This window comes from Bradyrhizobium sp. BR 10289, assembly GCF_019455385.1.
GTDB lineage: Bacteria > Pseudomonadota > Alphaproteobacteria > Rhizobiales > Xanthobacteraceae > Bradyrhizobium.
On sequence record NZ_JACOFR010000008.1, the window covers coordinates 53,971 to 109,294 of the forward strand.

The 55,324-nt window shown below is 62.9% G+C and carries 61 protein-coding genes and 1 tRNA gene (2 of these 62 running past the window's edge); 5 read left to right on the forward strand and 57 right to left on the reverse strand.

Annotation, left to right across the window (positions count from 1 at the left end; translation table 11 throughout):
- On the reverse strand, window positions 1–990 hold the 5' portion of the coding sequence (locus tag HYH08_RS15665) for a DegQ family serine endoprotease (RefSeq protein WP_220010720.1). It extends 417 nt beyond the left edge of the window; 990 of the gene's 1,407 nt are visible here — the first part of the coding sequence; it begins with the start codon at window positions 988–990; its stop codon lies off the left edge, out of view.
- A gap of 314 nt (window positions 991–1,304) precedes the next feature.
- On the opposite strand from HYH08_RS15665, the gene HYH08_RS15670 reads away from it, so the two are divergent.
- A complete protein-coding gene (locus HYH08_RS15670; RefSeq protein WP_220010721.1) occupies window positions 1,305–2,936 on the forward strand; it encodes an OprO/OprP family phosphate-selective porin in 1,632 nt (543 codons plus the stop codon).
- Between the two features lie 44 nt (window positions 2,937–2,980).
- Here HYH08_RS15670 and HYH08_RS15675 read toward each other — a convergent pair whose 3' ends face one another.
- The gene (locus HYH08_RS15675; RefSeq protein WP_220010722.1) at window positions 2,981–3,355 is read right to left on the reverse strand and encodes a winged helix-turn-helix transcriptional regulator; all 375 of its coding nucleotides are present in this window, start codon (window positions 3,353–3,355) and stop codon (window positions 2,981–2,983) included.
- 121 nt (window positions 3,356–3,476) lie between these two features.
- Between HYH08_RS15675 and HYH08_RS15680 the strand changes: the two genes are divergently transcribed.
- Window positions 3,477–4,490 (forward strand): zinc-binding alcohol dehydrogenase family protein, encoded by a 1,014-nt coding sequence (locus HYH08_RS15680; RefSeq protein ID WP_220010723.1) that lies wholly within the window; start codon window positions 3,477–3,479, stop codon window positions 4,488–4,490.
- A 3-nt stretch (window positions 4,491–4,493) separates the two neighbouring features.
- Here the strand turns inward: HYH08_RS15680 and HYH08_RS15685 are convergent, their stop codons facing one another.
- From HYH08_RS15685 to rpsL, 35 genes are all read right to left on the reverse strand, one after another.
- Complete coding sequence (locus HYH08_RS15685) at window positions 4,494–5,822, reverse strand: chloride channel protein (RefSeq protein WP_220010724.1); 1,329 nt, start codon at window positions 5,820–5,822, stop codon at window positions 4,494–4,496.
- 54 nt (window positions 5,823–5,876) lie between these two features.
- Window positions 5,877–6,173, reverse strand: a complete 297-nt coding sequence (locus tag HYH08_RS15690) for a DUF1330 domain-containing protein (RefSeq protein WP_220010725.1) — start codon at window positions 6,171–6,173, stop codon at window positions 5,877–5,879.
- 8 nt (window positions 6,174–6,181) lie between these two features.
- On the reverse strand, window positions 6,182–6,970 hold the full coding sequence (locus HYH08_RS15695) for an SDR family NAD(P)-dependent oxidoreductase (protein ID WP_220010726.1): 789 nt from the start codon (window positions 6,968–6,970) through the stop codon (window positions 6,182–6,184).
- An 81-nt stretch (window positions 6,971–7,051) separates the two neighbouring features.
- Window positions 7,052–7,891 (reverse strand): c-type cytochrome, encoded by an 840-nt coding sequence (locus tag HYH08_RS15700; protein WP_220010727.1) that lies wholly within the window; start codon window positions 7,889–7,891, stop codon window positions 7,052–7,054.
- 118 nt (window positions 7,892–8,009) lie between these two features.
- Window positions 8,010–8,426, reverse strand: a complete 417-nt coding sequence (gene rplQ / locus HYH08_RS15705; RefSeq protein WP_014494513.1) for a 50S ribosomal protein L17 — start codon at window positions 8,424–8,426, stop codon at window positions 8,010–8,012.
- A 120-nt stretch (window positions 8,427–8,546) separates the two neighbouring features.
- The gene (locus HYH08_RS15710; protein WP_220010728.1) at window positions 8,547–9,578 is read right to left on the reverse strand and encodes a DNA-directed RNA polymerase subunit alpha; all 1,032 of its coding nucleotides are present in this window, start codon (window positions 9,576–9,578) and stop codon (window positions 8,547–8,549) included.
- A 115-nt stretch (window positions 9,579–9,693) separates the two neighbouring features.
- Entirely contained in the window at window positions 9,694–10,083 is a 390-nt protein-coding gene (gene rpsK, locus HYH08_RS15715; protein ID WP_007603045.1) for a 30S ribosomal protein S11, read from the reverse strand.
- A gap of 132 nt (window positions 10,084–10,215) precedes the next feature.
- Window positions 10,216–10,584: a 30S ribosomal protein S13 gene (gene rpsM / locus HYH08_RS15720; protein WP_220010729.1), complete on the reverse strand. Its 369-nt coding sequence runs from the start codon at window positions 10,582–10,584 to the stop codon at window positions 10,216–10,218.
- Window positions 10,585–10,769: 185 nt separating this feature from the next.
- Complete coding sequence (locus HYH08_RS15725; RefSeq protein ID WP_220010730.1) at window positions 10,770–11,639, reverse strand: adenylate kinase; 870 nt, start codon at window positions 11,637–11,639, stop codon at window positions 10,770–10,772.
- Window positions 11,640–11,909: 270 nt separating this feature from the next.
- A complete protein-coding gene (secY, locus tag HYH08_RS15730) occupies window positions 11,910–13,241 on the reverse strand; it encodes a preprotein translocase subunit SecY (protein ID WP_220010731.1) in 1,332 nt (443 codons plus the stop codon).
- A gap of 149 nt (window positions 13,242–13,390) precedes the next feature.
- Window positions 13,391–13,876 carry a 50S ribosomal protein L15 gene (gene rplO / locus HYH08_RS15735; RefSeq protein WP_220010732.1) on the reverse strand — a complete coding sequence of 162 codons (486 nt, stop codon included), beginning with the start codon at window positions 13,874–13,876 and terminating at the stop codon, window positions 13,391–13,393.
- Window positions 13,877–13,951: 75 nt separating this feature from the next.
- On the reverse strand, window positions 13,952–14,146 hold the full coding sequence (gene rpmD / locus HYH08_RS15740) for a 50S ribosomal protein L30 (RefSeq protein ID WP_063682757.1): 195 nt from the start codon (window positions 14,144–14,146) through the stop codon (window positions 13,952–13,954).
- Between the two features lie 23 nt (window positions 14,147–14,169).
- Window positions 14,170–14,763 (reverse strand): 30S ribosomal protein S5, encoded by a 594-nt coding sequence (gene rpsE / locus HYH08_RS15745; protein WP_008136332.1) that lies wholly within the window; start codon window positions 14,761–14,763, stop codon window positions 14,170–14,172.
- Window positions 14,764–14,810: 47 nt separating this feature from the next.
- Window positions 14,811–15,173 (reverse strand): 50S ribosomal protein L18, encoded by a 363-nt coding sequence (rplR, locus tag HYH08_RS15750; protein WP_008549238.1) that lies wholly within the window; start codon window positions 15,171–15,173, stop codon window positions 14,811–14,813.
- Window positions 15,174–15,184: 11 nt separating this feature from the next.
- Window positions 15,185–15,718: a 50S ribosomal protein L6 gene (gene rplF, locus HYH08_RS15755; protein ID WP_220010733.1), complete on the reverse strand. Its 534-nt coding sequence runs from the start codon at window positions 15,716–15,718 to the stop codon at window positions 15,185–15,187.
- A 16-nt stretch (window positions 15,719–15,734) separates the two neighbouring features.
- Entirely contained in the window at window positions 15,735–16,133 is a 399-nt protein-coding gene (gene rpsH, locus HYH08_RS15760) for a 30S ribosomal protein S8 (protein ID WP_027554158.1), read from the reverse strand.
- 14 nt (window positions 16,134–16,147) lie between these two features.
- On the reverse strand, window positions 16,148–16,453 hold the full coding sequence (gene rpsN / locus HYH08_RS15765) for a 30S ribosomal protein S14 (protein WP_057745473.1): 306 nt from the start codon (window positions 16,451–16,453) through the stop codon (window positions 16,148–16,150).
- 46 nt (window positions 16,454–16,499) lie between these two features.
- A complete protein-coding gene (gene rplE / locus HYH08_RS15770; RefSeq protein ID WP_014494503.1) occupies window positions 16,500–17,057 on the reverse strand; it encodes a 50S ribosomal protein L5 in 558 nt (185 codons plus the stop codon).
- Window positions 17,050–17,364 (reverse strand): 50S ribosomal protein L24, encoded by a 315-nt coding sequence (gene rplX / locus HYH08_RS15775; protein ID WP_220010734.1) that lies wholly within the window; start codon window positions 17,362–17,364, stop codon window positions 17,050–17,052. Before rplX ends, rplE begins: the two co-directional genes overlap by 8 nt.
- Window positions 17,364–17,732, reverse strand: a complete 369-nt coding sequence (gene rplN / locus HYH08_RS15780) for a 50S ribosomal protein L14 (RefSeq protein WP_007603030.1) — start codon at window positions 17,730–17,732, stop codon at window positions 17,364–17,366. Before rplN ends, rplX begins: the two co-directional genes overlap by 1 nt.
- A gap of 84 nt (window positions 17,733–17,816) precedes the next feature.
- Window positions 17,817–18,065 carry a 30S ribosomal protein S17 gene (rpsQ, locus tag HYH08_RS15785; RefSeq protein ID WP_007603028.1) on the reverse strand — a complete coding sequence of 83 codons (249 nt, stop codon included), beginning with the start codon at window positions 18,063–18,065 and terminating at the stop codon, window positions 17,817–17,819.
- Between the two features lie 13 nt (window positions 18,066–18,078).
- The gene (gene rpmC, locus HYH08_RS15790; RefSeq protein WP_011088144.1) at window positions 18,079–18,285 is read right to left on the reverse strand and encodes a 50S ribosomal protein L29; all 207 of its coding nucleotides are present in this window, start codon (window positions 18,283–18,285) and stop codon (window positions 18,079–18,081) included.
- 5 nt (window positions 18,286–18,290) lie between these two features.
- Window positions 18,291–18,704: a 50S ribosomal protein L16 gene (gene rplP / locus HYH08_RS15795; RefSeq protein WP_220010735.1), complete on the reverse strand. Its 414-nt coding sequence runs from the start codon at window positions 18,702–18,704 to the stop codon at window positions 18,291–18,293.
- Window positions 18,705–18,734: 30 nt separating this feature from the next.
- Window positions 18,735–19,460 (reverse strand): 30S ribosomal protein S3, encoded by a 726-nt coding sequence (gene rpsC / locus HYH08_RS15800; protein WP_220010736.1) that lies wholly within the window; start codon window positions 19,458–19,460, stop codon window positions 18,735–18,737.
- Window positions 19,461–19,477: 17 nt separating this feature from the next.
- Window positions 19,478–19,864: a 50S ribosomal protein L22 gene (gene rplV / locus HYH08_RS15805; RefSeq protein ID WP_008136353.1), complete on the reverse strand. Its 387-nt coding sequence runs from the start codon at window positions 19,862–19,864 to the stop codon at window positions 19,478–19,480.
- Between the two features lie 10 nt (window positions 19,865–19,874).
- Complete coding sequence (gene rpsS, locus HYH08_RS15810) at window positions 19,875–20,153, reverse strand: 30S ribosomal protein S19 (protein WP_008136357.1); 279 nt, start codon at window positions 20,151–20,153, stop codon at window positions 19,875–19,877.
- Between the two features lie 12 nt (window positions 20,154–20,165).
- Window positions 20,166–20,999, reverse strand: coding sequence for a 50S ribosomal protein L2 (gene rplB / locus HYH08_RS15815; RefSeq protein ID WP_194467932.1), 834 nt, complete (start codon window positions 20,997–20,999; stop codon window positions 20,166–20,168).
- Between the two features lie 12 nt (window positions 21,000–21,011).
- A complete protein-coding gene (locus HYH08_RS15820; protein ID WP_128926342.1) occupies window positions 21,012–21,314 on the reverse strand; it encodes a 50S ribosomal protein L23 in 303 nt (100 codons plus the stop codon).
- Complete coding sequence (gene rplD / locus HYH08_RS15825) at window positions 21,311–21,931, reverse strand: 50S ribosomal protein L4 (protein ID WP_018647243.1); 621 nt, start codon at window positions 21,929–21,931, stop codon at window positions 21,311–21,313. Before rplD ends, HYH08_RS15820 begins: the two co-directional genes overlap by 4 nt.
- A gap of 1 nt (window position 21,932) precedes the next feature.
- Window positions 21,933–22,652 (reverse strand): 50S ribosomal protein L3, encoded by a 720-nt coding sequence (rplC, locus tag HYH08_RS15830; RefSeq protein WP_220010737.1) that lies wholly within the window; start codon window positions 22,650–22,652, stop codon window positions 21,933–21,935.
- 51 nt (window positions 22,653–22,703) lie between these two features.
- Window positions 22,704–23,012: a 30S ribosomal protein S10 gene (rpsJ, locus tag HYH08_RS15835; protein ID WP_002712302.1), complete on the reverse strand. Its 309-nt coding sequence runs from the start codon at window positions 23,010–23,012 to the stop codon at window positions 22,704–22,706.
- A gap of 81 nt (window positions 23,013–23,093) precedes the next feature.
- Complete coding sequence (tuf, locus tag HYH08_RS15840) at window positions 23,094–24,284, reverse strand: elongation factor Tu (RefSeq protein WP_200455586.1); 1,191 nt, start codon at window positions 24,282–24,284, stop codon at window positions 23,094–23,096.
- Window positions 24,285–24,324: 40 nt separating this feature from the next.
- Window positions 24,325–26,397, reverse strand: coding sequence for an elongation factor G (fusA, locus tag HYH08_RS15845; protein ID WP_220010738.1), 2,073 nt, complete (start codon window positions 26,395–26,397; stop codon window positions 24,325–24,327).
- 33 nt (window positions 26,398–26,430) lie between these two features.
- A complete protein-coding gene (gene rpsG, locus HYH08_RS15850; RefSeq protein WP_008136420.1) occupies window positions 26,431–26,901 on the reverse strand; it encodes a 30S ribosomal protein S7 in 471 nt (156 codons plus the stop codon).
- Between the two features lie 15 nt (window positions 26,902–26,916).
- The gene (rpsL, locus tag HYH08_RS15855) at window positions 26,917–27,288 is read right to left on the reverse strand and encodes a 30S ribosomal protein S12 (protein ID WP_007603006.1); all 372 of its coding nucleotides are present in this window, start codon (window positions 27,286–27,288) and stop codon (window positions 26,917–26,919) included.
- A 668-nt stretch (window positions 27,289–27,956) separates the two neighbouring features.
- Between rpsL and HYH08_RS15860 the strand changes: the two genes are divergently transcribed.
- A complete protein-coding gene (locus tag HYH08_RS15860) occupies window positions 27,957–29,207 on the forward strand; it encodes an FAD-dependent oxidoreductase (protein ID WP_220010739.1) in 1,251 nt (416 codons plus the stop codon).
- Here the strand turns inward: HYH08_RS15860 and HYH08_RS15865 are convergent.
- From HYH08_RS15865 to HYH08_RS15960, 20 genes are all read right to left on the reverse strand, one after another.
- Window positions 29,123–31,147 carry an ABC transporter ATP-binding protein gene (locus HYH08_RS15865; protein WP_220010740.1) on the reverse strand — a complete coding sequence of 675 codons (2,025 nt, stop codon included), beginning with the start codon at window positions 31,145–31,147 and terminating at the stop codon, window positions 29,123–29,125. The two genes, HYH08_RS15860 and HYH08_RS15865, sit on opposite strands and share 85 nt — an antisense overlap.
- Window positions 31,148–31,279: 132 nt before the next feature.
- Window positions 31,280–33,343 (reverse strand): FAD-dependent oxidoreductase, encoded by a 2,064-nt coding sequence (locus HYH08_RS15870; protein ID WP_220010741.1) that lies wholly within the window; start codon window positions 33,341–33,343, stop codon window positions 31,280–31,282.
- A 192-nt stretch (window positions 33,344–33,535) separates the two neighbouring features.
- A complete protein-coding gene (gene rpoC / locus HYH08_RS15875) occupies window positions 33,536–37,732 on the reverse strand; it encodes a DNA-directed RNA polymerase subunit beta' (RefSeq protein ID WP_220010742.1) in 4,197 nt (1,398 codons plus the stop codon).
- A 128-nt stretch (window positions 37,733–37,860) separates the two neighbouring features.
- On the reverse strand, window positions 37,861–41,979 hold the full coding sequence (gene rpoB / locus HYH08_RS15880) for a DNA-directed RNA polymerase subunit beta (protein WP_220010743.1): 4,119 nt from the start codon (window positions 41,977–41,979) through the stop codon (window positions 37,861–37,863).
- A gap of 516 nt (window positions 41,980–42,495) precedes the next feature.
- Window positions 42,496–42,873 carry a 50S ribosomal protein L7/L12 gene (gene rplL / locus HYH08_RS15885; RefSeq protein WP_166815438.1) on the reverse strand — a complete coding sequence of 126 codons (378 nt, stop codon included), beginning with the start codon at window positions 42,871–42,873 and terminating at the stop codon, window positions 42,496–42,498.
- Window positions 42,874–42,927: 54 nt separating this feature from the next.
- Complete coding sequence (gene rplJ, locus HYH08_RS15890) at window positions 42,928–43,446, reverse strand: 50S ribosomal protein L10 (RefSeq protein WP_220010744.1); 519 nt, start codon at window positions 43,444–43,446, stop codon at window positions 42,928–42,930.
- A gap of 581 nt (window positions 43,447–44,027) precedes the next feature.
- Window positions 44,028–44,981, reverse strand: a complete 954-nt coding sequence (locus tag HYH08_RS15895; protein ID WP_220010745.1) for a 2-hydroxyacid dehydrogenase — start codon at window positions 44,979–44,981, stop codon at window positions 44,028–44,030.
- A gap of 89 nt (window positions 44,982–45,070) precedes the next feature.
- Window positions 45,071–45,763, reverse strand: coding sequence for a 50S ribosomal protein L1 (rplA, locus tag HYH08_RS15900; protein WP_092294126.1), 693 nt, complete (start codon window positions 45,761–45,763; stop codon window positions 45,071–45,073).
- Window positions 45,764–45,769: 6 nt separating this feature from the next.
- Window positions 45,770–46,198 carry a 50S ribosomal protein L11 gene (rplK, locus tag HYH08_RS15905; protein ID WP_128933125.1) on the reverse strand — a complete coding sequence of 143 codons (429 nt, stop codon included), beginning with the start codon at window positions 46,196–46,198 and terminating at the stop codon, window positions 45,770–45,772.
- 130 nt (window positions 46,199–46,328) lie between these two features.
- Window positions 46,329–46,883, reverse strand: coding sequence for a transcription termination/antitermination protein NusG (gene nusG / locus HYH08_RS15910; protein ID WP_220010746.1), 555 nt, complete (start codon window positions 46,881–46,883; stop codon window positions 46,329–46,331).
- Window positions 46,883–47,074 (reverse strand): preprotein translocase subunit SecE, encoded by a 192-nt coding sequence (gene secE / locus HYH08_RS15915; RefSeq protein ID WP_007611620.1) that lies wholly within the window; start codon window positions 47,072–47,074, stop codon window positions 46,883–46,885. Before secE ends, nusG begins: the two co-directional genes overlap by 1 nt.
- A gap of 262 nt (window positions 47,075–47,336) precedes the next feature.
- Window positions 47,337–47,412: transfer RNA gene (locus HYH08_RS15920), tRNA-Trp, on the reverse strand.
- On the reverse strand, window positions 47,413–48,576 hold the full coding sequence (locus HYH08_RS15925; RefSeq protein WP_220010747.1) for a tyrosine-type recombinase/integrase: 1,164 nt from the start codon (window positions 48,574–48,576) through the stop codon (window positions 47,413–47,415).
- Between the two features lie 152 nt (window positions 48,577–48,728).
- Complete coding sequence (locus HYH08_RS15930; protein ID WP_220010748.1) at window positions 48,729–48,935, reverse strand: hypothetical protein; 207 nt, start codon at window positions 48,933–48,935, stop codon at window positions 48,729–48,731.
- Between the two features lie 8 nt (window positions 48,936–48,943).
- Complete coding sequence (locus HYH08_RS15935; RefSeq protein WP_220010749.1) at window positions 48,944–49,378, reverse strand: hypothetical protein; 435 nt, start codon at window positions 49,376–49,378, stop codon at window positions 48,944–48,946.
- A gap of 188 nt (window positions 49,379–49,566) precedes the next feature.
- Complete coding sequence (locus HYH08_RS15940; RefSeq protein ID WP_220010750.1) at window positions 49,567–49,995, reverse strand: hypothetical protein; 429 nt, start codon at window positions 49,993–49,995, stop codon at window positions 49,567–49,569.
- An 852-nt stretch (window positions 49,996–50,847) separates the two neighbouring features.
- Complete coding sequence (locus HYH08_RS15945; RefSeq protein WP_220010751.1) at window positions 50,848–51,045, reverse strand: hypothetical protein; 198 nt, start codon at window positions 51,043–51,045, stop codon at window positions 50,848–50,850.
- 107 nt (window positions 51,046–51,152) lie between these two features.
- Window positions 51,153–51,560 (reverse strand): hypothetical protein, encoded by a 408-nt coding sequence (locus HYH08_RS15950; RefSeq protein WP_220010752.1) that lies wholly within the window; start codon window positions 51,558–51,560, stop codon window positions 51,153–51,155.
- A gap of 2 nt (window positions 51,561–51,562) precedes the next feature.
- Complete coding sequence (locus HYH08_RS15955) at window positions 51,563–51,931, reverse strand: hypothetical protein (protein WP_220010753.1); 369 nt, start codon at window positions 51,929–51,931, stop codon at window positions 51,563–51,565.
- Between the two features lie 46 nt (window positions 51,932–51,977).
- Complete coding sequence (locus HYH08_RS15960; RefSeq protein ID WP_220010754.1) at window positions 51,978–52,232, reverse strand: hypothetical protein; 255 nt, start codon at window positions 52,230–52,232, stop codon at window positions 51,978–51,980.
- 1,086 nt (window positions 52,233–53,318) lie between these two features.
- On the opposite strand from HYH08_RS15960, the gene HYH08_RS15965 reads away from it, so the two are divergent.
- Window positions 53,319–54,308: a tail fiber protein gene (locus HYH08_RS15965; protein ID WP_220010755.1), complete on the forward strand. Its 990-nt coding sequence runs from the start codon at window positions 53,319–53,321 to the stop codon at window positions 54,306–54,308.
- Window positions 54,309–54,472: 164 nt separating this feature from the next.
- On the forward strand, window positions 54,473–55,324 hold the 5' portion of the coding sequence (locus tag HYH08_RS15970) for a hypothetical protein (protein ID WP_220010756.1). Its footprint extends 783 nt past the window's final position; only the first 852 of its 1,635 coding nucleotides appear in the window; it begins with the start codon at window positions 54,473–54,475; its stop codon lies beyond the right edge, outside the window.

Sequence of the window (55,324 nt, forward strand, 5' to 3'; positions counted from 1 at the left end):
GAAGGCGTTGGGATCATCGACGGTCTGGCCGTCAATGCCGATGATGAGATCGGAGGATTTCAGCCCAGCCTTGGCCGCGGGGCCGTTCGGGACGACGCTGGCGACCAGCGCGCCGGTCGGCGAGCGCAGACCGAGGCTCTCGGCGATCTCGGGCGTTACGGCCTGCAATTTCGCGCCGAGCCACGGACGCTTCACCGCCTTGCCGCCGCCCTTGGCGGAGGCGACGACGACGCGCACCATGTTGGCCGGAATCGCAAAGCCGATGCCTTGCGAGCCGCCGGAGCGCGAATAGATCGCGGTGTTGATGCCGGCGAGCCGGCCGTTCATGTCGACCAGCGCGCCGCCGGAATTGCCGGGATTGATCGCTGCATCGGTCTGGATGAAGAATTGATAGTCCGTGATGCCGACCTGCGTGCGCGCCAGCGCCGAGATGATGCCGTGGGTCACGGTCTGGCCGACGCCGAAGGGATTGCCGATCGCGAGCACGACGTCGCCCACCAACAGCTCGTCGGAGTTGGTGAATTCGAGCGCCGGAAACTTCTCCCTGGTGTCCTTCAACCGCAGCACCGCGAGATCACTGCGGGGATCCTTCAGCACGATCTCGGCCTCAAACTCGCGCTTGTCCGACAGCGAGACCTTCACCTGGTCGGCGCCCTCGATGACGTGAACGTTGGTGACGACGAGGCCGGAGGCATCGACGATCACGCCAGAACCGAGCGAGCGCTGAACCTGTTCCTGCTGCTGGCCGGGCACGCCGAAGAAGCGGCGGAAAAGCGGATCGTCGAGCAGCGGATTGCGGTTCTGCACCACCTTGGCGGCATAGACGTTCACGACCGCCGGCTGCACCCGCTGCACGATTGGCGCATAGGACAGCCGCAGCTCGGCCTGCGATGACGGGACGCGACGATCCTGTGCGACAGCTGAATCGAAGTGGGCCGAAAACGCTATGCACAGTGCCGTGACCACGGCCGTCGAGATCGATCGAAACATTCCTACCTCTTGGAAAAGACGACGGAATATAGGCGCGTTCGCCCCCCAATAGAAGGGCGCCGGACGGCAATATTCACCCCTTCGGGGTGTCGCCCGAATGCCATCCTTCCGTGCGAAATCACAAGCGCTCTGGCGCGGCAGATTGGCATGACGCGCATCATCCAGCATTGTATCCGATGCCGGATTCGGTTGCGACGAATTTGCACCAGTGGGAACCGCGCAACCGGACCGCAGCGTCGTGGGGCAGTCATCGATCACACTTAGGCTCTCCCGCCGGCGACTTGGGGAAGTTCGTCAAATGATGGAGGCGTAACGTGAGCAGAACAAGACTTGCAGCGACGGCGATTGGTCTCGCCGGTGCGCTGGCGGCCTCGCAGGCGCAGGCCCAATCGGCCAGCAGCAGCGAGCAGGAGATCGCGCTGCTGAAGCAGCAGTTGAAGCTGCTGGAGCAGAAGCTCGACAAGCTGCAAAGCCAGACTGCCGCGAACACGGCGGCCACGGCGAAAGCCAAAGCCGAGGCGAAAGCTGAAGCCAAGGCCGAGGCACGTTCGGAGGCCAAGGCGGTGGTCGCCAATGCGAACGCAGCGTTTCCGGTCAAGGGCACTGCGCCCCCAGCCGGCGTGATCGTGACGATGCCGAACAACCGGCCGACCATCTGCACGGCCGACGGAGCGAATTGCGTGGCCATCACGGGCCGCGTGCACTGGGACGTCGGCGGATACGACTACCGGCCCAACACGGCCGCGACGGTGCCACAAAAGCTCGACAGCGGCGAAAATGTCCGCCGCGCCCGCATCGGCATCGCCGGAAAATTCCTCGAGGACTGGAATTTCGCGCTGGTCTACGATTTCGGCGGCTCGTCTGACGGCTTCGGCGGCACCGGCGCCGCAGGCGCGACCCCTGTCGGCTTCCTGCCCGGCGGCGGCACATCCGGCATCGAGAACGCGTATATCAGCTACACGGGGCTGAAGCCGTTCGGCGGCAAGATGGCGATCGAAGCCGGCGTGATGGATGTCGCCTGGACCATGGATGAGTCCACGAGCTCCAACGACATTGCCTTTATGGAACGTGCCTCCGCCGGGCTCATCGCGCAGAATATCGCCGCCGGCGACTTCCGGTCCGCGGCGGGCGCGCGCTGGTACAACGACGTGTTCTTCGCAGGCGCTTATGTGACCGGTCCGACGACAGGTGCCATTCACTCCGCATCGAGCGCTTCGCCTCCCGGGACCAGCGAACAATACGGCGCGACCGCCCGCGTTGCGGGCCAGATCGTCAGCGGCAAGGACTATTCGGTGCATCTCGGCGGCGACGCCGAGTGGCTGATCCAGCCGCCGCGCAATCTGGTCGCCAACACGCAGACGCTCACGCTCAGCGATCGTCCCGAACTGCGCATCGACCCGACGACGTTGATCTCGACCGGAGCCATTGCAAATGTGTCCGGCGCCCAGGTCTATGGCGTCGAAGCCGCAGCCACCTACGGATCGCTCTGGGTCCAGGGCGAATATTACTGGTTCAACATCGACCGCGGCGCCAATACCGCCGTGGCGCCCCTCGGCACGTCCAGCCTGAAATTCCAGGGGGGCTACGCGCAGGCGGCTTACGTGCTGACCGGTGAATCCCGCAAGTACAATCCGGGCAATGCCGCCTATGGCGGCGTCAAGCCTGATCATCCGTTCTCGCTCGCCGGCGGCGGCTGGGGCGCGTGGGAAATCGCGGGCCGCTACTCCACCATCGATCTGAACGATCAGCTCGCGACCGCGGCCGGCATCGCCGGCGGGCGGCAGACCGTCTACACGCTGGCGCTCAACTGGTACGTCAACGGCAACGTGCGCTTCATGCTCGACTACCTGCATGGCACGGTGTCGAAGCAAGCCTCGGCGGTGTCGGCGGCAGACGTCGGCTCGAAGTTCGACGCGGTGGCGTTGCGCACGCAGTTCGCGTTCTGATCTTACACCTCTCCCCGTCGGGGAGAGGTCAAGATCGCCGGCGCTCACGCCGCGCGCTTTCTCTTCACCACCACGGACGGCGGCGCGGAGGACAGCCGTTGCTGGTGGCCCTCGCCCCATGCCTTCAGGACGTCGATCACCGGCTTGAGGCTCTCGCCCAACTCGGAGAGGCAGTACTCCACGCGCGGTGGCACTTCCGCATAGACCTTGCGGATGACGAGCTTGTCCTCCTCCAGCGCGCGAAGCTGCTTCGTCAGCATGCGCTGGGTGATCCCCGGCATCCGGCGGCGCAGTTCGCCGAAGCGCTGGGTGCCGCTCTGGAGATGGTAGAGGATCACGCCCTTCCACTTGCCATCGATCAGGTCCAGCGTCGCCTCGACCGAGCAGCCGGGGCGGCAGGCAAAATTGCGCCGTTTCATGCGAGTTTTTCCAATAGTATCCAAACAGGGACTATATCCCCGAATTTACAGTACTTGCCAAATAGGCGCCAGCGGGACAGTTACAACGGCAGGCGAGCACGCCATCTGATGGAGACAAGCCATGAAGGCCGTCGGCTACAAGAAATCGCTTCCGATCGAGGATGCGGATTCACTGTTCGATTTCGAGACCGCAAAACCCGAGCCCAAGGGACGCGACATCCGCGTCGCCGTCAAGGCGATCTCGGCCAATCCGGTCGATTACAAGGTGCGCAAGCGCGCCAGCCCGCCCGAGGGCGAGACCAAGATCCTGGGTTATGACGCCGCCGGCGTGGTCGACGCCGTCGGCCCTGACGTCTCGCTGTTCAAGGTGGGCGATGAAGTGTTCTACGCCGGCTCGATCCTGCGCCAGGGCACCAACGCCGAATTCCATCTGGTCGACGAGCGCATCGTCGGCAACAAGCCGAAGAGCCTGTCGTTCGCGCAGGCCGCGGCCCTCCCCCTCACCTCCATCACCGCCTGGGAATTGCTGTTCGACCGGCTCGGCGCGGTGCCCGGCAAGAGCATCGACCCGCGCACGCTGCTGATCACGGGCGGCGCCGGCGGCGTCGGCTCGATCCTGATCCAGCTCGCGCGCCGCCTCACCGGCCTCACGGTGCTCGCGACCGCGACGCGGCCAGAGTCGCAGAAATGGTGCCTCGATCTCGGCGCGCATGCGGTGATCGACCATGCCAAGCCGATGAAGGAGCAGATCGAGACGCTCAAGCTGCCGCCGGTCGCGCTGGTGGCGAGCCTCACCTTCACCGACCAGCACTACAAGAGCATCGCCGACTTCATGGCGCCGCAGGGCCGTTTCGGCCTGATCGATGATCCGCCGGAATTCGCCATGAGCGCCTTCAAAGGCAAGGCAATCTCGGTGCATTGGGAATCGATGTTCACGCGCTCCTCGTTCCAGACGCCTGACATGATCGCACAGCATCATCTGCTGAACGACGTCGCAGACCTCATCGACAAGGGCGTGCTGCGCACCACGCTCGACCAGACCTTTGGCATGATCAACGCGGCCAACCTCAAGCGCGCGCATGCGCTGCTCGAGAGCGGCAAGTCGCGCGGCAAGATCGTGCTGGAGGGGTGGTAGCTTCTAGCTTGACGCGGGCGGCGCCTTAGCTTCCGGCGGACGCGCCGCCCGCTCGACAAAGCCTTTTGCGAGCGCGTGATAGATGCCCTCCTCGCAGATCATTCGCGAGACCAAATGAGAAATGAGCGCAGCGGCCATCAACGGCACGACCATGCCGTGATTGTCGGTCATCTCGGTCACGATCACGAAGGCGGTGATTGGCGCCTGCACCACGCCGGCGAAGTACGAGACCATGCCGAGCAGCATGATTGCACCGAGCGGTGCTTCGTGGAAGAATGTAGCGATGTTGCAGCCGAAGCCGGCACCGACTGCGAGCGACGGCGCGAAGATGCCGCCGGGAATGCCGCTTATTGCGGCAAAGGTCGTCGCAACCAGCTTCAGAAGGCCGAAGTCCTGCGGCAGCGGCGTGCCATGCTCGAGGGCCGCCTTCACCTGTTCGTAGCCCGTGCCGTAGACGGTATTGTCGGATACCAGGCCGCAGATCGCAACGGCAAGACCACAAGCGAACGCGAACCACAGCGGATGGCCCTTTATCGCGCGACCTGCGGAATTCCTGAAACCGCGGGCCGTGACGATGACGATGCGGCTGAAGAGGCCGCCCGCGAAGCCGCCAACCACGCCACAGAGCGGAACCGCGAGCCAGTCGGCGCCGCGCGTCAGCGCCGTTGCGCTGCTGCCGAAATATGAGTAGTTGCCGGCGAGCGCGAGCGAGGTGAGTCCGGCCGCAATGACGGCGGCAATGATCAGGCTCGAGGTGCGAGTCTCGAAGGCGCGGCTCATCTCCTCGATGCCGAACACGATACCTGCGAGCGGCGTGTTGAAGGCGGCAGCAACTCCGGCAGCAGCACCGGCGAGGATCAGCCCGGGCTGCCGGCGTGGCGAGACGCGGCCAAGCGCGAACATGATGGAGGCACCGACCTGGACCGTCGGTCCCTCCCTTCCCACGGAGCCTCCGCACAATAGACCGAGCAGGGTGAGTATCACCTTCCCGACCGCGATCCGAAGCGAGACCAGGCTCTCACGCGCTTGCTGGTCGCTCAGATGCCGGGCGGCGATCGCCTGCGGGATTCCGCTGCCCTGCGCATTCGGGAACAGCCGAATGGTCAGGTAGGCGGATAGCATGAAGCCGAGCGGCGTAACCGCCAGTGCGAGATAACGCGACTTGGCCAGCAGAAGCGCGAAGGCATGCTGGGCGAGATCGGCGAGTTGGGCTAGTGCCACGGCCGCGGCGCCCACCGCGACACCGCCAAGCAGAAAGATCGCTCGCCTTTGCCATCGCGCTGATGCCAGCCGGAAAAGGCGTTTGTGGCGGGTCGACAGGGGCTGCAGCATGCGCCAACTTTAGCTCGTCGGGCCTCGAAGTGAAGAGGTACGCGAGCACACCAGCTAGTCCGGAACCATTCCCTCGACGAACATCAGGCGCCGCTCCAGCGCCGTCCGCCGCAGCTTGAGCGCCTCGCCATATTCCGGTGACGCGTACCACTCCCGCGCCCGCGCCATCGAAGGGAATTCCACGACGATGATCGTCTTCGGCGGCGGGTCGCCCTCCACCACCTCGGCGGCGCCGCCCCGCGCGAGGTAGCGGCCGCCGTATTGCGCGATGGTCTTCGCCGCGAGCGCGCGATAGGCCTCGAAGCCTTCGGGATCGCGCATCTCGACTTCCGAGATCACATAGGCCGGCATGCCACGTCTCAGGCAATCGTATTGACGATACCGCCTTCCGCGCGCAACGCCGCACCGTTGGTCGCGGACGCCTCCTTCGACGAAACATAGACCACCATGTTGGCGATCTCCTCGACGCTGGCGAAGCGCTGGATCAGCGAGCTCGGGCGATGCTGCTTGACGAAGTTGGCCGCGGCTTCATCGACCGACTGGCCGTTCTGTTTCGCCAGATCCTTCACGAAGGTCTCGACGCCCTCCGACATGGTCGGTCCCGGTAGCACGGAATTGACGGTGACGGCGGTGCCCCGGGTGAGCTGCGCGAGGCCCCGCGCGATCGAGAGCTGCGCGGTCTTGCTCATGCCGTAGTGGATCATCTCGACGGGAATATTGAGCCCGGACTCCGAGGAGATGAAGACGATGCGGCCCCAATTGCGCTTGAGCATGCCCTTCATGTAAGCGCGCGAGAGGCGGACGCCGCTCATCACGTTGACCTCGAAGAAGCGCGTCCAGTCCTCGTCCGGGATCTCGAAGAAGTCCTTGGGCTCGAAGATGCCGGCATTGTTGATGAGGATGTCGACCTCGGGCAGCGCCGCGACGAGCGCCTTGCAGCCCGCAGCGGTCGAGACGTCAGCGGCGATGCCGCGCACCTTGGCGCCCGTCCCTTCCAGCTTGCGCACGGCGGCATCGACCTTGTCCTGGCCACGGCCGTTGATCACGACGCTGGCGCCGGAAGCGGCAAGGCCCTTGGCAATGGCATGGCCGATGCCGGCGGTCGAGCCGGTCACGAGCGCGGTCTTTCCGGAAAGGTCGATCTTCATGCGTTTATCTCCTTTGATGTTGACGGAGATATCGTGCGCTGCATACGCAGCTTCAATCGCGCCTCACCTATGCGTGAGGAGTCAGCTGCGCGGCGGCAGCGTTCTAAGGAAGGCGACGATGGCATCGAGATCCTGTGCCGTCATGGTGGCATAGGCAGCATAGGCCATCGGCGGCTTCAGCTTGTGTCCGTCGCGCGCGATGCCTTGCGTAATCGCACGTTTGATTTCGTCGTCGCTCCACTGCCCGAGGCCTGCCGCAGGATCCGACGTGATGTTGGGCGAGACGGACTCGCCCCACGGCCCCCTAAAGGTCCGGCCGCCCTTGCCGCTCGCCGCGGCGAAATCGTGCACCGCGGACGGGCCTTCGGGCGTGTGGCACTCCAGGCAGTGTGCGATGGTCAGGAGATAGCGGCCGCGCGCCAGCTTGTCGGTGAGCTCGGTCTCGCTCGCCTGCTTGCCGGCATAGGTCGGCACCTCCGGCTTCAGGGCGATCCTGTATTCCGGCGCCGGCACTTCGTGGCGCACCGATGGCACCGAGCGCAGGTAGGCCGTGAGCGCGTCGAGATCGCGGGCCGTGAGCACCGTGTAGAACGCGGTCGGCATGATCGGCGCGACCCTGGTGCCATCAGGCTTGAGCCCGCTGACGAGGAAATGCTTCAGCTCGGCATCGCTCCAGTTGCCGATCCCGGTCTCCTTGTCCGGCGTGATGTTGGAGCCGGAGACCTTGAAGGCGGGCTCGTCGAAAACCTGGCTGCCGCCCGAGAGCGCGCGAGAGAGATCGAGCCCTTGCGGCCCACGCGGCGTGTGGCAGTTGTGGCAGACCATCACGCTGCCGACGAGATAGGCGCCGCGCTCGACCAGCGTCTCAGCTACGGCCGGCGACATCGCAAGCGCCAGCACGATCGCAAACACAATCCTCATGAGGGCCCCCGCCCGGAAGCGCGTTCAACAAAACGATGCGCGGCATGAGATGCCGGCGCGCCATACAAAAAAGCGGCGCCCAGGGGCGCCGCTTTCCGAAAACCATCGACCGGTCGGCTTATGCCGCCTCGGCTTCCTTCTCCTGTACCGGACCGGAATCCTGGCCCTTGGCATCGACGTCGCGATCGACGAACTCGATCACGGCCATCGCGGCGTTGTCGCCGTAGCGGAAGCCGGCCTTGATGATGCGGGTGTAGCCGCCCTGGCGATCCTTGTAGCGGGGCGCCAGCACGTCGAACAGCTTCTTGACCTGGTCCTTGTCGCGCATCTCGGAGATCGCCTGGCGGCGCATGGACAGGCCGCCCTTCTTGCCGAGGGTCACGAGCTTCTCGACGATCGGACGAAGCTCCTTGGCCTTGGGCAGCGTGGTGACGATCTGCTCGTGCTTGATCAGCGCGGCGCACATGTTGGCGAACATCGCGCGGCGATGCTCGGCCGTGCGGTTGAGCTTCCGATGAACCTTGCCGTGACGCATGTAACTATTCCTTGTTTTAGAACTGCCGCGACGGTTCGTCGGACCAGTTGCTCAGGTGGGCTTCCTGCGTTCGCCCGTAAAAATGACGGCCGGGGACGCCGGCCGTCACGGTGAAGTCGATCAGTAGTGATCTTCGAAGCGCTTGGCGAGCTCGTCGATGTTCTCCGGCGGCCAGCCCGGCACTTCCATGCCGAGATGCAGACCCATCTGGGCCAGCACTTCCTTGATCTCGTTCAGCGACTTGCGGCCGAAGTTCGGCGTGCGAAGCATTTCGGCTTCCGACTTCTGCACGAGGTCGCCGATGTAGACGATGTTGTCGTTCTTCAGGCAGTTGGCCGAACGCACCGACAGCTCGAGCTCGTCCACCTTCTTGAGGAAGGCCGGGTTGAAGGCGAGGTCCGGGATGATCTCCTGGGCGACTTCCTTGCGCGGCTCTTCGAAGTTGACGAACACGTTGAGCTGATCCTGCAGGATGCGCGCGGCGTAAGCCACCGAGTCATCCGGCGAGATCGCGCCGTTGGTCTCGATCGTCATGGTCAGCTTGTCGTAGTCGAGGATCTGGCCCTCGCGGGTGTTCTCGACCTTGTAGGAGACCTTGCGGACCGGCGAGTACAGGCTGTCGACCGGGATGAGGCCGATCGGGGCGTCCTCGGGACGATTGCGCTCGGCGGGCACGTAGCCCTTGCCGGTGGCGACCGTGAACTCCATGCGGATCTCGGCGCCCTCGTCGAGGGTGCAGATCTGGAGCTCCGGGTTGAGCACGACGACATCGCCGACGGTCTGGATGTCACCGGCGGTGACGACGCCCGGACCCTGCTTCTTCACGACCATGCGCTTGGGGCCTTCGCCCTGCATCTTGATCGAGATGTCCTTGATGTTGAGCACGATGTCGGTGACGTCCTCACGGACGCCAGCGATCGAGGAGAACTCGTGCAGCACGCCGTCGATGTGCACCGACTGCACCGCCGCGCCCTGGAGCGAGGAGAGCAGAATGCGGCGCAGCGCGTTGCCGAGGGTCTGGCCGAAGCCGCGCTCGAGCGGCTCGGCGACGATGGTCGCAAAGCGGGTCGAATCGCTGCCGGGGGTCACCTGGAGCTTGTTCGGCCGAATCAGTTCTTGCCAATTTTTCTGGATCGTCACTGTTTCACCCATACAGGCCAGTCGATTTGAGGCATCAAATACTGGCGTTGGAGAAAGGCCGCAGGTCGCACCCGCGGCTTCTTGCAAAGTCATTGCGGGCGCCGATGCGCCCGCAACTCCTCAAAAATCAAACGCGCCGACGCTTGCGCGGACGGCAACCGTTGTGCGGGATCGTGGTCACGTCGCGGATCGAGGTGACGGTGAAGCCCGCGGCCTGGAGCGCACGGAGCGCCGACTCGCGGCCCGAACCGGGACCAGCGACCTCGACTTCCAGCGTGCGCATGCCGTGCTCCTGCGCCTTCTTCGACACGTCTTCGGCGGCAACCTGCGCGGCGTACGGGGTCGACTTGCGCGAACCCTTGAAGCCCATCGTGCCGGCGGAGGACCAGGCAATCGTGTTGCCCTGCGCGTCGGTGATGGTGATGGTCGTGTTGTTGAACGACGAGTTCACGTGCGCGACGCCGGAGGCGATGTTCTTGCGCTCACGACGACGAACGCGGGTGGCTTCCTTGCCCATAGATGACCTTTCCTGGAGATCTCAAACGCCGCCGTAATGCCAGCGGCTACACCTGTGAAAGCAAATAGCGAGTAGCGAACGGCGAATAGGGAAACTCCCCTACCCGCCATTCGCCACTCTCAATTCACCAGTTTACTTCTTCTTGCCGGCGATGGCCTTGGCCGGACCCTTGCGCGTACGCGCATTGGTGTGGGTCCGCTGACCGCGCACCGGCAAACCGCGACGATGGCGCAGGCCGCGATAGCAGCCGAGGTCCATCAGACGCTTGATGTTGATGCCGACCTCACGACGCAGGTCGCCCTCGACGAGATAGTCGCGGTCGATCACTTCGCGGATCTGGAGCACCTCGGCGTCGCTGAGCTGATTGACGCGACGATCCTCGGCGATCTTCACTTTCTCCATGATGTCACCGGCGATCTTCGGGCCGATGCCATGGATGTACTGGAGCGCGATCAGCACGCGCTTGTTGGTGGGAATGTTCACGCCGGCAATACGGGCCACGGCCTTCTCTCCTGTTGCCGACCCTCGTCAGGATCGGGCTTTAAGTGCTTGCGTTCTCGGGCAGGTGTTCACAAACGCGAACACGACGCCCACCCCCGGTCTTCCTGGGGCCCGGCATCGTATGAAACTATCCGACTTGGATGCGGGGCTTATTAGGGGATTCCAGGGGCTTTCGTCAACCGCTGCTAGCGTTTGGCTCGCTTTTTCGTGACCTTTTTTGGTCCCTTCTTCGAAGCTTTTTTGACGGCCGTTTTGGCCGTTTTCTTGGCTGCCTTTTTGACCGTTTTCTTGACGGCCTTCTTGGCACCCTTCACGGCCTGTTTGGCCGCTTTCTTGGCGGTTTTGGTCGATTTGGAGGGCCTTTTAGCCGCTTTCGCGGGCTTTTTCGCCGCCTTCTTCTTCGCTGCCTTGGCCTTTTTGGCCGGGGCCGCCTTCGCGGCGCTGCGGGCGTGCGTCTTGGGCTCGACCGCCCCCAGCGCCAGCAGCTGGCGGTGGATGGCGCGGGTGACCTCGTCAATTGCCATCATGCCGTCGATGGTGGAGAGCTTCCGCCGCTCGGAATAGTAGTGAATCAGCGGTTCCGTCTGGCTCCGGTAGCTGGCCAGGCGCTTGGTCAGGACCTCGGGGGTATCGTCGACCCGAACCTCCTCCCCGCGCTCCCGCATCTGGGCCACGCGGGTCTCGACGCGACTCAGCAGCGCGCTCTCGTTGACGCGGAGCTCGATCACAGCGTCGAGCTTGAGGTGCTTGTGCTTGAGCAGCTCATCCAGCGCTTCGGCCTGCCCCACGGTGCGCGGGAAGCCGTCGAGGATGAAACCGTTCCTGGCGTCCGGCTGGTCGATGCGATCGGAGATGATTCCCACCACGACGTCGTCAGGCACGAGGCCGCCGCCAGCCATGATCTCCTTGGCCTTCAGCCCGACCGGTGTGCCCGCCGCGACGGCTGCACGCAACATCTCACCGGTCGAGAGCTGGACGATGCCGTAGCGCTGCACCAGCAGCTGCGCCTGGGTCCCCTTACCCGATCCTGGCGGTCCAAGAAGTATAATTCTCATCGGCGTACGCCCCCCGATTGGTGAGCGATACGTCGCGCACCTGTGTTTGAAAGTTCAGCAACAGTGCAAACCATAATCGGCGCCGCACCGCTACCCATATCATAAGGGAGCGGACGGGCGGACGCCAAGAAGGGCTTTGAAATCAGCGATTGCGCCGCGTCGGGAGCCGCTCTGCCGAAGCCACCGAACGGCTTGTCGACTGCTTGCACGGGCGCCGCGCGTTGCTCGCGTGGCGAATCGGCGGCGCGGTCGCGCCGCCGATTGAAGCGCTTAGCGGCGGCGGCCGCGCAGCTTCGACTTGCGGATCAGGCCTTCGTACTGATGGGCCAGCAGATAGCCCTGCACCTGCGCCACGGTGTCCATGGTGACACTGACGACGATCAGCAGCGAGGTGCCGCCGAAGTAGAACGGCACCGAGGCGTAGGAGATCAGGATCTCCGGGATCAAGCAGACGATCGCGAGATAGATCGCACCTAACACGGTAATACGCGACAGCACGTAATCGATATATTCGGCGGTGCGCTCGCCGGGACGGATGCCCGGAATGAAGCCGCCATGTTTCTTCAGATTGTCCGCGGTCTCGGTCGGGTTGAACACGATCGCGGTATAGAAGAACGCGAAGAACACGATCAGCGCGAGATAGAGGATCAGGAACAGCGGACGGCCATGGCCGAGCTGGGTGGTGATCCACTGGAACCATTCCGGCCCGCTGCCCGCGTTGAAGTTCGCAACCGTGGTCGGCAGCAGCAGCAGCGAAGACGCGAAGATCGGCGGGATCACGCCCGAGGTGTTGAGCTTGAGCGGCAGATGCGAGGACTGGCCCTCGAACATCTTGTTGCCGACCTGGCGCTTCGGATACTGGATCAGCAGCCGGCGCTGGGCGCGCTCCATGAACACGATGAAGGCGATCACGGCGACCGCCATCACGATCACGACCAGGATCAGGCCGGTCGACATCGCGCCCTGACGGCCGAGCTCCAGCATGTTGGCGAGCGCGGCGGGCAGCTCGGCGACGATGCCAGAGAGAATGATCAGCGAGATGCCGTTGCCGATGCCGCGCGAGGTGATCTGCTCGCCGAGCCACATCAGGAACATGGTGCCGCCGGTCAGCGTGATCGCCGTGGACAGGCGGAAGAACATGCCGGGATCGCTGACGACATTGCCGGCGCCTTCGAGGCCGACCGCAATGCCGTAGGACTGGAACGCGGCCAAGATGACCGTGAGATAGCGGGTGTACTGGTTCAGCAGCTTGCGGCCCGCCTCACCTTCCTTCTTCAGCGCCTCGAGCTGCGGCGAGACGGTGGTGAGGAGCTGGATGATGATCGAGGCCGAGATGTACGGCATGATGTTCAGCGCGAAGATCGCCATGCGGTGGATGCCGCCGCCGGCGAACATATTGAACATGCCGAGGATGCCGCCCGCCTGGGACTTGAACACCTGCTCCCAGATGTTGGGATCGATGCCGGGCAGAGGGATGTAGGTCCCGAGCCGATAAACGAGCAGCGCACCCAGGGTGAACCAGATGCGCTTCTTCAGTTCGTCGGCCTTGGCAAACGCGCCGAAATTGAGGTTGGCTGCCAGTTGTTCCGCTGCAGAGACCATCTTGGACTTTCTCCCGCCGCCTGTTGCGCCGTCATGCCCGCGGCCGGGCTAAATAGAGCGGACGCCGGACATTATCTGGGGCTCTGCTTCGATAAGTCCACGTCCCGCATGCGTAAAGGCCCGCGAGGCGCGGGCCAATGACGCAGTTGTTACGCCGCCTCGCCTTCTTCCTTGGCAGGGGCGAGGATCTTCACCGAACCGCCGGCCTTCTCGACCGCGGCGATCGCGGTCTTGGTGGCGCCGTGCACCTCGATGTTGAGCTTGGACTTGAGCTCGCCGCGGCCGAGCAGCCGCAGGCCGGCCTTGGCGCGGCGCAGCACGCCCGCCTTCACCAGGGCCTCCATGGTCACGGCGCTGCCGGTGTCGATCTTCTTGGCATCGACGGCGTCCTGGAGCCGGTCGAGATTGATCTCGGCGAACTCGACGCGGAAGATGTTGTTGAAGCCGCGCTTGGGCAGACGGCGATGCAACGGCATCTGACCGCCTTCGAAACCCTTGATGCGCACGCCCGAACGCGCGGTCTGGCCCTTGCCGCCGCGGCCGGACTGCTTGCCCTTGCCCGAACCGATGCCGCGGCCGACGCGCATACGCTTCTTGCGCGAGCCGGCGTTGTCGGCGATATCGCTGAGCTTCATCGCCCTTCTCCTTGTGTCTTGCGCACGATCTTCACCGAAAACAGGCAACCTGCCTTCGGGATCGCGCGCCGCTTCTTACTTCTCGTCGACGATACGGACGAGATGGTGAACCTTCTCGATCATGCCGCGCACCGCAGGCGTGTCCTGCAGTTCGCTGGTACGGCCGATCTTGTTGAGCTTGAGCCCGATCAGCGTCGAGCGCTGCGAGTGATGGCGGCGGATCGCGCTGCCGATCTGCTCGAGCTTGATCGTCTTGCTGGCCTTGGCCATGGGGATCTACTCCAGAGATTCCGTTAGTCGGCAGCCGCCTCGGCATCGCCACCGATACGGCGCGACTGCAGAGTGGACACCTTGATGTTGCGGCGGGCTGCGACCGAACGCGGCGAATCCTGATGCTTCAGCGCGTCGAAGGTCGCGCGAACCATGTTGTAGGGGTTCGACGAGCCGATCGACTTGGCGACCACGTCCTGGACGCCGAGCGTCTCGAACACGGCGCGCATCGGGCCGCCGGCGATGATGCCGGTACCGGCCGGAGCTGCACGCAGGTAGACACGGCCCGCGCCATGACGGCCGGCGATGTCGTGATGCAGCGTGCGGCCCTCGCGCAGCGACACACGGGTCAAATTGCGCTTGGCGGACTCGGTGGCCTTGCGGATCGCCTCGGGCACTTCGCGCGCCTTGCCGTGACCGAAGCCGGCGCGGCCCTTCTGGTCGCCGATCACGACCAGCGCTGCGAAACCGAAGCGCTTGCCGCCCTTGACCACCTTCGCCACGCGGTTGATGTGGACGAGCTTATCAACGAACTCGCTGTCGCGCTCCTCGCGCTCCTTGCGCTCACGTCCGCCGCCGCGCTGATCGCGTCCACCACGCTGTTCGCGTTCTGCCATGGTTTTTCCAATCCTTCAGAGGCTTGCGCCTCAATCCTCAAATTCTGTTAGAAGCTCAGCCCGCTCTCACGCGCGGCGTCGGCGAGAGCCTTGACGCGCCCGTGGTAGAGGTAGCTGCCGCGATCGAACACGACTTCCTTGACGCCCTTCTCGGCGGCACGCTCGGCCAGCAGCTTGCCGACCGCCTTCGCCGCATCGATGTCGGCGCCGGTCTTGCCGCCGTCGCGCATCGCCTTCTCGAGCGAGGAGGCAGAGGCCAGCGTCTCGCCCTTCAGATCGTCGATGACCTGGGCGTAGATGTGCTTGGACGAGCGGAACACCGACAGACGCGGACGGCCACCACCGGAGCGGCGCAGCTTCAGCCGCACACTCCGCTTGCGCCGGGCATTCGTAACCTTGGCTTTGGACATGACCGGCTCCGTTACTTCTTCTTGCCTTCCTTGCGGAAGATGAATTCGCCAACATACTTGACGCCCTTGCCCTTGTAGGGCTCCGGCGGGCGATAGCTGCGGATCTCGGCCGCGACCTGGCCGACGCGCTGGATGTCGCTGCCCGACACCGTGATCTCGGTCGGCTTCGGCACGGCGATCGTGATCCCTTCCGGGATCTGGTAGATAACGTCGTGGCTGTAGCCGAGCGCGAGCTGCAGGTTCTTGCCCTGCATCGCGGCGCGGTAACCGACGCCGGTGATCTCGAGCTTCTTCTCGAAGCCCTTGGTGACGCCTTCGACCAGATTCGCGACCTGGGCGCGAGCGGTACCGTACAGCGCGCGGGCGCGGTTGGTCTCGGCGCGCGGCTTGACCTTGATCTGGCCGCTCTCGAGCTTCACCTCGACGTCGTCATGAACGACGAACTGAAGCTGGCCCTTCGGCCCCTTCATCTTGACGGTCTGCCCATCGACGGTCGCGGTCACACCCGACGGAACCGCCACAGGCCTTTTGCCAACTCGTGACATGGATGAAAAATCCTTCTCAGAACACCGTGAAGAGGACTTCACCGCCCACATTCGCGTCGCGCGCGCTGTGGTCGGCCATGATCCCCTTCGGCGTCGACAACACCGAAATGCCGAGCCCGTTGTTGACCCGCGGCAGGTTCTTCACCGAGGCGTAGACGCGGCGCCCGGGCTTGGAGACACGTTCGATCTCGCGGATGACGGGCTCGCCGTCGAAATACTTCAGCTCGATCTCGATCTCGCTGCGGCCCGAGGAGTGCTCGAGCGTGGCGTAGCCGCGGATGTAGCCCTCGGTCTTGAGGACCTCGAGCACGTTCTCGCGCATCTTCGAGCCGGGCGTCGAGACCTTGGTCTTCGATCGCATCTGCGCGTTGCGGATGCGGGTGATCAGATCGCTGATTGGATCGTGCGTAGACATCTAAACGACCCTCCTTACCAGCTCGACTTGACGAGGCCCGGGACCATGCCCTTGGAGCCAAGGTCGCGGAGCGCGATACGGGACAGCTTGTTCTTGCGATAGTTCGAGCGCGGGCGGCCCGACAGCTCGCAACGCAGACGGATGCGGGTCGCCGACGAATTGCGCGGCATTTCCGCGAGCTTCAGGGTGGCGGCGAACCGCTCCTCCATCGGCAGCGTCTTGTCGGCGATGATCGCCTTCAACCGTTCGCGCTTCGGGGCGGCGTTCTTCACCATCCGCTTGCGCCGGTTGTTCTTCTCGACTGAACTCTTCTTTGCCATGCTTGGCTCCTGGGTATCCGCGTTTGAGAGGCTTTAGGTCAGCGTCTCACTGCCGGAACGGGAAATTGAAAGCGGTCAACAAGGCCCTCGCCTCTTCGTCGGTCTTGGCCGTGGTGCAGACCGTGATGTCCATACCGCGGGCTTCGGTGACCTTGTCGAAGTCGATCTCGGGGAAAATGATGTGCTCCTTGATGCCGAGCGAGTAGTTGCCGCGGCCGTCAAAGCTCTTCGGGTTCAGGCCGCGGAAGTCGCGGACGCGCGGCAGCGCGACGTTGACCAGGCGATCGATGAACTCGTACATGTGGGCCTTGCGCAGCGTGACCTTACAGCCGATCGGCTGGTTCTCACGCAGCTTGAAGGTCGCGATCGCGATACGCGAGTAGGTCACGATCGCCTTCTGGCCGGCGATCTGGGTCAGCTCGGCAGCGGCGGTCTCGGCCTTCTTGCGATCATTGACGCTGTCGCCAACGCCCATGTTCAGCACGACCTTGTCCAGGCGAGGAACCTGCATCACGTTCTCATAACCGAACTTCTCGGTCATGGCCGTGCGGATCTTCGCGTCGTATTCCGCGCGCAGGCGCGGGGTGTAAGCGGCCTCAGCCATCGATCTCAGCTCCCGAGCGCTTGGCGATGCGGACCTTCTTGCCGTCCGCCAGAATCTTGAATCCGACGCGGGTCGGCTTTCCGTCTTTGCCGACATACGCGATGTTGGACAGTTGGATCGGCGACTCCTTGGAGATGATGCCGCCCTCCTGGGCCTGCGTCTGCTTCTGGTGACGCTTGACCATGTTGATGCCGCGCACCAGCGCCGTGCCGGCGTCGGGACGAACCTCGAACACTTCACCGGTGCGACCCTTGTCGCGGCCGGTCAGCACGACGACCTTGTCGCCCTTGCGGATCTTGGCAGCCATTACAGCACCTCCGGCGCGAGCGAGATGATCTTCATGTGGTTCTTGGCGCGCAGCTCGCGCGGCACGGGCCCGAAGATACGGGTGCCGACCGGCTCGGACTGGTTGTTGATCAGAACGGCGGCGTTGCGGTCGAAGCGGATGACCGAACCGTCGGCGCGGCGGATGTCCTTGCGGACGCGCACCACGACGGCCTTCATCACGTCGCCCTTCTTCACCTTGCCACGCGGAATCGCTTCCTTGATCGAGACGACGATGATGTCGCCGATCGTGGCGTAGCGGCGCTTGGAACCCCCGAGCACCTTGATACACATGACACGGCGTGCGCCAGAATTGTCGGCCACGTCGAGGTTGGTCTGCATCTGAATCATTGATGCACCTCGTCCTCTTTCTCTTTGCGCCAGCCCAGCCGGCGCTCAACATTTCCCTGAAGTCAGTCGGCTAAAGCCAACCGATCAGGCGCTTTTCTTGTGTTCGCCCCGGATCACGACCCAGCGCTTCAACTTCGAAATCGGCTTCGATTCCTCGATCCACACCATGTCGCCCGGCTTGAACTCGTTGCTCTCGTCGTGCGCGTGGTAGTTCTTCGACCGGCGGATCGTCTTCTTGTAGATCGGGTGCGTGAAGCGGCGGTCGACGCGCACCACGATGGTCTTGGCTTGCTTGTCGCTGACGACCACGCCCTGCAAAGTACGTTTCGGCATCTTCGTAAGCCTCTTACTTCTTCTTCGCGCGCGTCTGCGCGGCGACGGTCTTGATCCGGGCGATGTCACGGCGAGCCTCGCGCAGGCGCGAGGTGTTCTCGAGCTGCCCGGTGGCGCGCTGGAAGCGCAGGTTGAAGCGCTCCTTCTTCAGGTTCAGGATGGCGTCATCCTGCTGGTCGGGGCTCATCGCGCGGATGTCTTCGATCTTCATCTGTGCCATGGCCATTACTCCGCAATGCGCTCGACGAAGCGCGTCTTGATCGGCAGCTTGGCGGCCGCCAGCGTCAGCGCTTCGCGCGCCGTCTGGGTGTTCACGCCGTCGATCTCGAACAGTACCCGGCCCGGCTTGACGCGCGCCACCCACAGTTCCGGCGAACCCTTGCCGGAGCCCATGCGGACTTCGGCCGGCTTCTTCGACACCGGAAGATCGGGGAACACGCGGATCCAGACGCGGCCGGCGCGCTTCATGTGACGGGTCAGCGCGCGGCGAGCGGCTTCGATCTGGCGCGCGGTGACGCGCTCCGGCTCGGTCGCCTTCAGGCCGAACTGGCCGAACGCCAACGTCGCGCCCGACGACGCAACGCCGTGGATACGGCCCTTATGCGCCTTCCGGAACTTCGTTTTCTTAGGTTGCATCATGGCTTCAAGCCCTCAAATTCTCGACGCGGATCAGGCCGCAGCGTTGTCACGGCGTCCACGGCCGCCGCGATCACCACTGCCGCTGGTCTCGCCTTCGGCCATTCTCTTGTCCTGGGCCATCGGATCGTGCTCGAGGATCTCGCCCTTGAAGATCCAGACCTTGACACCGCAGGTGCCGAAGGTCGTGAACGCGGTCGCAACGCCGTAGTCGATGTCGGCGCGCAGCGTGTGCAGCGGCACGCGACCTTCGCGGTACCACTCCATGCGCGCGATTTCCGCACCGCCCAGACGACCCGAGCAGTTGATGCGGATGCCTTCCGCGCCGAGACGCATCGCCGACTGCACGGCGCGCTTCATGGCACGGCGGAACGCCACGCGGCGCTCCAGCTGCTGCGCGATCGATTCCGCCACCAGCGTCGCGTCGAGTTCCGGCTTGCGGATTTCGACGATGTTGATGACCACGTCGGACGAGGTGATGTCCGCGACCTTCTTGCGCAGCTTGTCGATGTCGGCGCCCTTCTTGCCGATCACCACGCCCGGACGAGCCGAGTGGATGGTGACGCGGCACTTCTTGTGCGGACGCTCGATCACGATGCGGGCGACGGCCGCCTGCTTGAGCTCCTTGTGCAGGATCTCGCGGATCTTGACGTCCTCGTGCAGCAGCTTGCCGTATTCCTGCTTGCCGGCGAACCAGCGGGAATCCCAGGTCCGGTTGATGCCGAGGCGCAGACCGATCGGATTGATCTTTTGACCCATCGTGTTCTCCTGCGCCCTTAAGCGGCGGCTTCAGCTTCGACCTGACGAACGATGATCGTCAGCTGCGAAAACGGTTTGTAGACACGGCCCGAGCGGCCACGGCCGCGGGCGGCGAAGCGCTTCATCACGAGGCCGTTGCCGACGAAGGCCTGCGCCACGACGAGATCGTCGACGTCGAGGTCGTGGTTGTTCTCGGCGTTGGCGATCGCCGATTCCAGGCACTTCTTCACGTCGACCGCGATCCGCTTGCGCGAGAACTGCAGGTCGGCGAGCGCAGCGGCCGCCTTCCGGCCGCGAATGAGCTGGGCGACCAGGTTCAGCTTCTGCGGGCTCACCCGCAGCATGCGGGCGACCGCCTTGGCCTCGTTCTCGGCGAGGCTCCGTTCGCGCTTGGGTTTGCTCATCGTTTAATCCTCAAGCCTTCTTGGCTTTCTTGTCGCCGGAGTGGCCATGGAAGGTCCGGGTCGGCGAGAACTCGCCGAACTTGTGACCCACCATTTCCTCGTTGACGGCCACCGGCACGTGCTTCTGACCGTTGTAGACGCCGAAGGTCAGGCCGACGAACTGCGGCAGGATCGTCGAGCGACGGCTCCAGATCTTGATGACGTCGTGACGGCCGGACGCACGGGCGGCATCTGCCTTCTTGAGCAGAGAACCCTCGACGAACGGGCCTTTCCAGACTGAACGAACCATGTCCGGCGTTCCTTACTTCTTCCGCTTGTGGCGGCTTAGGAGAATGAATTTGTTGGTCGACTTGTTGGTGCGGGTCTTCTTGCCCTTGGTCGGCTTGCCCCACGGGGTGACCGGGTGACGACCACCGGACGTACGACCTTCACCACCGCCATGCGGATGGTCGATCGGGTTCATCGCGACACCGCGGTTGTGCGGGCGACGGCCCATCCAACGCTTGCGACCGGCCTTGCCGATCGAGGTGTTCATATGATCCGGGTTCGACACCGCGCCGATCGTGCCACGGCAACGGCCGTGCACCAGGCGCTGCTCGCCCGAGTTCAGGCGGATGATGACGTAGTCCTGGTCGCGGCCGACGAGCTGGGCGTAGGTGCCGGCGGAACGGGCGAGCTGGCCGCCCTTCCCGATCTTGACCTCGATGTTGTGGATGATCGTGCCGACCGGCATGTTGCCGAGCGGCATGACGTTGCCCGGCTTCACGTCGACATAGTTGCCGGCGACGATGGTGTCACCCACGGCCAGGCGCTGCGGCGCCAGGATGTAGGCCTGCTCGCCGTCCTGATACTTGATCAGGGCGATGAAGCCGGTGCGGTTCGGATCGTATTCCAGCCGCTCGACGGTCGCGGGAACGTCGATCTTCTCGCGCTTGAAGTCGACGGTGCGCAGCGTCTGCTTGTGACCGCCGCCGCGGAAGCGCACGGTGATGCGGCCGGTGTTGTTGCGGCCACCCGAGGACTTCTTGCCCTCGGTGAGCGCCTTCAGCGGCTTGCCCTTGTAGAGGGCCGAACGATCGACCATGACCAGCTGGCGCTGGCCCGGCGTCGTGGGATTGAATGTCTTCAGTGCCATCGTCGTACGACCTTACAGACCGGTGGTGACGTCGATCCGGTGGCCCTCTTCGAGGGTCACGATCGCGCGCTTGCTGTTCGACTGCGAACCGAGATTGCCGCGGAAGACCTTGACCTTGCCCTTGCGGACCAGCGTGTTGACGCTCTTGACCTTGACGTCGAACAGCTTCTCGATCGCTTCCTTGATCTGCGGCTTGGTGGCCTTGGCAGCCACCTTGAACAGCACCTTGTTGTGCTCCGAAGCGATCGTCGCCTTTTCGGTCACGACCGGCGACAGGATCACGTCGTAGTGGCGAGGCTCGATGTTCTTGCTCATTTGAAGCGCGCCTCCAGCGCATCGATGGCGGCCTTGGTCAGAACGAGCTTCTGACGGCGCAGGATGTCATAGACGTTGATGCCCTGGATCGGCAGCACGTCCATGTTCGGGATGTTGCGGGCCGCAGCGGCGAAGCCGTTGTTGAGCTCGGCGCCGTCGATGATCAGGGCGTTGGTGAGCCCCAGGCCCGAGAAGTGACCGAGCAGCGCCTTGGTCTTGGCGGCTTCCAGCGCGGCCTTCTCGATCACGACGAGATCGCCGTCCTTGGCCTTGGCCGAGAGCGCATGCTTGAGAGCGAGCGCACGGACCTTCTTCGGCAGGTCGGTGGCGTGCGAACGCACCACCGGACCGAAGGCACGGCCACCGCCACGGAACTGCGGCACGCGGGCCGAGCCGTGACGAGCACCGCCGGTGCCCTTCTGCTTGTACATCTTCTTGCCGGTGCGCCAAATCTCGGCGCGGCCCTTGGCCTTGTGGGTGCCGGCCTGGCGCTTGTTGAGCTGCCACTGCACGCAGCGCGCGATGATGTCTTCGCGCGGCTCGAGACCGAAAATGGCGTCGGACAGCTGGACGGAGCCGGCTTCCTTACCTTCGAGGGTGGTGACCTTCAATTCCATCTCACGCCTCCTGCGCAGCCGGAGCGGCTTCAGCGGCTTCGTCGCCAGCAACCTTGAACTTGCCGGGCTTCGGAGCTTCCTTCGGCAGCGGCTTCTTGACGGCGTCACGCACGCGGATCCAGCCGCCCTTGGAGCCGGGAACGGCGCCTTCGACGAGGATCAGGCCGCGCTCGACATCGGTCTGGACGACGCGGAGGTTGAGCGTGGTGATGCGGTCGACACCCATGTGACCGGGCATCTTCTTGTTCTTCCAGGTCTTGCCGGGGTCCTGACGGCCACCGGTCGAACCGATCGAACGGTGCGAGATCGACACGCCGTGCGTGGCGCGCAGACCGCCGAAGTTCCAGCGCTTCATACCGCCGGCGAAGCCCTTACCGACCGAGGTGCCGGTGACGTCGACGAACTGGCCGACGACGAAGTGATCGGCCTGGATCTCGGCGCCGACCGGGATCATGGCATCCGCGGTGACGCGGAATTCCTCGACCCGGCGCTTCGGCTCGACCTTGGCGACCGCGAACTGGCCGCGCTCGGCCTTGGGCATGTAAACGGTCTTGCGGGCGCCAGAACCGAGCTGGAGCGCGACGTAACCGTTCTTCTCTTCGGTGCGGTGGCCTACGACCTGGCAATTGCCGAGCTTCAGCACGGTCACGGGGATATGTTCGCCGGCCTCCGTAAAGACCCGCGTCATCCCGACCTTTTGTGCGATCACTCCGGAGCGCATCGGCTTGCTTCCTGTTCTCTTTGTCCGCTGACGCGAACGGGATCCAAAATCTTAGAGCTTGATCTCGACGTCGACACCGGCGGCCAGGTCGAGCTTCATCAAAGCATCGACGGTCTGCGGGGTCGGATCGACGATGTCGAGCAGGCGCTTGTGAGTGCGCATCTCGAACTGCTCGCGGCTCTTCTTGTCGACGTGGGGCGAACGGTTGACGGTGAACTTCTCGATGCGGGTGGGCAGCGGAATGGGTCCGCGGACCTGCGCGCCGGTGCGCTTCGCCGTGTTCACGATCTCGCGGGTCGACGTATCGAGGATACGATGGTCGAACGCCTTGAGACGGATACGAATGTTTTGGCCGTTCATTGCCGTGGTCTCTCTTCAGTGGGTGGCGAATAGCGAATAGCGAATGTCACCATTCGCTACTCGCCGTCCCTATTCTCGTAATTACTCGATGATCGAGGCGACGACGCCGGCGCCGACGGTGCGGCCGCCTTCGCGGATCGCGAAGCGGAGCTTCTCTTCCATCGCGATCGGCACGATCAGGTGCACTTCCATCGCGATGTTGTCGCCCGGCATCACCATCTCGGTGCCTTCCGGCAGGTGCACGACACCGGTCACGTCGGTGGTGCGGAAGTAGAACTGCGGACGGTAGTTGGTGAAGAACGGGGTGTGGCGGCCGCCCTCTTCCTTGGTGAGGATGTAGGCCTCGGCCTTGAACTTGGTGTGCGGCTTGACCGAACCCGGCTTGGCCAGAACCTGACCACGCTCGACGTCCTCACGCTTGGTGCCGCGAAGCAGCGCACCGATGTTGTCGCCGGCCTGGCCCTGATCGAGCAGCTTGCGGAACATTTCGACGCCGGTGACGGTCGTCTTCTGGGTGGCGCGCAGACCGACGATCTCGATTTCCTCGCCGACCTTGACGATGCCGCGCTCAACACGGCCGGTCACGACGGTGCCGCGGCCCGAGATCGAGAACACGTCTTCAACCGGCATCAGGAACGGCTGGTCGATCGGACGCTCCGGCTGCGGGATGTACTCGTCGACGTTCTTCATCAGCTCGAGGATGGCGTCGTGGCCGAGCTTCTTGTCCGAATCTTCGAGAGCGGCGAGCGCCGAGCCCTTGATGATCGGGATCTTGTCGCCCGGGAATTCGTACTTGGAGAGCAGCTCGCGGACCTCGAGCTCGACGAGCTCGAGCAGCTCCGGATCGTCGACCATGTCGCACTTGTTGAGGAACACGACGAGCGCGGGCACGCCGACCTGACGGGCGAGCAGGATGTGCTCGCGGGTCTGCGGCATCGGGCCGTCAGCGGCCGACACGACCAGGATCGCACCGTCCATCTGGGCGGCGCCGGTGATCATGTTCTTCACGTAGTCGGCGTGGCCGGGGCAGTCGACGTGCGCGTAGTGGCGGTTCGGGGTCTCGTACTCGACGTGCGCGGTCGAGATGGTGATGCCGCGGGCCTTCTCTTCCGGCGCCTTGTCGATCTGGTCGTACGCGGTGAACGTCGCACCGCCGGCTTCGGCGAGAACCTTGGTGATCGCCGCGGTCAGCGACGTCTTGCCATGGTCGACGTGACCGATGGTGCCGATGTTGCAGTGCGGCTTGTTACGTTCAAACTTTGCTTTGGCCATTTGACTCTCCGTTCAATCGTCAGCTTTCAACCGACGACAATCAGGCAAACTTCTTCTGGACTTCTGCCGACACGTTGGCCGGCGCTTCTGCGTAGTGGTCGAACTGCATGGTGAAGGTCGCGCGGCCCTGGCTCATCGAGCGCAGGTTGTTCACGTAACCGAACATGTTCATGAGCGGCACCATCGCGTTGATGACGTTGGCATTGCCGCGCATGTCCTGACCCTGGATCTGACCGCGCCGGGAATTCAGGTCGCCGATGACCGAGCCGGTGTAGTCTTCCGGGGTCACCACTTCGACCTTCATGATCGGCTCGAGCAGGACGGACTTGCCCTTCTGCAGCGCCTCGCGGAATGCAGCACGCGCAGCGATTTCGAAGGCGAGCGCCGACGAGTCGACGTCGTGATACTTGCCGTCGACCAGCGAGACCTTGACGTCGACCACGGGGAAGCCCGCGACCACGCCGGAGCTCATCACGCTGTTGAGGCCCTTTTCGACGCCGGGGATGTATTCCTTCGGAACCGCACCGCCGACGATCTTGGACTCGAACTCGTAGCCCTTGCCGGGCTCGTTCGGCTCGACCACGATCGACACTTCCGCGAACTGACCGGTACCGCCGGTCTGCTTCTTGTGGGTGTACTTGACCTCGGCCTTCTGGGTGACGCGCTCACGGAACGCAACCTGCGGCGCGCCGATGTTGGCGTCGACCTTGTAGGTACGCTTGAGGATGTCGACCTTGATGTCGAGATGGAGTTCGCCCATGCCCTTGAGGATGGTCTGGCCGGACTCCTGGTCGGTCGACACGCGGAAGGACGGATCCTCCGCGGCGAGCTTGGCCAGCGCCACGCCCAGTTTCTCCTGGTCGGCCTTGGACTTCGGCTCGATCGCGATCTCGATGACCGGCTCGGGGAATTCCATCTTCTCCAGGATCACCGGCTTGTCGGGATCGCACAGCGTGTCACCGGTGCGCGCTTCCTTCAGGCCGGCCAGCGCGACGATGTCGCCGGCATAGGCTTCCTTGATGTCCTCGCGGTTGTTCGCATGCATCAACAGCATGCGCCCGATGCGCTCCTTCTTCTCGCGGGTCGAGTTCACGACGCCGGTGCCGCTCTGGAGAACGCCGGAGTAGATGCGGCAGAAGGTGATGGTGCCGACGAACGGGTCGTCCATGATCTTGAACGCGAGCAGAGCCAGCGGCTCCTTGTCGTCCGCCTTGCGCACGACTTCGTTGCCGGCATCGTCGGTGCCCTTGATCGCGGGCACGTCGATCGGCGACGGCAGATAGTCGACGACGGCGTCGAGCAGCGGCTGCACGCCCTTGTTCTTGAAGGCCGAGCCGCACAGCACGGGATAAAAGGCACCGGTCAGCACCGCCTTGCGGAGCAGCTTCTTGAGGGTCGCCTCGTCCGGCTCGTTGCCGTCGAGATAGGCGGCCATGGCGTCGTCGTCGAGCTCGACGGCGGCTTCCACCATCTTCTCGCGGTATTCCTTGGCCTGGTCGACCATGTCTTCCGGAATGTCGACATAGTCGAACTTCGCGCCGAGCGACTCGTCGTTCCAGACGATGCCCTTCATCTTCACGAGGTCGACGAGACCCTTGAAGTTGTTCTCGGCACCGATCGGAAGCTGGATCGCGATCGGCTTGGCGCCGAGGCGATCGACGATGTCGGACAGGCACTTGAAGAAGTCGGCGCCGGTCTTGTCCATCTTGTTGGCGAAGACGATGCGCGGAACCTTGTACTTGTCGCCCTGGCGCCAGACGGTCTCGGTCTGGGGCTCGACGCCCTGGTTCGAGTCGAGCACGCAGACGGCGCCGTCGAGCACGCGCAGCGAACGCTCGACTTCGATGGTGAAGTCGACGTGGCCGGGGGTGTCGATGATGTTCAGGCGCTTGCCGGCCCAGAAGGCGGTGGTCGCAGCCGAGGTGATCGTGATGCCACGCTCCTGCTCCTGCTCCATCCAATCCATCGTCGCGGCACCTTCGTGCACTTCGCCGATTTTGTGGCTCTTGCCGGTGTAATAGAGGATGCGCTCGGTCGTCGTGGTCTTGCCGGCGTCGATATGCGCCATGATACCGAAGTTACGGTAGTCTTCGATGGCATGTTGGCGGGGCATGGGGTGTTCCTTGCGGGTCCGTTTGTTTCGCCGTTACCAGCGATAGTGCGAGAACGCACGGTTGGCTTCCGCCATCCGGTGCACGTCTTCACGCTTCTTGACGGCGTTACCACGGTTGTTCGAGGCATCGAGGAGTTCGGCCGAGAGGCGCTCGGTCATGGTCTTCTCGTTGCGCTCGCGCGCAGCCGAGATCAGCCAGCGAATGCCCAGAGCCTGACGGCGGGTCGAACGAACTTCGACCGGAACCTGGTAGGTCGCGCCGCCGACGCGGCGGGAGCGAACCTCGATCGTCGGCATGACGTTCTCGAGCGCCTGTTCGAACACGCCGAGCGGGTTCTGCTTGGTCTTGGATTCGATGATGCCGAACGCGCCGTAGACGATGCCTTCGGCGACCGACTTCTTGCCGGCGTACATCACCGAGTTCATGAACTTGGTGACGATGATGTTCCCGAACTTCGGATCCGGGAGAACTTCGCGCTTTTCCGCTGAGTGGCGACGAGACATAGGCTTGGTTCCCGCTTACTTCGGACGCTTGGCGCCGTACTTCGAACGACGCTGCTTACGGTTCTTGACGCCCTGGGTATCCAGAACGCCGCGGAGGATGTGGTAGCGCACGCCGGGCAAGTCCTTGACGCGGCCGCCGCGGATCATGACCACCGAGTGCTCCTGGAGGTTATGGCCCTCGCCGGGGATGTAGCCGATCACCTCGAAGCCGTTGGTCAGGCGCACCTTGGCGACCTTACGAAGCGCCGAGTTCGGCTTCTTCGGGGTCGTCGTATAGACGCGGGTGCAAACACCACGCTTCTGCGGCGACTGCTGCAGCGCCGGCACCTTCTTGCGCGACTTCTGCACTTCACGCGGTTGAGCGATCAGCTGGTTGATCGTCGGCATCCTGGCCTTACCCTTTGTTATCGCAGCCCCTTCCGGGCCTGCTGTCTTGCCGCGGCCCGTTGCCGGGACCACAAAATTCTTTCGAGCTGTCCGCCCGACCGGATCGCCCTGCACGGATCAATCCGCACAAAGCGAAATCGCGCCATCCGCTCCATCACCGAGCGGAAAGCGCTTCGACGCCACAGAGGACCGCAGTCTCAAGGCCGGTCAGCATCGCTGCGGCCCGCATACTGAGGTCATGCATCCGAATTCGATCTCAAGAGAACAAGCTCAAGAGAACTAGAATCGCACTGGCATTGCCTAGCTATGATCGACAGCGTCTGAGCGGCATTCGTCGAGGTTGGTGCCTGCCAGACAATCCCAAAAGGATCAGGCAGGTGGTCCGTACCGACGTTGGCGATGCTCACCGCCTGTCGTTAAGTGAGGCGCTTTCTATAAGCGAGAATCGGTCAAGTCAAGGTGAAACGACAGTCACAAACCGCTTCTGGCGCCTGTCGAAATTGCCCGCTCGCTGCTCGCATCGCGCCTGCCTGATGTGGGCACGCCGGGCCCGTTCCGCTACCGCGGCGCCCTATTTTCACCCGGATGAAATATACTTTTATATCGCCTGCTAAGGCTTTTTTTCCTGTTGATGCGTCAATCTGCCCCCTTCGGCAGAGATTGGCGCCATGCGGTACACCGACATTGCCATTATCGGCGGGGGATTGTCCGGCTCGACCGCCGCCGCAATGCTTGGCCGCGCCGGCATTTCGACGGTGCTGATCGATCCGCATGAGCGCTATCCGGCGGATTTTCGAGTCGAGAAACTCAGCGGCCAGGTGCAGGTCGAGCGATTCCTGAAGACCGGAATCGGAGAATCGGTGCTGCGCCGCGCGACCTTCGTGGGCGAGAACTGGATCGCGCGCTTTGGCCATCTGCTCGACAAGGCGCCAAGCCGGCAGTTCAACATCCTCTACGATTCCCTGGTTAACGCTGTCCGCGACGAGATCCCTGCCGGCGTCGAACGCATCTGCGCCAAGGCCGTCGCGGTCGAGACCAGCCCGGAGCGGCAGAGGGTCACGCTTTCCAACGACGAGACGATCTCGGCCCGCCTGGTCGTGCTCGCCAATGGGCTCAATGTCGGTCTGCGCCACCAGCTCGGCATCGCGCGCAAGATCGTCAGCACCTGTCATTCGATCTCGATCGGCTTCGATGTGGTGCCGGCCGGGCGGACTTCGTTCGACTTCCCGGCTCTGACCTACTTTTCGGAGCGGCCGAGCGACCGCCTTGCCTACATCACGCTGTTTCCGGTTGGCACCCGGATGCGGGCCAATCTGTTCGTCTATCGCAGCTTCGACGATCCCTGGCTGCGCGAGCTGCGCCGGGCTCCGGCCGAGACGCTGAACGCCGCCCTGCCCCGGCTCAAGCGCATCACCGGCGCCTTCGACATTCCCGGCGACATCAAGATTCGCCCGGTCGATCTCTATGTGAACGACGCTGGCGATCTGCCCGGCCTGGTGCTGGTGGGCGACGCCTTCGCGACCTCCTGCCCCGCTGCCGGCACCGGTTGCGACAAGGTCTTCACCGACGTCGAGCGGCTCTGCAATGTCTACATCCCCGCGTGGCTTGCCTCCGACGGGATGGATGCGAGCAAGGTCGCCGGCTTCTACGCCGATCCGGTCAAGCGGGAGTGCGACGAATGGGCGGCGGCGAAGGCGTTCGACTTCCGCTCGGTGTCGACCGCGACAAGTCCCTACTGGACGGCACAGCGCTGGGCGCGCTTCATCGCCTGGTCGGTTCAGGGCTTTCTGCGACGGCTTGGAGGAGCGGTTCATCTGGAGCCGAACTTCCTCGGTCACTCCTCCTCGTCGTCCTCGTCCTCATCATCCTCGAGGTCGTCTTCATCCTCATCGTCGTCGTCGCTGTCGTCGTCGGCCTGAGCGACGCCGCCATGCGGCTGGTGGATCTGGTCGTTCCACAGCTTGCGATAGGTGCCGTTCTTCGCCAGCAGCTCGGCATGCGAGCCGCGCTCGATCGCCCTGCCCCCTGAAATCACGATGATCTCGTCCATCTCGACCACCGAAGTCAGGCGGTGGGTCGACCAGATCATGGTGCGGCCCTTGGCGACCTTGAGCAGGGTGCGGTTGATGGCGGCTTCCGTGGTCTGGTCCAGCGCCGAGGTCGCTTCGTCCAGCAGCAGCACCGACGGGTTGCGGATGATCGCGCGCGCGATGGCGATGCGCTGGCGCTGGCCGCCCGACAGCGTGTCGCCGCGCTCGCCGACGGGCGTGTCGTAGCGCTGCGGCAAGCTCATGATGTAGCGGTGGATCTCGGCCTTCTTGGCGGCCTCCTCCACCTCGGCATCGGTCGCGCCTTCCTTGCCGAGCCGGATGTTCTCGCGGATCGACATGTTGAACAGCATGTTCTCCTGGAACACCACCGCCATGCTCCGGCGCAGCGAATCCAGCGTCACCTTGCGCACGTCGACGCCGTCGATGGTGACGCGACCCTCGTCGGGCACATAAAGCCGCAGGATCAGATTGAGCAGCGTGCTCTTGCCGGACCCGGAGGGACCGACGATGGCAATGCGCTTGCCGACGTTGAGCTTGAGGCTGAGATTGTCCAGCACAGGCGTCTGGCTGTTCTCGTACTGGAAGGTGACGTGGTCGAAGGTGATGTCGTTGGTGATGCGCGGCAGATCGGGCGCGCCGGGCCGGTCGGCGCCGCGCGTCGGCTCGTCCAGCAGCTCCTGCATGTGCCGGATCGCGGCGGCCGAGGAGATCGACACCGGGATGAAATGCATCACATGGGCGATGTTGTAGGAGACCTCCCAGAACGCGCTCTCGAAGGTGACGAAGGTGCCGATGGTGATCTGGCCCTTGGTCGCCAGATAAGCGCCGATCGCGAGCACGACGAGGTGCAGCAGCAACACCGAGATCGTGACCGTGCGCTCCACCATCGTCGACAGGAAGCCGGCATTCGCGATCTTGTGGCGGGTTTCGTCGTTGCGGAAGCGGAAGAAGCCGAACATTTTGCGCTGCAGGCTGAACGCCTTGATCACCGCCTGCGCGGCGACGTTCTCCTGCACCATGCCGAGCAGCGCGCTTTCGTTCTGCTTCTGCTCGTAATTGGCCTGCACCGCTTTCGGGGTGAGGATGCGCGGGCCGATCAGCGTGATCGGGAACACCAGCAGCGCGACCACGGCGAGCTGCCAGTTCAGGAATACCATCAGGATGATGCCGGCGATTAGCTCGAGAAACGGCAGCGCGGCGCTGTTGGCGAAGGTCTTGACCGAGCCTTCGAACGCCGAGAGGTCGACGGAAAAGCGCGACAGGATCTCGCCGCGCCTGGTGCGGCCGAAATAGGCCGCCGGCAGCTCCTGGACATGCTCGAACAGGCGCCTGCGCACGTCGGAGATGATGCAGGCCGCGAGCCGCGCGTCCCAGCGCTCGTACCAGACCGCGATGATCGAGGTGAGGATGCCGGCGACGGCGAGCACGCCGAGGATCTTGTAGAGGGCCTGGAAGTCTTCCTCGCCGAGCGCGTCGTCGATCAGATATTTCAGGCTGAGCGGCATGATGACGTTGAACAACGTCTCGACGCAGACGCCGAACGCCACGAAGGACAGCATCCGCTTGTAGTTGGCGAGGAACGGCTTGACGAAACCGAGGATGGTTGCGAGCGCGCCGGCGGCCTCGCGCGCGGTGAAGACGACGAGATCCTCGTCCTCATCATCGTCGTCATCGAGCTCCAGCTCGTCATCCTCCTCCTCGTCGTCGTCCTCGAGGTCCGGCTTGGCGGGCGCAAGCTTATCCTCGAGCTCGGCGGCCTCTTCGGCAGCAAGCTTCTGTTTGTCGGGCGGGAGGGGCTTGGACGCCATGAAACCAACCGATGCTGACGGCCGGCATGACCGCGGAGAAAACAGGAATAGCGGCGACCGCTATTGCACTGATTCTATGCGATCAGAATGAATTCGGCAAAGCAATTGGCGAAGCCGATCCGCTGCCTCGGGCTAGTCGTCGTCCTCGTCCTCGACCTTGTCGAAGAACGAATAACGCAAGGAGTCCGCGTCGGCGTACCACTGTCCAGGCCCCTTGCCCGCGGCGAGCGTCGCCTCCCAGAGCGCATCGGTGCAGTCCTTGCGGTGCATCGACAGATCGAAACCGTTGCCGAAAAACAATTCGGACCATTCCCACCAGGTGCCGAGCTTCTTCACCCCGCGCAGCAGGTCGTAGCGGTCGATCACCACCGATGCCATGTCCGAGGTGATCGAGCCGAACACGAGGCCGGTCTTGACCACGCGGTTGAGCTCGCGGATCGCGCGGACCACCTGCTTCGGGGACACGTGGCAGAGGCTGGTCTCGAACACGAAGTCGAAGCTGCCGTCCTTGAACGGCATATCTGTGATCGAGCCGAGCCTGTTGTATTTCTTCAGCGCCTTCGGCGTCTTGGCGTGGATGGCGCGGTTGTTCTCGATGCCCCACGCATCGATGCCGCGCTCGCGCAGCGCGCCGACCAGTTCGCCGCTGGCCGAGCCCGCGACCAGCAGCTTGGCGCCCTTGGCCTTGCCCCAGACGATGCCGATCAGCTTCGTCAGATAATCGGGATCGGTGAAGTGCTTCCACGCCTCACTATAGGGACCGAGGCCGCGATAATTCTCGAAATAGTCGCGGTCGATCTTGTCGGAGACCGGCTCGCCCTTCTCCTGCGCACGCTCGCGGCGCAGGCGCATCATCTCGGTGAGGATGATGTCGGTCGCAGCATCGGAGGAATCGAGCAGGCCGTTCAGCGTCGAATCGAACAGATAGTCGCCAACCACGACGATCCCGGGATGTTCCTTCGGCTCGGGGCGGTGGTTGGTCATGACGTCGCGCACCGGCAGGCCGCCGGGAATCGCGTTCACCGACGACAGCCAGCGATGGATCTTGCCTTCAACGAAATGCGCCCGCGCGTCCCCGAGCGAAGCCGGCAGCGATTTCAACGCGGCATCGATCAGCTCCTGGTCCGACAGATTGGCGAAGGCCAGCGCGTCGGAGCCGGGAATCAGCCAGTTCAGCACGCCGTGCTTGCCGACGTCGTGACGCGCGCCCTCGTTGTAGACGCAGCAGCCGCCGAAGGCTTCCGACATGAACCAGGCGCCGGGAATCTTCTCGCCCCAGAACGGGCTATCGAACAGGATCGAGACGCGCAGGTAATGCGCCGGACGGTCGAAATACGAGACGTGCTTGACCATCGACTTGCGCAGCTGCTCGCCTTCCCACCCCATGGTGGCGAGCCAGGAATGCGGCAGGCAGACCAGCACGAGATCGAAGTCGCGGGTCTCCGGGCCCTTGCCGTTCATCATCTTGAGCTGATAGCGGCCGGTCGGCGCCTTGCCGACGGTGAGCACGCGATGATTGAGCTGGATGTCGGCGTTGACCTCCGACTGCAGGCATTCGATCAGCTGCTCGTTGCCGTTCTGGATCGAGTAGAGGCCGATATAGCCGTCGACGTCCATCAGATAGTTCTTGAGCGCATTGAGGCCGTTGGTGTTGTGGCTTTCGGTCGCGATATCCGAGCGCGCCATCACCTTGAAGAAGCGCTTGGCGGTTTCATCCTCGACCTCTTCGTCGAGCACCTCTTCGGCGGTCTTGTAGGCCCAGGGGTTCTCGTTGTCGTGCGCGCCGACGCCTTCGTAATATTCGATCGGCGACATCACTTCGGTGCAGCGCTTGCGGAACTGCTCGATGGCGGCCGCGGTCTTGGCGCCGTATTTGCGGCGCATGCCGGCGACGTCGTTCAGCAGTTCGCCGCCGAACTGCACCTGCTCGGCATCCATCGGAATGGTCTGAAGCCCGAAATGCTGGATCAGTTCGCGCAAGGGATCGGGACCGGTCATCGAGTAATCGTAGATCTCGGCGACGCCGGCCTCGTACATCGCCGGCGCCGAATCGAATTTGCGCGTGACGATCTTGCCGCCGAGCCGGTCGGACGCCTCGAAGATGGTGATGCGGCAGAGGTCGCCGAGCTTACGCTTCAGATACCAGGCGCTCATCAGCCCGCCGGGGCCGCCGCCTACGATTGCGAGATCAAGCATGTGAGTTCCGTCGTCTCCGGCCCTGCCCCCGTCACGGGACCACCGGTCTAAGCTCCCTTAACAGAAGCGCTTTTGCGGCTGAAGGGAAGATGAACAAAGGTTGACCCCGCACCGCAACAGGCAAACAAAGCAGCAAAAAGGCCGGCTTTCGCCGGCCTTTTCGTTGTCCTCGGTATTCCTACGGATGAACCATCATTCCGCAGGCGGCAGCGCGGGAAGCTCCGCTTCCGGCGCAGGCGACACGACTGCCGCCTGCTTCTCGCGCTCGTCCAGAATCAGCTTGTCGCGCTTCATCGCGACTTCGCGGATCTTGGCCATTGAGGCGCCGGTGCCCGCCGGGATCAGCCGGCCGACGATGACGTTCTCCTTGAGGCCTTCGAGCGGATCGATCTTGCCGTTGACCGCCGCTTCCGTGAGGACGCGAGTGGTCTCCTGGAACGAGGCCGCCGAGAAGAACGAGCGGGTCTGGAGGCTCGCCTTGGTGATGCCGAGCAGAACCGGCGTCCCCGTGGCGGGCTTCTTGCCCTCGTCCCTGGCCTTCTGGTTCAGCGCGTCGAACTCGATCTTGTCGACCTGCTCGCCGGAGATCATGTCCGTGTCGCCCTGGTCGGTGACTTCCACCTTCTGGAGCATCTGACGGACAATCACCTCGATGTGCTTGTCGTTGATGAGCACGCCCTGGAGCCGGTAGACCTCCTGGATCTCGTTGACCAGATAGGCCGCAAGCTCCTCGATGCCCTTGACCGCAAGGATGTCGTGCGGCGCCGGGTTGCCTTCGACGATGAAGTCGCCCTTTTCGACGACGTCGCCGTCCTGAAGGTGGATGTGCTTGCCCTTCGGGATCAGGTACTCGCGCGGCTCCTCGGTCTTGTCCATCGGCTCGATCGAGATGCGACGCTTGTTCTTGTAGTCGCGCCCGAACCGGATGGTGCCCGCGATTTCGGCGATGATCGCCGCATCCTTCGGACGCCGGGCCTCGAACAGTTCCGCCACCCGCGGCAGACCGCCGGTGATGTCACGCGTCTTGGCGCTTTCGGTCGACACACGGGCGAGGATGTCGCCCGGATTGACCTTGGCTCCGACGTCGACCGAGAGAATGGCGTCGACCGACAGCATGTAGCGGGCGTCGCCGCCACGGGCGAGCTTGAGCACCTTGCCGTCCTTGCCCTTGATCACGATGGCCGGACGCAGGTCCGAGCCGCCGCGGGTCGAGCGCCAGTCGATGACCACACGCTTGGCGATACCGGTGGCCTCGTCGAGCGTTTCCGAGATCGACTGCCCCTCGACCAGGTCCTCGAAGCCGATCGTACCTTCGACTTCGGTGAGGAGCGGACGGGTGTAGGGATCCCACTCGACGATGCGCTGGCCACGCTTGACGTTGTCGCCCTCGTCGACGTGCAGACGCGAGCCGTACTGGACGCGGTGCGTCGCACGCTCGGTGCCGTCGGCATCGACGATCGCCACCACCATGTTGCGCACCATCGCGATCAGGTGACCTTCGCTGTTGCGGGCGATGGCCTTGTTCCGGATCACGATCTTGCCGTCGAAATTGGCTTCGACGAAGGACTGCTCGTTGAGCTGCGCCGCACCGCCGATGTGGAAGGTACGCATGGTCAGCTGGGTGCCGGGCTCACCGATCGACTGCGCCGCGATGACGCCGACGGCTTCACCGTGGTTGACCGGCGTGCCGCGGGCGAGGTCGCGGCCGTAGCACTTGCCGCAGATGCCGTTGACGAGTTCGCAGGTCAGCGCCGAGCGGATCTTCACCTCCTGCACACCACCCTGCTGGATGGCGTCCAGATGGCTTTCTTCCATCAGCGTATCGCGCTTGATGATCACCTTGCCCGAGCTGTCACGAATGTCTTCGCAGGCCGTGCGTCCGAGGATGCGCGAGCCGAGCGAAGCCACCACCGTGCCGGCATCGACGATGGCGCGCATCTTGATGCCGAGCTTGGTGCCGCAGTCGGACTGCGTGATGATGCAGTCCTGCGCGACGTCGACCAGACGACGGGTCAGGTAGCCCGAGTTCGCGGTCTTCAACGCGGTGTCCGCGAGGCCCTTGCGGGCGCCGTGGGTCGAGTTGAAGTACTCGAGAACCGAGAGGCCTTCCTTGAAGTTCGAGATGATCGGCGTCTCGATGATCTCACCGGACGGCTTGGCCATCAGGCCGCGCATGCCGGCGAGCTGGCGCATCTGGGCCGGCGAACCGCGGGCACCGGAGTGAGCCATCATGTAGATCGAGTTGATGTCGGCATCCGCTCCACTGGCCGTCTTCTTGGTGGAGGAGATCTCCTTCATCATCGCCTTGGCGATTTCTTCCGTGGCCTTCGACCAGGCGTCGACGACCTTGTTGTACTTCTCGCCATGGGTGATCAGACCGTCGTTGTACTGCTGCTCGAAATCCTTCGCCAGCGTACGGGTGGTGTCGACGATCTTCCACTTCGAGTTCGGCACGACCATGTCGTCCTTCCCGAACGAGATGCCGGCCTTGAACGCGTTGTAGAAGCCGAGCGCCATGATGCGGTCGCAGAAGATCACCGTCTCCTTCTGGCCGCAGTGGCGGTAGACCTGGTCGATGACGCCCGAGATCTCGCGCTTGGTCATCAGCTTGTTGATGATCTCGTAGGTCACGCGCGGGTTCTTCGGCAGCAGGTTACCCAGCATGACGCGGCCGGCGGTGGTCTCGATCCACCGCTTGGAGACCTTGCCGGTCTCGTCCATGCCTTCCCACCGGTACTTGATCTTGGTGTGAAGGTGGATGACCTTCGCATGCAGCGCGTGCTCGAGCTCGGCCATGTCGCCGAACGCCTTGCCCTCGCCGGGCAGGCCTTCGCGCATGATCGAGACGTAGTAGAGACCGAGCACGATGTCCTGCGACGGCACGATGATCGGCTGGCCGTTCGCGGGATGCAGGATGTTGTTGGTCGACATCATCAGGACGCGCGCTTCCAGCTGCGCTTCGAGCGACAGCGGAACGTGCACGGCCATCTGGTCGCCGTCGAAGTCGGCGTTGAACGCCGAGCAGACCAGCGGGTGAAGCTGGATGGCCTTGCCTTCGATCAACACGGGCTCGAACGCCTGGATGCCGAGGCGATGCAGCGTCGGGGCGCGGTTGAGCAGCACCGGATGCTCGCGGATGACCTCGTCCAGGATGTCCCAGACCTCGGGCCGCTCCTTCTCGACCAGCTTCTTGGCCTGCTTCACCGTGGTGGACAGGCCCTTGGCGTCAAGCCGCGAATAGATGAACGGCTTGAACAGCTCGAGCGCCATCTTCTTCGGCAGGCCGCACTGATGCAGGCGCAGTTCGGGACCGACCACGATCACCGAACGGCCCGAATAGTCGACGCGCTTGCCGAGCAGGTTCTGACGGAACCGGCCCTGCTTGCCCTTGAGCATGTCGGCGAGCGACTTCAGCGGGCGCTTGTTGGCGCCCGTGATGACGCGGCCGCGGCGACCGTTGTCGAACAGCGCATCGACCGCTTCCTGAAGCATGCGCTTCTCGTTGCGGATGATGATGTCGGGCGCGCGCAGCTCCATCAGCCGCTTCAAGCGGTTGTTGCGGTTGATGACGCGGCGGTAGAGGTCGTTGAGGTCCGAGGTCGCGAAACGGCCGCCGTCGAGCGGCACCAGCGGACGCAGGTCCGGCGGGATCACCGGAACCACGGTCATGATCATCCATTCCGGCTTGTTGCCGGAGTGGCGGAACGCTTCGACGATCTTCAGGCGCTTGGCGAGCTTCTTGTGCTTGATGTCGGAGTCGGTCTCCTGCATCTCGACGCGCAAGCCGGCCTCGAGCTTCTCGAGGTCCATGCCCTTGAGCAGCTCGCGGATCGCTTCGGCGCCGATCATGGCGGTGAAGCTATCCTGGCCGTACTCGTCCTGCGCCTTCAGATACTCGTCTTCCGACAGCAGCTGACGGTCCTTGAGCGCGGTGAGACCCGGCTCGAGCACGACGTAGTATTCGAAGTAGAGGATCCGCTCGAGATCCTTCAGCGTCATGTCCAGCAGAAGGCCGATGCGCGAGGGCAGCGACTTCAGGAACCAGATGTGGGCGACGGGGGCTGCGAGCTCGATATGACCCATGCGCTCGCGCCGGACGCGCGACAGCGTGACCTCGACCGAGCACTTCTCGCAGATGATGCCCTTGTACTTCATGCGCTTGTACTTGCCGCACAAGCACTCGTAGTCCTTGATCGGCCCGAAGATGCGGGCGCAGAACAGGCCGTCGCGCTCGGGCTTGAAGGTACGGTAGTTGATGGTCTCCGGCTTCTTGATCTCGCCGTAGGACCAGGACAGAATCTTCTCGGGGGACGCGATCGAGATCCGGATCTGGTCGAAGACCTGAGCCGGCGTCGTCGGGTTGAAGAGATTCATAATTTCTTGGTTCATCGTCTTCTCCTCGCGTGCCGGTCGCCTCCGGCCGCAAATTCGAAAATCACTTAGCGGGGCGCCCTGCCCTCAAGGCATCGGGAGGGGCGCCAATGCCCGGCCGTGAAGGCCGGGCATGACAGGTCGTGTTACTCGGCCGCTTCCGACGTCGGCGCCGGACCGATCTTGGAGTTGTGCAGGTCGACGTTGAGGCCGAGCGAGCGCATTTCCTTGACGAGCACGTTGAACGATTCCGGAATACCGGCCTCGAACGTGTCGTCGCCGCGCACGATCGCCTCGTACACCTTGGTGCGGCCGGCGACGTCGTCCGACTTCACCGTCAGCATTTCCTGGAGCGTGTACGCCGCGCCGTAAGCCTCGAGCGCCCACACCTCCATTTCGCCGAAGCGCTGGCCGCCGAATTGCGCCTTGCCGCCCAGCGGCTGCTGGGTGACGAGCGAGTACGGACCGATCGAACGGGCGTGGATCTTGTCGTCCACCAGATGGTGCAGCTTGAGCATGTAGATGTAGCCCACCGTCACCTTGCGATCGAACGCATCGCCGGTACGGCCGTCATAGACGGTCGACTGGCCCGAGGCGTCGAGACCCGCCAGCTTCAGCATCTCCTCGATGTCGGCTTCCTTGGCACCGTCGAACACCGGCGTTGCGATCGGCACACCGCGGCTGAGGTTATGGCCGAGTTCAAGCAGCTCGTTGTCGTTGAGCGTCTTGATGGTCTCGTCCTCGCCGTAGACCTTCTTCAAGGTTTCCTTCAGCGGCTTGATGTCCTGCTTCGACAGATAAGCATCGACCGTCTGGCCGATACGCTTGCCGAGGCCGGCGCAAGCCCAGCCGAGATGGGTTTCGAGGATCTGTCCGACGTTCATGCGCGAGGGCACGCCCAGCGGGTTGAGCACGATGTCGGCGTGCGTGCCGTCTTCGAGGAACGGCATGTCCTCGATCGGCACGATCTTCGACACCACGCCCTTGTTGCCGTGGCGGCCGGCCATCTTGTCGCCGGGCTGGATCTTGCGCTTCACCGCGACGAAGACCTTGACCATCTTCATCACGCCGGGCGGCAATTCGTCACCGCGCTGAAGCTTCTCGACCTTGTCGAGGAAGCGCTGCTCGAGCCCCTTCTTCGACTCGTCGTACTGCTTCCGCATGGCCTCGATCTCGGCCATCAGCTTGTCGTTCGGCGAGGCGAACAACCACCACTGCGACTTCGGATACTCATCGAGCACCGCGCGGGTGATCTTGGTGTCCTTCTTGAAGCCCTTCGGGCCCGCAATGCCCTGCCGTCCCTCGAGCAGCTCGGCGAGACGGTTGTAGACGTTGCGGTCCAGGATCGCCTGCTCGTCGTCGCGGTCCTTGGCCAGACGCTCGATCTCTTCCCGCTCGATCGCCAGCGCACGCTCGTCCTTGTCGACGCCGTGGCGGTTGAAGACGCGGACTTCCACGATCGTGCCCTGCACGCCCGGCGGAACGCGCAGCGAGGTGTCGCGAACGTCGGAGGCCTTCTCGCCGAAGATGGCGCGCAGAAGCTTCTCTTCCGGCGTCATCGGGCTTTCGCCCTTCGGCGTGATCTTGCCGACCAGGATGTCGCCGGCGCGCACTTCCGCGCCGATGTAGACGATACCGGCTTCGTCGAGGTTCTTCAGCGCTTCTTCCGAGACGTTCGGAATGTCGCGGGTGATTTCCTCAGGTCCGAGCTTGGTGTCGCGGGCCATCACCTCGAACTCCTCGATGTGAATCGAGGTGAAGACGTCTTCCTTCACGATCCGCTCGGAGAGCAGGATCGAGTCTTCGAAGTTGTAGCCGTTCCACGGCATGAACGCGACGAGCACGTTGCGCCCCAGAGCGAGCTCGCCGAGATCGGTCGAGGGACCGTCCGCGATGATGTCGCCCTTCTTGACGATGTCGCCGACCTTCACCAGCGGCCGCTGGTTGATGCAGGTCGACTGGTTCGAGCGCTGGTACTTCATCAGACGGTAGATATCGACGCCCGACTTGGTCGGATCGAGATCTTCCGTGGCGCGGATGACGACGCGGGTCGCGTCGATCTGGTCGATCACGCCGGAACGGCGCGCCGCGATCGCAGCACCCGAGTCACGCGCAACCACGCCTTCCATGCCGGTGCCGACGAACGGCGCCTCGGCGCGAACCAGGGGCACCGCCTGGCGCTGCATGTTCGAGCCCATCAGCGCGCGGTTGGCGTCGTCGTTCTCGAGGAACGGGATCAGCGCCGCGGCGACGGAGACGAGCTGCTTCGGCGACACGTCCATGTAGTCGACCTTGTCCGGCGTCACCGGCAAGACTTCGCCGGCATGACGGCAGACCACGAGGTCTTCGGTGAAGCGGCCCTTCGGGTCGAGCGGCACGTTGGCCTGCGCGACCGTGTAGCGGCCCTCTTCCATCGCCGAGAGGTACACGACCTCGTCGGTGACGCGGCCGTCCTTGACCTTGCGATACGGCGTCTCGACGAAGCCGTACTTGTTCACGCGCGCGAAGGTCGCGAGCGAGTTGATCAGGCCGATGTTCGGGCCTTCCGGCGTCTCGATCGGGCAGATGCGGCCGTAATGGGTCGGATGCACGTCGCGGACTTCGAAGCCGGCGCGCTCGCGGGTCAGACCGCCCGGTCCAAGCGCCGACAGGCGGCGCTTGTGGGTGATCTCCGAGAGCGGGTTGGTCTGGTCCATGAACTGCGAGAGCTGCGAGGAGCCGAAGAACTCGCGCACGGCTGCGGCCGCCGGCTTCGCGTTGATCAGGTCCTGCGGCATGACCGTGTCGATGTCGACCGAGGACATGCGCTCCTTGATCGCGCGCTCCATGCGCAGGAGGCCGATGCGGTACTGGTTCTCCATGAGCTCGCCGACCGAACGCACACGGCGGTTGCCGAGATGGTCGATGTCATCGATCTCGCCCTTGCCGTCGCGCAGGTCCACCAGCGTCTTGATGACGGAGAGGATGTCTTCCTTGCGCAGCGTGCGCTGGGTGTCGGGCGCATCGAGGTCGAGGCGCATGTTCATCTTGACGCGGCCGACCGCGGAGAGATCGTAGCGCTCGGCGTCGAAGAACAGCGACTGGAACATCGCCTGGGCCGAATCCAGTGTCGGCGGTTCGCCCGGACGCATCACGCGGTAGATGTCGAACAGCGCGTCTTCACGCGTCATGTTCTTGTCCGCCGCGAGCGTGTTGCGGATGTAGGGGCCGACATTGACGTGGTCGATGTCGAGCAGCGGCAGCTCCTTGTAGCCGTGCTCGTTCAGCACCTTCATCGACTTGTCGGTGATTTCCTCACCGGCTTCAGCGTGGATCTCACCGGTCTTCGGGTTGACGAGGTCCTCGGCGAGGTAATTGCCGACGAGCTCCTCGTCCGACAGGCGCAGCGCCTTGAGCCCCTTCTCCTGGAGCTGGCGGGCGGCGCGGACGGTCAGCTTCTTGCCGGCTTCGAGCACGACCTTGCCGGTGTCGGCGTCGATCAGATCGTTGACGGTCGAGTAGCCGCGGAAACGGTTGGCGTCGAACGGAACGCGCCAGCCTTCCTTGGTCCGCTTGTAGAGGATCTTCTTGTAGAACGTGGACAGGATCGCCTCGCCGTCGAGGCCAAGGGCGAACATCAGCGACGTCACCGGAATCTTGCGGCGACGGTCGATACGCGCATAGACGATGTCCTTGGCGTCGAACTCGATGTCGAGCCAGGAGCCGCGATACGGGATCACGCGGGCAGCGAACAGCAGCTTGCCCGACGAATGGGTCTTGCCCTTGTCGTGGTCGAAGAACACGCCGGGCGAACGGTGCATCTGCGAGACGATAACGCGCTCGGTGCCGTTCACGATGAAGGTGCCGTTCATCGTCATGAGCGGAATGTCGCCCATGTAGACGTCCTGCTCCTTGATGTCCTTGACCGACTTCGCGCCGGTTTCCTCGTCGATATCGAACACGATGAGGCGCAGCGTCACCTTGAGCGGCGCAGCGAAGGTCATGCCGCGCTGGCGGCACTCGTCGACGTCGTATTTGGGCTGCTCGAACTCGTAGCGGACGAATTCCAGCATCGAGGTGCCCGAGAAGTCGGAAATCGGAAACACCGAGCGGAACACCGCCTGCAGACCCTCGTCGAGACGGCCACCCGCGGGCTCATCGACCATCAGGAACTGGTCATAGGACGCCTTCTGAACCTCGATGAGGTTCGGCATCTCGGCGACTTCCTTGATGTGTCCGAAGAACTTGCGAACGCGTTTGCGACCGGTGAATGTCTGCTGCGCCATCGTGGCCTCTCATTTCGTCGCCCGCTCTGGGCGCGCCGTCCGGAACGCGGCTGCCACCGCTTCCCGGGTTGAATTTTTCGAACCCGTTTTGGGGGCCAGAAACTCAGGTTCAGGCAAGAATGTCCTGAATCTGTTCTTCAGACCTTCAAAACGCAAAACGACGCGCGGGGCGCTGAGGCGCGCCCGCCCGTCACAACGATCGTCTTCACGGACTGCAAAAGCCCGAAATAGCCTGCTCTCCCAACGGCTTACAGGGAAATCCGGCCTCCCTGCCCACCGCGCTTTCGTGCTGTCGAACCGATATGGGGCGACAATAGTGCAGATTCGAGGGACAAACCCTCAAATCCCCACACTTTTTCGTGTTCGGCCTGCGTCGGGACGTTCCGTCGCACGCCTTTTGCATCTGGCCCCGCCTTCCCGACCGTCATGGCCGGGCTTCACCCGGCCATCCACGATCTTGGGACGAGATCCCGGGTCTCGCTTCGCGAGCCCGGGATTTCGCTGAAGTAACGTGAGTTACTTGAGCTCGACCTTGGCGCCAGCCTTCTCGATCTGGGCCTTGATCTTCTCGGCTTCTTCCTTGTTCACGCCTTCCTTCAGCGGCTTCGGAGCACCCTCGACGAGGTCCTTTGCTTCCTTCAGGCCGAGACCGGTGATGGCGCGGACTTCCTTGATGACCTCGATCTTCTTGTCGCCGGCGGCAGCCAGGACGACCGTGAACTCGGTCTTCTCTTCCGCCGGAGCGGCGGCAGCGCCACCAGCAGCCGGGCCGGCCACGGCGACAGCCGCGGCAGCCGAAACGCCCCACTTCTCTTCGAGGAGCTTCGCGAGTTCGGCAGCTTCGAGCACGGTGAGGCTCGAGAGGTCGTCAACGATCTTCTGCAAGTCAGCCATTGTTCAGTTTCCTTAAGGGTAAGTCTGGTTCGGGTTTGAGTTTTGCGAAGGGCGTCAGGCCGCTTCGCCCTTTGAGGCATGAGCCTGGATGACGCGCGCGAGCTTGCCCGCGGGCGCGTTGGCGAGCTGAGCGAGCTTGGTCGCCGGGGCCACAAGCAGGCCGACGAGCTTTCCGCGCAGTTCGTCAAGCGACGGCAGCGAGGCAAGCGCCTTCACGCCGTCGACATTCAGGACGGTCTTTCCCATCGAGCCGCCGATGATGACGAACTTTTCGTTCGCCTTGGCGAATTCGATGGCGACCTTCGGCGCCGCTACCGGATCGTTCGAAGTGGCGATCACGGTCGGTCCCTTCAGCATGGGGCCGATGGCAACGACGTCAGTGCCTTCAAGAGCAATTTTGGCGAGACGGTTCTTCGAGACCTTCACCGAGGCGCCAGCCTGCTTCATCTGCGTCCGCAGCTTCTGCATCTGGGCAACGGTCAGGCCGGAATATTGAGCAACGATCGCGACGCTCGTGGTCTTGAAGACCCCATTGAGCTGTTCGACCGCGTCCTTTTTTGCCGCTCGTTCCACAGCAAGCTCTTTCCGGTTGGCAGCCTTCGCGAAAAGCGGGACCGCCGGGTTGCACCCATCGCCCCACCCAAAACCTGAACCTCCGGGCCAAAACCCATCGGACACGCGCCGGGCGAGACGACAATTCAAAGCCTGCCCTCCGGGAGCCCAAAGGGCCCACGGCGTGTCGAGGTCCGAACCAGACCCGTTCCGCAACCACCTGAGAGGTGGAAGGCGAAGTGAAATCCGGTCTTCACCCGTCTATGCAGGCCATGCGATTAAGCCGTTGAGAAATCGAAATTTCGCGCGGGCGCCTGCAGTCTTGGACAGGACGAGGCCCGACGGCGAACCGTCCGACCCCTGCCCGCATCCCCGCCAACCGATGGATTTTCCTTCCTTCTCGGGCAAATCCTTGCGGACGTCCTGAAAAGGAATGATCTCCTGTCTGCCGGGTTTTGGAATGCGTGCACGAATGCGCCAGCCGAGGCCGGCACGTCCGGAGGCGGTTCTTTAACCGCTCGAAGCCTTCTTGCCAAGAGCAAAATTCACACCAGTTCCCATCCGTTGCGATCAGGGCTTGATCCGGTCCAACGAGGGCCGATTCAGGCCTTTTTCACCTCGTAGGGCAGCGGCTTGCCCTCGAAGAACGCGCTCAGGTTCGCCAGCACGCAGTTCTGCATGGCGACGTGCGATTCCAGGGTGTGGCCGCCGATATGCGGGGCGAGCACGACGTTGGGGAGCGCGGTCAAGGCGTCGGGGGCGTGCGGTTCCTTCTCGAACACGTCGAGGCCGGCGCCGGCGATGGTCTTGTCGGTGAGTGCTGCAACCAGGGCCTTCTCGTCGATGACCGAGCCGCGGGAGATGTTGACGACGTAGCCGTCCACGCCGAGGCGCTTGAGGATATCGGCGTTGACGACATGCTGGGTGTCGGGCCCGGCCCGGACCGCGACCATCAAGACGCTGCACCAGTCGGCCAGCGCCTCGAGCGACGGGAAATACTGATAGGGCAGATCATATTTGGTGCGGCTGAAATAGCCGACCTCGCTCTCGAAGGCGGCGCAACGGGCGGCGATCTTGCGGCCGATCTCGCCCATGCCGTAAACGCCGATGCGGCGGCCGGGCATGCCGGCCTGCGCGCGCATCAACGGCGACGGTTTCGCGGCGACCCAGTCGCCGCTGCGGACATATTGGTCCGCGACCAGGATCCGCCGCGTCGCGGCCAGCATCAGGGTCATCGCGATGTCGGCGACCGAGGCCGCGTTGGCACCGGGACTGTTGCCGACCACGATATTGCGGCTGGCTGCCGCCTTCAGGTCGATGCCGTCATATCCCGTGCCGTAGCAGACGATGGCGCCAAGCTTCGGGAACTGGTCCATTACCTGCCCGCCGAGCGGGCCGCTCCCCTGGGCGAGCATCGCGCGGACGTTGCCGAGCTCGTCCGCCGAGAACACCTCATGCGCGGGCTTGCCGCCGGTGTCGAGCAGTTCGAACCGCTCGGCGAAGCGCGCCAGCATCGACTTGGGAAAGCGCGCGTAGACCAGGACCTTGTCAGCCATTTTTTGTTTCCGGTGAGTGACGCCACAAACGACGAGGGGCGGAATCGGTCGCCCGATTCCGCCCCTCGCCTCATGCAATTTCCAAACCCTTAGCCGAGGATCGTGCCCGGCTCGACCTTCACGCCCGGGCCCATGGTCGAGGACACCGCAACGCGCTGGATGTAGGTGCCCTTGGAGCCCGCCGGCTTCGCCTTCGAGACCGCATCCGCGAGAGCCTTGATGTTCTCGACCAGCTTCTCCTCGGAGAACGAGGCCTTGCCGACGCCGGCCTGCAGGATGCCGGCCTTCTCGACGCGGAACTCGACCGAGCCGCCCTTGGCACCCTTCACCGCACCGGTGACGTCCATGGTCACGGTGCCGATCTTCGGATTCGGCATCAGGCCGCGCGGGCCCAGCACCTTACCGAGACGGCCGACCAGCGGCATCATGTCGGGGGTCGCAATACAACGATCGAAATCGATCGCGCCGTTCTGCACCTTCTCCACCAGGTCTTCGGCGCCGACGACGTCGGCACCGGCGGCCTTGGCTTCGTCAGCCTTGGCGCCGCGGGCGAACACGCCGACGCGGAGCGTACGGCCGGTGCCGTTCGGCAGGGTCACGACGCCGCGGACCATCTGGTCGGCGTGGCGCGGATCGACGCCGAGATTGATCGCGACCTCGATGGTCTCGTCGAACTTCGCCTTGGCGCGCTCCTTGACCATCTTGATGGCGTCCGCGAGCGGATAAAGCTTTTCGCGGTCAATGCCTTCGCGGGCCTTGTTCAAACGCTTTCCGATTGCCATGACCGCTTACCCCGCAACTTCCAGACCCATCGAACGGGCCGAGCCCTCGACCATCTTCATGGCCGATTCGATGCTGTCGCAATTGAGATCCTTCATCTTCTTCTCGGCGATCTCGCGCACCTGCGCTTTCGTCACCTTGCCGGCCTTGTCACGGCCCGGCGCCTTCGAGCCGGACTGGATCTTGGCGGCCTGCTTGAGGAAGTAGGACATCGGCGGGGTCTTCATCTCGAAGGTGAAGGAACGGTCCGCATAGATGGTGATGATCACCGGGATCGGGGTGTTCTTCTCTTCCTTCTGGGTCTGGGCGTTGAACGCCTTGCAGAACTCCATGATGTTGAGACCGCGCTGACCGAGCGCGGGACCGATCGGGGGCGAAGGATTCGCCGCACCGGCCGGGACCTGAAGCTTCAGGTATCCGGTCACTTTCTTTGCCATGTATCACTCCTGTTGTGCCGGCAAGGCCGGCGGTTTCAGGTTCGTGGTCTGGGTCGGATGCGGCTGGCAACCGCCCTCTCCCTCCCACGGCCTCTTGATGCGCGAGGCCGAAGCCTCACGCCTTGCCCGATCAGACCTTCTCGACCTGACCGAATTCCAGCTCGACCGGCGTTGCGCGGCCGAAGATCGACACGGCGACCTTCACGCGCGAGCGGGCCTCATCGATTTCCTCGACCACACCCGAGAACGAGGCGAACGGGCCATCGGCCACGCGCACGTTCTCGCCGATCTCGAACGACACCGACGCCTTCGGCCGTTCCACGCCCTCCTGCACCTGGTGCAGGATGCGCATGGCTTCCGATTCCGAGATCGGCATCGGCTTGTTCTCGGCGCCGAGGAAGCCCGTGACCTTCGGCGTGTTCTTGATCAGATGAAACGCCTCGTCGGTCAGCTTCATCTTCACCAGCACATAGCCGGGGAAAAACTTGCGCTCGGCGTCGATCTTGCGGCCGCGGCGCACTTCCGTGACCTTCTCGGTCGGAACCAGCACCAGTTCGAACAGATCCTCGAGCCCGCGCTGCTTGGCCTGCTCGCGGATTGATTCGGCGACCTTCTTCTCGAAGTTCGAATAGGCGTGGACGATGTACCAGCGCTTGTCGGACACTTGAGCGGTAGCTGTAGCCATCAGTGAATGCCCAGAAGGAAGGTGATGAGATAGCGGATGATCTGGTCGGCGGCGAAGAAGAAGATCGAGGCCACGGCGACCATCACGAACACCATGATGGTGGTGATCGTGGTCTCACGACGAGTCGGCCAGGTGACCTTGGCGGTCTCCGAGCGTACTTCCTGCAAGAACTTGAACGGGCTGACTGCCATCGTTTGAGACGCCACTTAAGGATTTCAGGGATCCGAACAGCCGCCTTTGGCCCAGCCCTCTGTCGCGAAGGATGAGCCGGAAACCGGGCTCGATTGTTCGGGGATTTCAAAGCCGCGCCGGATATCCGCATCTCAGCGGGCCGGCAGCGAGTGCGGGCTATCTACTGCGGACGGCACGAAACGTCAAGGTCGCGCCACATAACCGGGATCAGAATCGCGCGTCTTTTGTCAGAATCGCTGCCAGCGGAATCAAGGGCTTAGCTGGCAGGAGTGGCAGGGCTCGAACCTGCGACCCCCGGTTTTGGAGACCGGTGCTCTACCAATTGAGCTACACTCCTTCAGGCGGGCCTTGATATAGCTGAAGATTTTGGGAAGTCCACCACTTCCGCAGAGCCTTTTTTGACCCGGTCCCCCGCACGCTGCTGAAGTTTTTTTGCTGCCTGACGTTGATCATCGTCCGTGATGTGATCGTAGCGCATCGACGTCGCAGCGGTCTTATGTCCTAGAATACGCATGCGAATTTTCATGTCAGTGCCCGTCTGGCGTAGACGCGTGTTGCGTGTATGACGGAGTGAGTGGATCACGAGGTTCGAAGGGTACCCCGCAGCATCTCGGGCTTCTTTGAAGGAATTGAGCAGATCGCGGCCATTTGGCAACTTTCCGGCCGCGATGATCGCCCTGATTTCCTTGGCCAACTCTGCACGAACATACACCCGACGTGTTGTATTGTTCTTCGTCTGTTCAACACCGCCACCGCCGCCCAGGTTGATCCATCCTTCCTCGACGCCGTCCTCCCCGCGCTCAATAGTGATCTGGAATGGCTTGAGGGCCTCCTTGCCGCGCTTGGGATCGCCGCACAGCTCGCCACGACGCAGGCCAGTCTCCACAAGGAATTCAACGCACTTGGCTTCCACTTCCTCGCCGGCCTCACGCATCAGCCTCAGGATCACCTCGTCCTGCTCCTCGCTGTGCAGGATCGCACGCAACGCGTTGTCCTCGGGATACAGACGCACCGTAGGTTTCTGCGTGATCCATTTCTTGATCTCGCAGCACATCAACACCGCGCTCATCACAGTGAGATAGCGGTTCTTGGTGGCGTTGCTCATCAGGCGATGGTCCTTGCCCTTGGCAACGGAGCGGTCGAGCTTGGCCTTCAGGACGTCAAAGACCTCCTCGCCCATCTGCGTGACCTCGTAGTGGCCCAGGACCTTCTCAACGAACGCTAGGCGCCCATTAAGCGTCTCGTCGTGCGTGAGGTCCCATACGCCCTTCGGTCCCTTCATCTTCTTGGCCATCGCAACGGCCTCAGAGAACGTCGGAGCCCCTGTGCGCTGCGTGCTGTCGAGTGAAGGCGGCTCCTCGCCTGTGAGGCGCACGTACAGCTCGTATCCCTCAGCATCCTTCTTGGTGTTGAAGCGACGGCGGAAGGTCTTGGGCTTCTTGTAGACCTCACCGATCCACACTCCTGTAAGCTTGCCCTCGCGCTTCTCTGCGTATGCCATATTCTGCCACCTGTGTTATAATGGGACGTGGGTGTGCGTTGCTCGGATTGAACTTGGCTAGGTTGGTATTCCCAGGAAAACGAAAAGCTGCTTGGCAATCCAGACGCAGACGACGCCTAGTCCGATCCACGTGAGCAGCTTGATCAGCATCGCTATCTGCCGCTTGCCGCGATGGCTTTCTGTCGGTGGTATTCCATCAGATTGTTGCGGCACTCTTGGTAGGCGTTCGGCCGCGTGTCATTGCGCTCCGACACGATCTTCAAGCAAGAGGCGTGGTCGTCAGCCTCTCGCTTCTCGACGTCACCCTGACAGCCTACAAGCACCACAGACACAGACAGCAGCAGCACCACGTAACGCATCTGACGTTTTACTCCACTACTCGACGCGCCTTTATGGCGTTGTTTATCCGGCTCATGAGAGCTTTGCCCTTAGGGGTACCTTGGGCCAGCAATCGCCTCAGGTCGCCAAGGTCACGTATTTGCGTGATCCATTGTCGCCCAGGTTCACCATTGCGGGCGCGGTCACCGATCTCCAGAAGGTTGCGCGTCATGCTGGAACTGGGCAGCGCTGCATCAGCGGCGTATTCGTTGACGCTCTTGCCCTCATCAGCCACGACGCGCAGGAACGCCATGAGCTGATGGAAGGATATGTTCGGGCCATCCTGATACAGAGGATCGAGCGCGAGCATCAGAAAGCGCGCGTTCGCCTGATCCTCCTCAGAGAAGACCTTCTTAATCTTGGCTGACATTCTGTCCCCTGCACGCTCCTGGGCACGAGCGTGTACTTCCAATGTGTCAAACATGGTCTCGCTCCTCAGCTTTTTGCTATCAGGATGTACGCGAGAGCCCCCAACGTCGCCGCGCTTCGGGGGGCCTCGCAAGATACCGCAATCAATGACGCAGTGCCAATGAGGCACCCAATAATCAACAGCATCAAACGCTCCTGTCAGCCAAATGTCAGTATCTACTTATAGGAACTATATGCCCAACGCTAGATGTTCCTCAGTCGGGTTACTTTTTCGTTGAGCGTTTCGGTGATCGACATCACCTGCCTGAGTACGACCACCAAGCACGAAGCGAGGTCATCACTTTCAAACGGGGACAGAACGATTTTGTTTCCCCAGGGAAGCAGCGCAGGCTCAGCGCCTTCCATGAGTATTTCGTGAAGCCCCGTCACGTTGTCGATGAACTCCACGAAACCCTTAGCGCCGGCCGGGATTTCGCCAAACTCATTGAGGTGAGGCTTGACGAAAAGAATGCTGGTGCCAATTCGCAGAGCATTGGGTGTGTCCTGGGACACGATGACAGAGACGGGTTGAAGGTCGCAGTTGAGTGCAAATGTTGGACGCATGGCGTTTCTGAATTCCCCAATGTGTGGCTTTGGCAACCAATCGTTGATTAATTGCCAATCTGACGGCATTTCTCAAGATTTTACCTCCCCGTACGATGCCGGGGTACGCACACGCCTACGCCTGTCTTGGCCAGTTCCGCGTCTAACCTTTGTTACCCACCAGCGCGGTCACCAGCCGCCGTTGGCTCATCTGATTCGCCAGATCAGAGCAGGAGCGCGTTCACGTTCCGTACTCTCTTCCGGAAAAGCGAAAGAGTCAATGGCTCATTTCGATTTTTCGTTATCCCTGATCCTGCACAGGTTGGCCGCAGCTCTCCAGGCCGCGCGCTGATCCGTGTAGTGCCCAAGTTCCTCGGAGGGCCTGCGGAAGGCCTTGGGCGTCACGATCACGTAGGCGCCCTCATCCTCACGCCATTGGACCTTCCAGCCCTGCCCGCACGCGTGGTCTATCCACTCTTGCCAAGTGTGCATCAGCCAGCCCTTGCAAATGATGTAGCAAGCGCAAGCTCGCGCGCCGAGACTTCCGTGGTGATCGCAGGCCGCTTCCAATCGATTGGCCTGCTTACTTCAGCGCGTGCCCAGGAGGCGAACACTGCTAATTGGCAGTTACCAGCGCCAGCGAAGTCTACGTAGTACACGCGGTCCCCGCCGTGGCCTGAATAGATGCTGAGAACCTCCCGCACCCATCCCCAATTGCCTCCAATGTAGAAGGCTGAAATCTTGATGTCGGCTTTCCTCATTATCGATCCTTCGGACAGTAGGGATGATTGGTCGCGGGCTTCCCATTGCACTGCCAATAGGGCGGCCCAGGTTGCTTGCTGGCCTTTGCAATCGCTTCGCCAGCCAGTTGCCAGCCTCCCCATGCACAGAGGCACAGGAAGGCCAGCTCTAACGAGAGACGCCTCACACGAACCATGTTCGTCATGCCCCACCGCTGACGATTGGATTGGCGTTATAGATGTCGACCAATTCGCGCTCTTGCTCCTCTAACAGCTTGATGCGAGCGCGTGTGTGTTGGATCAGCGGCGAATTGCCATCGCACCTCTGGAGTTCAAGAGAGAGCGTTGCGTGCGCACACGCCAACTCATAGCGCACCGTTCGCAGGGCCGTGATTGCCATGACGTCACCTCGATTGTGTGGTGTCTCTGTGATTGGTTGCCCATCATCAGCGCGTGCGGATACACGCGGACCATCGCGGACCAAGAGGAGCCCGCTAGGTTTCGGGCTCAGGCTGCAAGGGTAAGCTCGGTTTCCTCGACGGGATCAGCAGGCACCCAATCGAGCCATTGGACGTCTACGCCCACGCCTCGTCCATCTTCGTGCGAGAAGAACACGCGGGCCTTGCTACCATCATTGGATTGCACACGGCCCATCCAGTCCGAGCAGGCCTCTGGCAACACCCCACGCTTACGGCCAAGAGCAGCGGCGTATAGGATCAGGTCACGCGCCCTGGTATTCGCGCGCACCTCATCGGGCCTGAGGTGATCATAGTAGGCCCTTTGGTGGACAGGCTTGCTTTGAGGATCACGCATCATGTCGATTGACGGTGATCTCACGTGCATCATGCGAGCGTGTGCTTGCTGCTCACGGCGGATGTAGACGTTGGAAGCCTTGAAGGGCTTACGCTTGGCCATGGCTACACCGCCTGCCAAACGATGAAGCCAGCATCACGCAACGCGCCGTCCCAGTGCTGGCCCCCATCGAGAGACAGCGCCTCTCGGAAGTCTAGCGCGCGCCCTTGGGTCTTGTCGTCACCCAGGGTCGCGATGTTGGTGATCTGGCGTGCAGCGCTCGCAGCAGCCGCCGTGCGCTTGTCGTACCCAAAGCCCTTCGCGGTGGCCTTGGTCATTTCCAAGCCTATCCAGTGCACAAAGGCGTGCACGGCCCCGCTGGGATACGTCTTGAACGCGATGGTGGCCACGCGCTCGCGCTTGTCGTCGAGCACCACATAGGCCATGACGTCGCTAAAGGTCTTGTCGTGCTGGTCGTATACGCTCGACTTCATTGGTATCCCCTATGTTGTCAGATGTTGCCGTTTGTGTTGTTTCAAGTCACGCCGAGACAGCCGCGCTCATCGACGCGCAGGCCTTCAGGACGTCGGGATACATTGAGACCATTCGAGCGCAGATGTTGCGCGCCTCGGTCACTGCATCTGCATCATTGGTGAACGTGCGGAACTCGCGGTATCCGCCTTCCGGAGTGCGGCAACCGAGCATGCGGCCCTGGGCGCCGCGAAGGGTTATCATGGGCACGTAGCCCTCGGAAAACTTCTTGGCGGCTGGATGCACTGTGATCTGAATGGTCATTGGTTTCCCCGTGTGTGAGTGGCGAAATGCCCGCTCCTAACGGCCTAAAGCGGGTATCCCGTAGGAGCCCGCTGTAAGCACGATGTGAGAGGGGATCAGTCGTCCACTGCGGTCCCTGGGATCATCCAGAAGCAGAGCGAGGCTTGGTCTTGGGCGACGCATCCGTCCCCGCGCGTGGCCACGTAGACGACATAGGAGGAGCGCAAGGTGTTCGTGGCCGATGCAAGGGCTTGGTCGGCGGTGACAAAGTGGTACATGGTGTTCCCCGCGTTGTGGCAATATCTGCCGTTTGTGCGAGATCAGCATGCTCCCGGCTCTATACCGTGTCAATGGCAATAGCTGCCATTTGTGCGGCATTTTGGAATCCCTGGTATGCGTTGGGAGCATGGCTAGGAGGGCGGTGGGGACGCGGGGATCGTGGGGCTTTAGGGCCATCCAAAGCAAGCCGACGCACCCACGGGCTTCTCTGGGGCACCTATGGCCGATTGGCATATAAGGACCGATCACCCCACCCGCGCATTTACTTCTCTTAGTGACTAAGTGATCCCGTGTCGGCCCTATCGTGCCCTGGACCCGCCTCGACCACGGGCAACCCTGGGCTCACACGCTCGACCTGGGCAACCCCAGCTCTACCCTAGCCCCGGTTATGCAAACCGGATGAACACCAGCTCCACCAATGGGTTAGCAGGCCTGCGGGGGACTAGCGCGGGGGACTAGCGCGCCGAACGGGTCCCCTTTGGTCGACCGGGCCCCTTTTTGGCGCGAACCCGCCGCGCGACTTCGAGTTCCTCGACTTAAAGCCGCCGCCGCCGCCGAGCTTACGGCTGCAGTGTCTTGGCCTGGGAGCGCGAGGGTCCCATCGAGCCCAGCGGTTCCAACGGGTCCCCTTCTCAACATTGGGTCCGAAACGGTCCCATATCGCTCGCCTCGCTTGGCTTTGGGTCCTAAAGGTGTCCCAATTGTGCCATTACAGTGACTTCGCAGCAATATCAACGACTTACCACCAAGTCCCACCCACCTATACCAGAGAGGCCGTCTGATGTCTCTCATTTCCGACACATTCCTAAATCGCATAGCTGGAACCCGGTGCCCTTAGAGACCGCCTCCATCATCTCGGACCTCGTCACGTCCAACCCAGCGTCCTCGGATCCGCTGAACAACGCTGACGACCATCTCCGGCTGATCAAGTCGGTGGTGAAGAACACCTTCCCGAACATCACGGGTCAGGTCACCGCGACCCATCTCGACCTGAACGCTGCTGCGGCATTGCTCGCAGGCACACGTGCTGCGGTATTCCCCGGTGCAGGGGTGGGCATCGTCACCTCGCCCGGTCTCACCCCGAACGGTGATAGTGACACGGGCCTGTATTCGCCTGGAGCCAACCAGCTCGCAGTAGCCGTAGGGGGCGTGAGAGCCCTTCAGATCAACAGTGACAAGTCGATTACCTTCGATGGCGCGTTGACCACGTCGTCGCTTGTCGCACCGGGGATCATCCCTGTGGGCGGCATGATCATGTGGCTCATGGACACCCTTCCGACCGATGGGAGCTGGTGCTGGGCCAACGGTGGCACGCTGTCCCGCACGACCCCAGGAGCCGGCCTAGAGCTGTTCCAGAAGTGGGGCACCTACTACGGCGCTGGTGATGGCTCGACCACATTCAACGTGGTCAACATGCAAGAGGTCGTTCCGGTAGGACGCTCTGGCATGGGAGGCGCCTCGTCTCCGGGCTTGCTTTCGAGCATCTCCGCTGGCGTGAAGACTATCATTGGATCGTTGTTCGGTGCTGATCAGAGCACTCTCGTGACAGCGAACCTTCCGCCCTACACGCCTGCGGGCTCCATCGCAAACGGTGCCATCACCATTGGTGGTGCAGGTAATCTGCGCGAGAAGGCTGGTGACAACAACAACAATGGTGGTGGTGGTGGCGCGTTCTCAGCGATGAGTGGGACGGCCCCAACTCTTACCGCTTCACAAGGATCATCGAGCTTCACAGGCACGGCTCAGGGTGGATCATCCACGCCTTTCAACAATCTGCCGCCGTCGCGTGTCGTGAACTTCATCGTCCGCATGGCATAGCTCGCCTAACTCAACCATGGTTCAGCCTTGGGGGGTAAGGGGGGTACTATAGGTAATCCTAAAGTATCCCTACGTCTCCCAAAGCTCATACTCAGGTTGATGTAATCAGAAACATCAATAAGAGAACTCTATAAGGTTCTCCTTAGTATCCTTAGGGAGACCCGATGCCTATTGAGCATCTGCGTAACCTTGCCAAGTTCGGTGTCATCACTGATGTTGACGCCTTTGATCTTGCTCCAGAGGCATTCTCGTTTGGTGTCAATGTCCGTTTCCGCAATGGTAAGATCACCTCAGCGCCTGTGTTCCGCAGTGTAGCTGCGCTAGGCACCGTAAGCCCTCGTTTCGTATTCGCGTCAAATCCAAGCACGGGATTAGACCTTCTGTTCGTTGGGTATCTCAACGGCACGGTCTATCGTGTTACTGGTTCGATTGAGAACACTTACACAGTCGCCGGCTACACGCCCTCTTCAGTCGAAGCATCTTGGTCAAGCACCACGCTCGCCACCGTCACCTACGTCAACCGTAGTGACCGCAGTCCGTGGTACTTCCGTTCTTCTGACCCTCAGTTTCAAGACCTCAGCCTCTCGGGTTGGGACAGCACGTGGCGGTGTGGCCTTCTACGCACCTGCGCGGGCGCCTTGGTCGCCCTCAACGTAACCAAAGGGGCCACCAACTACCCTACGATGGTCAAGACGTCGTCCATTCCGACTGCAGGCACCGTGCCGGCATCGTGGGACATCACGAACCCCGCATCGCTTGCCGTCGAGAACATTCTCGCTGACATGGCTGGCGGCATCACTGATGCGTGCCCACTCGGCAACGACCTGATCATCTATGGCTTCAAGCAGGCGTACCACATGTACGCCAATGGCCTCACGTCCGTTTATACTTTCGATCCTCTGCCGTTCAAGAAAGGCGCGCTCAACGCCAATTGCTCGGTCGAAATTGGCGGCAAGAACGTTGTGTTCGGTCCCGATGACATCTGGCAACATGACGGCACCAGTGAGAAGTCCATC

Bases quoted from the DNA above. Each gene is read 5' to 3' on its own strand.
- secE (WP_007611620.1), bottom strand. From the start codon at position 47,074: ATGGCAGTCAGCCCGTTCAAGTTCTTGCAGGAAGTACGCTCGGAGACC.
- rpsC (WP_220010736.1), bottom strand. From the start codon at position 19,460: ATGGGTCAAAAGATCAATCCGATCGGTCTGCGCCTCGGCATCAACCGG.
- HYH08_RS15675 (WP_220010722.1), bottom strand. From the start codon at position 3,355: ATGAAACGGCGCAATTTTGCCTGCCGCCCCGGCTGCTCGGTCGAGGCG.
- rplV (WP_008136353.1), bottom strand. From the start codon at position 19,864: ATGAGCAAACCCAAGCGCGAACGGAGCCTCGCCGAGAACGAGGCCAAG.
- HYH08_RS15865 (WP_220010740.1), bottom strand. From the start codon at position 31,147: ATGGCGTCCAAGCCCCTCCCGCCCGACAAACAGAAGCTTGCTGCCGAA.
- rpmC (WP_011088144.1), bottom strand. From the start codon at position 18,285: ATGGCACAGATGAAGATCGAAGACATCCGCGCGATGAGCCCCGACCAG.
- secY (WP_220010731.1), bottom strand. From the start codon at position 13,241: ATGGTCTCTGCAGCGGAACAACTGGCAGCCAACCTCAATTTCGGCGCG.
- HYH08_RS15960 (WP_220010754.1), bottom strand. From the start codon at position 52,232: ATGACCATTCAGATCACAGTGCATCCAGCCGCCAAGAAGTTTTCCGAG.
- HYH08_RS15685 (WP_220010724.1), bottom strand. From the start codon at position 5,822: ATGCTGCAGCCCCTGTCGACCCGCCACAAACGCCTTTTCCGGCTGGCA.
- rplB (WP_194467932.1), bottom strand. From the start codon at position 20,999: ATGGCACTGAAGACATTCAATCCCACGACGCCGGGCCAGCGCCAGCTG.
- HYH08_RS15940 (WP_220010750.1), bottom strand. From the start codon at position 49,995: ATGCCGTCAGATTGGCAATTAATCAACGATTGGTTGCCAAAGCCACAC.
- rplK (WP_128933125.1), bottom strand. From the start codon at position 46,198: ATGGCAAAGAAAGTGACCGGATACCTGAAGCTTCAGGTCCCGGCCGGT.
- rpsE (WP_008136332.1), bottom strand. From the start codon at position 14,763: ATGGCAGAACGCGAACAGCGTGGTGGACGCGATCAGCGCGGCGGCGGA.
- HYH08_RS15690 (WP_220010725.1), bottom strand. From the start codon at position 6,173: ATGCCGGCCTATGTGATCTCGGAAGTCGAGATGCGCGATCCCGAAGGC.
- rpsG (WP_008136420.1), bottom strand. From the start codon at position 26,901: ATGTCTCGTCGCCACTCAGCGGAAAAGCGCGAAGTTCTCCCGGATCCG.
- rplA (WP_092294126.1), bottom strand. From the start codon at position 45,763: ATGGCAATCGGAAAGCGTTTGAACAAGGCCCGCGAAGGCATTGACCGC.
- rplP (WP_220010735.1), bottom strand. From the start codon at position 18,704: ATGATGCAACCTAAGAAAACGAAGTTCCGGAAGGCGCATAAGGGCCGT.
- rplR (WP_008549238.1), bottom strand. From the start codon at position 15,173: ATGTCCAAAGCCAAGGTTACGAATGCCCGGCGCAAGCGGAGTGTGCGG.
- rplX (WP_220010734.1), bottom strand. From the start codon at position 17,364: ATGGCTGCCAAGATCCGCAAGGGCGACAAGGTCGTCGTGCTGACCGGC.
- HYH08_RS15710 (WP_220010728.1), bottom strand. From the start codon at position 9,578: ATGGGTGAAACAGTGACGATCCAGAAAAATTGGCAAGAACTGATTCGG.
- HYH08_RS15680 (WP_220010723.1), top strand. From the start codon at position 3,477: ATGAAGGCCGTCGGCTACAAGAAATCGCTTCCGATCGAGGATGCGGAT.
- rpsQ (WP_007603028.1), bottom strand. From the start codon at position 18,065: ATGCCGAAACGTACTTTGCAGGGCGTGGTCGTCAGCGACAAGCAAGCC.
- fusA (WP_220010738.1), bottom strand. From the start codon at position 26,397: ATGCCCCGCCAACATGCCATCGAAGACTACCGTAACTTCGGTATCATG.
- rpsH (WP_027554158.1), bottom strand. From the start codon at position 16,133: ATGTCTACGCACGATCCAATCAGCGATCTGATCACCCGCATCCGCAAC.
- rpoC (WP_220010742.1), bottom strand. From the start codon at position 37,732: ATGAACCAAGAAATTATGAATCTCTTCAACCCGACGACGCCGGCTCAG.
- HYH08_RS15945 (WP_220010751.1), bottom strand. From the start codon at position 51,045: ATGGCAATCACGGCCCTGCGAACGGTGCGCTATGAGTTGGCGTGTGCG.
- HYH08_RS15950 (WP_220010752.1), bottom strand. From the start codon at position 51,560: ATGGCCAAGCGTAAGCCCTTCAAGGCTTCCAACGTCTACATCCGCCGT.
- rpsK (WP_007603045.1), bottom strand. From the start codon at position 10,083: ATGGGCAAGGAAGCCACCCGCGTTCGTCGTCGTGAGCGCAAGAACATC.
- HYH08_RS15820 (WP_128926342.1), bottom strand. From the start codon at position 21,314: ATGAGCAAGAACATCGAGCCTCGCCACTACGACGTGATCCTGTCGCCG.
- rpsL (WP_007603006.1), bottom strand. From the start codon at position 27,288: ATGCCGACGATCAACCAGCTGATCGCTCAACCGCGTGAAGTGCAGAAG.
- rpoB (WP_220010743.1), bottom strand. From the start codon at position 41,979: ATGGCGCAGCAGACATTCACCGGTCGCAAACGCGTTCGCAAGTTCTTC.
- rpsJ (WP_002712302.1), bottom strand. From the start codon at position 23,012: ATGAACGGCCAAAACATTCGTATCCGTCTCAAGGCGTTCGACCATCGT.
- rplO (WP_220010732.1), bottom strand. From the start codon at position 13,876: ATGAAGCTCAGCGATATCGCCGACAACGCCGGCTCGCGCAAGAAGCGT.
- HYH08_RS15870 (WP_220010741.1), bottom strand. From the start codon at position 33,343: ATGCTTGATCTCGCAATCGTAGGCGGCGGCCCCGGCGGGCTGATGAGC.
- HYH08_RS15725 (WP_220010730.1), bottom strand. From the start codon at position 11,639: ATGAGAATTATACTTCTTGGACCGCCAGGATCGGGTAAGGGGACCCAG.
- HYH08_RS15860 (WP_220010739.1), top strand. From the start codon at position 27,957: ATGCGGTACACCGACATTGCCATTATCGGCGGGGGATTGTCCGGCTCG.
- rpmD (WP_063682757.1), bottom strand. From the start codon at position 14,146: ATGGCCAAGGCCAGCAAGACGATCAAGCTCGAGCAGATCGGCAGCGCG.
- rplF (WP_220010733.1), bottom strand. From the start codon at position 15,718: ATGTCACGAGTTGGCAAAAGGCCTGTGGCGGTTCCGTCGGGTGTGACC.
- rplC (WP_220010737.1), bottom strand. From the start codon at position 22,652: ATGCGCTCCGGAGTGATCGCACAAAAGGTCGGGATGACGCGGGTCTTT.
- HYH08_RS15955 (WP_220010753.1), bottom strand. From the start codon at position 51,931: ATGAAGTCGAGCGTATACGACCAGCACGACAAGACCTTTAGCGACGTC.
- HYH08_RS15925 (WP_220010747.1), bottom strand. From the start codon at position 48,576: ATGGCATACGCAGAGAAGCGCGAGGGCAAGCTTACAGGAGTGTGGATC.
- rpsN (WP_057745473.1), bottom strand. From the start codon at position 16,453: ATGGCAAAGAAGAGTTCAGTCGAGAAGAACAACCGGCGCAAGCGGATG.
- tuf (WP_200455586.1), bottom strand. From the start codon at position 24,284: ATGGCCAAAGCAAAGTTTGAACGTAACAAGCCGCACTGCAACATCGGC.
- HYH08_RS15695 (WP_220010726.1), bottom strand. From the start codon at position 6,970: ATGAAGATCGACCTTTCCGGAAAGACCGCGCTCGTGACCGGCTCGACC.
- rplL (WP_166815438.1), bottom strand. From the start codon at position 42,873: ATGGCTGACTTGCAGAAGATCGTTGACGACCTCTCGAGCCTCACCGTG.
- HYH08_RS15700 (WP_220010727.1), bottom strand. From the start codon at position 7,891: ATGAGGATTGTGTTTGCGATCGTGCTGGCGCTTGCGATGTCGCCGGCC.
- HYH08_RS15930 (WP_220010748.1), bottom strand. From the start codon at position 48,935: ATGCGTTACGTGGTGCTGCTGCTGTCTGTGTCTGTGGTGCTTGTAGGC.
- rplE (WP_014494503.1), bottom strand. From the start codon at position 17,057: ATGGCTGAGGCCGCTTACACCCCGCGCCTGCGCGCGGAATACGACGCG.
- rplN (WP_007603030.1), bottom strand. From the start codon at position 17,732: ATGATTCAGATGCAGACCAACCTCGACGTGGCCGACAATTCTGGCGCA.
- HYH08_RS15935 (WP_220010749.1), bottom strand. From the start codon at position 49,378: ATGTTTGACACATTGGAAGTACACGCTCGTGCCCAGGAGCGTGCAGGG.
- nusG (WP_220010746.1), bottom strand. From the start codon at position 46,883: ATGGCTACAGCTACCGCTCAAGTGTCCGACAAGCGCTGGTACATCGTC.
- rplQ (WP_014494513.1), bottom strand. From the start codon at position 8,426: ATGCGTCACGGCAAGGTTCATCGGAAGCTCAACCGCACGGCCGAGCAT.
- rpsS (WP_008136357.1), bottom strand. From the start codon at position 20,153: ATGGTTCGTTCAGTCTGGAAAGGCCCGTTCGTCGAGGGTTCTCTGCTC.
- rplD (WP_018647243.1), bottom strand. From the start codon at position 21,931: ATGGAATTGAAGGTCACCACCCTCGAAGGTAAGGAAGCCGGCTCCGTC.
- HYH08_RS15895 (WP_220010745.1), bottom strand. From the start codon at position 44,981: ATGGCTGACAAGGTCCTGGTCTACGCGCGCTTTCCCAAGTCGATGCTG.